The 41,002-nt window shown below is 64.2% G+C and carries 38 protein-coding genes, 1 tRNA gene and 1 rRNA gene (1 of these 40 running past the window's edge); 22 read left to right on the top strand and 18 right to left on the bottom strand.

Features of this window, described 5'->3' with window-relative positions:
- Together rrf and GBB11_RS09020 are read left to right on the top strand one after the other, a co-directional pair.
- Nucleotides 1-115, top strand: a 5S ribosomal RNA gene (gene rrf / locus GBB11_RS09025); the annotation flags it as partial.
- Nucleotides 116-347: 232 nt separating this feature from the next.
- Nucleotides 348-1,067 (top strand): hypothetical protein, encoded by a 720-nt coding sequence (locus tag GBB11_RS09020; RefSeq protein ID WP_151550303.1) that lies wholly within the window; start codon nt 348-350, stop codon nt 1,065-1,067.
- A 72-nt stretch (nt 1,068-1,139) separates the two neighbouring features.
- Here the strand turns inward: GBB11_RS09020 and GBB11_RS09015 are convergent, their stop codons facing one another.
- The 3 genes from GBB11_RS09015 to GBB11_RS09005 are packed head-to-tail and all read right to left on the bottom strand — an operon-like array spanning nt 1,140 to nt 5,511.
- Complete coding sequence (locus GBB11_RS09015; RefSeq protein ID WP_151550302.1) at nt 1,140-3,722, bottom strand: ABC transporter permease; 2,583 nt, start codon at nt 3,720-3,722, stop codon at nt 1,140-1,142.
- Nucleotides 3,723-4,526, bottom strand: coding sequence for an ABC transporter ATP-binding protein (locus GBB11_RS09010; protein ID WP_370513528.1), 804 nt, complete (start codon nt 4,524-4,526; stop codon nt 3,723-3,725).
- A complete protein-coding gene (locus tag GBB11_RS09005) occupies nt 4,504-5,511 on the bottom strand; it encodes a pseudouridine synthase (protein ID WP_151550301.1) in 1,008 nt (335 codons plus the stop codon). Before GBB11_RS09005 ends, GBB11_RS09010 begins: the two co-directional genes overlap by 23 nt.
- A gap of 138 nt (nt 5,512-5,649) precedes the next feature.
- Between GBB11_RS09005 and GBB11_RS09000 the strand changes: the two genes are divergently transcribed.
- Nucleotides 5,650-8,061, top strand: coding sequence for an MMPL family transporter (locus GBB11_RS09000; RefSeq protein ID WP_151550300.1), 2,412 nt, complete (start codon nt 5,650-5,652; stop codon nt 8,059-8,061).
- A gap of 20 nt (nt 8,062-8,081) precedes the next feature.
- A complete protein-coding gene (gene tgt, locus GBB11_RS08995) occupies nt 8,082-9,317 on the top strand; it encodes a tRNA guanosine(34) transglycosylase Tgt (RefSeq protein WP_151550299.1) in 1,236 nt (411 codons plus the stop codon).
- Here tgt and GBB11_RS08990 read toward each other — a convergent pair.
- Complete coding sequence (locus tag GBB11_RS08990; protein WP_151550298.1) at nt 9,314-9,892, bottom strand: RNA polymerase sigma factor; 579 nt, start codon at nt 9,890-9,892, stop codon at nt 9,314-9,316. The genes tgt and GBB11_RS08990 overlap by 4 nt on opposite strands.
- A 162-nt stretch (nt 9,893-10,054) precedes the next feature.
- Between GBB11_RS08990 and GBB11_RS08985 the strand changes: the two genes are divergently transcribed.
- The 3 genes from GBB11_RS08985 (at nt 10,055) to mmsB (ending at nt 14,187) form a co-directional block, all read left to right on the top strand.
- Entirely contained in the window at nt 10,055-11,602 is a 1,548-nt protein-coding gene (locus GBB11_RS08985; protein ID WP_151550297.1) for a catalase, read from the top strand.
- Between the two features lie 152 nt (nt 11,603-11,754).
- Nucleotides 11,755-13,287, top strand: coding sequence for a CoA-acylating methylmalonate-semialdehyde dehydrogenase (locus tag GBB11_RS08980; RefSeq protein WP_151550296.1), 1,533 nt, complete (start codon nt 11,755-11,757; stop codon nt 13,285-13,287).
- Nucleotides 13,288-13,305: 18 nt separating this feature from the next.
- The gene (gene mmsB / locus GBB11_RS08975; RefSeq protein ID WP_151550295.1) at nt 13,306-14,187 is read left to right on the top strand and encodes a 3-hydroxyisobutyrate dehydrogenase; all 882 of its coding nucleotides are present in this window, start codon (nt 13,306-13,308) and stop codon (nt 14,185-14,187) included.
- On the opposite strand, the gene GBB11_RS08970 is transcribed toward mmsB, so the two are convergent.
- Nucleotides 14,188-14,763: a TetR/AcrR family transcriptional regulator gene (locus tag GBB11_RS08970; protein ID WP_151550294.1), complete on the bottom strand. Its 576-nt coding sequence runs from the start codon at nt 14,761-14,763 to the stop codon at nt 14,188-14,190.
- Between the two features lie 53 nt (nt 14,764-14,816).
- Here GBB11_RS08970 and GBB11_RS08965 point away from each other — a divergent pair, with 53 nt between their 5' ends.
- Nucleotides 14,817-16,199, top strand: a complete 1,383-nt coding sequence (locus GBB11_RS08965; RefSeq protein ID WP_151550471.1) for a GntP family permease — start codon at nt 14,817-14,819, stop codon at nt 16,197-16,199.
- 94 nt (nt 16,200-16,293) lie between these two features.
- The gene (locus GBB11_RS08960) at nt 16,294-17,667 is read left to right on the top strand and encodes an HNH endonuclease signature motif containing protein (protein WP_151549699.1); all 1,374 of its coding nucleotides are present in this window, start codon (nt 16,294-16,296) and stop codon (nt 17,665-17,667) included.
- 110 nt (nt 17,668-17,777) lie between these two features.
- Here GBB11_RS08960 and GBB11_RS08955 read toward each other — a convergent pair whose 3' ends face one another.
- Genes GBB11_RS08955 through GBB11_RS08930 form a run of 6 tightly spaced genes read right to left on the bottom strand, consistent with a single transcriptional unit; the run spans nt 17,778 to nt 23,867 of the window.
- The gene (locus GBB11_RS08955) at nt 17,778-18,179 is read right to left on the bottom strand and encodes a Na+/H+ antiporter subunit G (protein WP_151549698.1); all 402 of its coding nucleotides are present in this window, start codon (nt 18,177-18,179) and stop codon (nt 17,778-17,780) included.
- Between the two features lie 2 nt (nt 18,180-18,181).
- Nucleotides 18,182-18,451 carry a cation:proton antiporter gene (locus tag GBB11_RS08950; protein ID WP_151549697.1) on the bottom strand — a complete coding sequence of 90 codons (270 nt, stop codon included), beginning with the start codon at nt 18,449-18,451 and terminating at the stop codon, nt 18,182-18,184.
- On the bottom strand, nt 18,448-18,984 hold the full coding sequence (locus GBB11_RS08945; RefSeq protein WP_151549696.1) for a monovalent cation/H+ antiporter subunit E: 537 nt from the start codon (nt 18,982-18,984) through the stop codon (nt 18,448-18,450). Before GBB11_RS08945 ends, GBB11_RS08950 begins: the two co-directional genes overlap by 4 nt.
- A 7-nt stretch (nt 18,985-18,991) precedes the next feature.
- Nucleotides 18,992-20,515 (bottom strand): monovalent cation/H+ antiporter subunit D family protein, encoded by a 1,524-nt coding sequence (locus tag GBB11_RS08940; RefSeq protein ID WP_151549695.1) that lies wholly within the window; start codon nt 20,513-20,515, stop codon nt 18,992-18,994.
- Complete coding sequence (locus tag GBB11_RS08935) at nt 20,515-20,949, bottom strand: sodium:proton antiporter (RefSeq protein WP_151549694.1); 435 nt, start codon at nt 20,947-20,949, stop codon at nt 20,515-20,517. The genes GBB11_RS08940 and GBB11_RS08935 overlap by 1 nt, the downstream gene beginning before the upstream one ends.
- Nucleotides 20,946-23,867: a DUF4040 family protein gene (locus tag GBB11_RS08930; RefSeq protein ID WP_151549693.1), complete on the bottom strand. Its 2,922-nt coding sequence runs from the start codon at nt 23,865-23,867 to the stop codon at nt 20,946-20,948. The genes GBB11_RS08935 and GBB11_RS08930 overlap by 4 nt, the downstream gene beginning before the upstream one ends.
- 112 nt (nt 23,868-23,979) lie before the next feature.
- On the opposite strand from GBB11_RS08930, the gene GBB11_RS08925 reads away from it, so the two are divergent.
- The 3 genes from GBB11_RS08925 (at nt 23,980) to GBB11_RS08915 (ending at nt 28,439) form a co-directional block, all read left to right on the top strand.
- Nucleotides 23,980-25,461 (top strand): YhgE/Pip domain-containing protein, encoded by a 1,482-nt coding sequence (locus GBB11_RS08925; RefSeq protein ID WP_151549692.1) that lies wholly within the window; start codon nt 23,980-23,982, stop codon nt 25,459-25,461.
- A gap of 5 nt (nt 25,462-25,466) precedes the next feature.
- Nucleotides 25,467-26,405, top strand: coding sequence for a potassium channel family protein (locus GBB11_RS08920; RefSeq protein WP_225979210.1), 939 nt, complete (start codon nt 25,467-25,469; stop codon nt 26,403-26,405).
- 414 nt (nt 26,406-26,819) lie between these two features.
- Entirely contained in the window at nt 26,820-28,439 is a 1,620-nt protein-coding gene (locus GBB11_RS08915) for an amidohydrolase (RefSeq protein WP_151549690.1), read from the top strand.
- A gap of 59 nt (nt 28,440-28,498) precedes the next feature.
- On the opposite strand, the gene GBB11_RS08910 is transcribed toward GBB11_RS08915, so the two are convergent.
- Nucleotides 28,499-28,575, bottom strand: a tRNA-Pro gene (locus GBB11_RS08910).
- Between the two features lie 52 nt (nt 28,576-28,627).
- Entirely contained in the window at nt 28,628-29,533 is a 906-nt protein-coding gene (locus GBB11_RS08905; protein WP_151549689.1) for a metallophosphoesterase, read from the bottom strand.
- Between the two features lie 29 nt (nt 29,534-29,562).
- Between GBB11_RS08905 and GBB11_RS08900 the strand changes: the two genes are divergently transcribed.
- Nucleotides 29,563-30,009 (top strand): GatB/YqeY domain-containing protein, encoded by a 447-nt coding sequence (locus GBB11_RS08900; protein ID WP_151549688.1) that lies wholly within the window; start codon nt 29,563-29,565, stop codon nt 30,007-30,009.
- On the opposite strand, the gene GBB11_RS08895 is transcribed toward GBB11_RS08900, so the two are convergent.
- Nucleotides 30,006-32,378: a transglycosylase domain-containing protein gene (locus tag GBB11_RS08895; RefSeq protein WP_151549687.1), complete on the bottom strand. Its 2,373-nt coding sequence runs from the start codon at nt 32,376-32,378 to the stop codon at nt 30,006-30,008. The two genes, GBB11_RS08900 and GBB11_RS08895, sit on opposite strands and share 4 nt — an antisense overlap.
- Before the next feature lie 183 nt (nt 32,379-32,561).
- Here GBB11_RS08895 and GBB11_RS08890 point away from each other — a divergent pair, with 183 nt between their 5' ends.
- The 4 genes from GBB11_RS08890 to GBB11_RS08875 all read left to right on the top strand — a co-directional run bounded on the left by GBB11_RS08890 (nt 32,562) and on the right by GBB11_RS08875 (nt 34,494).
- Entirely contained in the window at nt 32,562-32,861 is a 300-nt protein-coding gene (locus tag GBB11_RS08890) for a WhiB family transcriptional regulator (RefSeq protein WP_151529441.1), read from the top strand.
- 153 nt (nt 32,862-33,014) lie between these two features.
- Nucleotides 33,015-33,173, top strand: coding sequence for a DUF4177 domain-containing protein (locus GBB11_RS08885; RefSeq protein WP_018019595.1), 159 nt, complete (start codon nt 33,015-33,017; stop codon nt 33,171-33,173).
- Entirely contained in the window at nt 33,166-33,630 is a 465-nt protein-coding gene (locus GBB11_RS08880; RefSeq protein ID WP_151549686.1) for a RidA family protein, read from the top strand. Before GBB11_RS08885 ends, GBB11_RS08880 begins: the two co-directional genes overlap by 8 nt.
- Nucleotides 33,631-33,672: 42 nt before the next feature.
- Nucleotides 33,673-34,494 carry an MBL fold metallo-hydrolase gene (locus GBB11_RS08875; RefSeq protein WP_151549685.1) on the top strand — a complete coding sequence of 274 codons (822 nt, stop codon included), beginning with the start codon at nt 33,673-33,675 and terminating at the stop codon, nt 34,492-34,494.
- A gap of 127 nt (nt 34,495-34,621) precedes the next feature.
- Here the strand turns inward: GBB11_RS08875 and glxR are convergent, their stop codons facing one another.
- A complete protein-coding gene (gene glxR, locus GBB11_RS08870; RefSeq protein ID WP_151529403.1) occupies nt 34,622-35,305 on the bottom strand; it encodes a CRP-like cAMP-activated global transcriptional regulator GlxR in 684 nt (227 codons plus the stop codon).
- A 389-nt stretch (nt 35,306-35,694) separates the two neighbouring features.
- A complete protein-coding gene (locus tag GBB11_RS08865) occupies nt 35,695-35,886 on the bottom strand; it encodes a hypothetical protein (protein WP_151549684.1) in 192 nt (63 codons plus the stop codon).
- A 61-nt stretch (nt 35,887-35,947) separates the two neighbouring features.
- Here GBB11_RS08865 and nth point away from each other — a divergent pair, with 61 nt between their 5' ends.
- Genes nth through GBB11_RS08845 form a run of 4 tightly spaced genes read left to right on the top strand, consistent with a single transcriptional unit; the run spans nt 35,948 to nt 39,217 of the window.
- The gene (nth, locus tag GBB11_RS08860; protein ID WP_151549683.1) at nt 35,948-36,703 is read left to right on the top strand and encodes an endonuclease III; all 756 of its coding nucleotides are present in this window, start codon (nt 35,948-35,950) and stop codon (nt 36,701-36,703) included.
- Nucleotides 36,704-37,258, top strand: a complete 555-nt coding sequence (locus tag GBB11_RS08855; protein ID WP_151549682.1) for a TlpA disulfide reductase family protein — start codon at nt 36,704-36,706, stop codon at nt 37,256-37,258. It abuts the gene before it with no gap.
- Nucleotides 37,255-37,980, top strand: coding sequence for a CoA pyrophosphatase (locus tag GBB11_RS08850; protein WP_151549681.1), 726 nt, complete (start codon nt 37,255-37,257; stop codon nt 37,978-37,980). The genes GBB11_RS08855 and GBB11_RS08850 overlap by 4 nt, the downstream gene beginning before the upstream one ends.
- Nucleotides 37,981-38,026: 46 nt before the next feature.
- Nucleotides 38,027-39,217: a MarP family serine protease gene (locus GBB11_RS08845; RefSeq protein ID WP_151549680.1), complete on the top strand. Its 1,191-nt coding sequence runs from the start codon at nt 38,027-38,029 to the stop codon at nt 39,215-39,217.
- Between the two features lie 23 nt (nt 39,218-39,240).
- On the opposite strand, the gene GBB11_RS08840 is transcribed toward GBB11_RS08845, so the two are convergent.
- Nucleotides 39,241-40,203 carry an alpha/beta fold hydrolase gene (locus GBB11_RS08840; protein WP_192796359.1) on the bottom strand — a complete coding sequence of 321 codons (963 nt, stop codon included), beginning with the start codon at nt 40,201-40,203 and terminating at the stop codon, nt 39,241-39,243.
- Nucleotides 40,204-40,308: 105 nt separating this feature from the next.
- Entirely contained in the window at nt 40,309-40,800 is a 492-nt protein-coding gene (locus GBB11_RS08835; RefSeq protein ID WP_151529440.1) for a phage holin family protein, read from the bottom strand.
- Nucleotides 40,801-40,892: 92 nt separating this feature from the next.
- On the opposite strand from GBB11_RS08835, the gene GBB11_RS08830 reads away from it, so the two are divergent.
- On the top strand, nt 40,893-41,002 hold the 5' portion of the coding sequence (locus GBB11_RS08830) for a hypothetical protein (RefSeq protein ID WP_151549678.1). 544 nt of this gene lie beyond the right edge of the window; 110 of the gene's 654 nt are visible here — the first part of the coding sequence; it begins with the start codon at nt 40,893-40,895; its stop codon lies beyond the right edge, outside the window.

Below are 41,002 nucleotides of genomic sequence, written 5' to 3'. Positions count from 1 at the left end.
CGGTGGTTATAGCATCGGGGACACGCCCGGTCCCATTCCGAACCCGGAAGCTAAGCCCGACAGCGCTGATGGTACTGCACCCGGGAGGGTGTGGGAGAGTAAGTCACCGCCGACCTAAAACTTCACATAACCCCAAGGCGGGGGAGAAGGCGAACACACCATTCACCTCCTCCCCCGCCTTCAGGCATGCCTGCACATCCCTGACGCCAGCATGAATATTATGTCACGAAATAAACATTAGTTCACAGAAGTTTACTGTAGTAATATTCGTGAGCGTAAGAATATGTTTCTCGCTAGCTGGCGGGCTGTCGTGGCTCGGCGCTGGTTCCTAATACAAAGGTTGATTTATGGCACACAGCAAGACCCTCGCCGCAGTCCTCGCGGCCGTCGGAATCGCTTTCGCCGGGGTGCAGCCCGCCCAGGCCGAGGTGCAGATTCCCTCCATCGATTTGGCGCAGCCGGGTGGAGTGAACGTCGATACGCTGCTCGACTTGGCTAGTAGCCAGTCGGAGGAGATACAGCAGGCCATCGCGGCCGTCATGGATGAGGCTGAGGATACTGACCTCTCGGCGCTGTCCTCTACACTCCCGCAGGGAGTCACGGAGACCAAGGCCGTGCAGCGCGGGGACTCCACGGAGAAGAGCAAGTTCTACTATCCCGCTCCCGTGCTCGGCTGCGGTATCGGCGATCTGCCGGTGACCGGTGCACTGGCAACCGTGCAACCCGGCCCCAACTATGGTGCTGGGCCGCTGCTAGGCAAGGGCAATCTCCTGAACCCTCATATCCCCGCCGAGCACGCGTACTTCCACGTCTTCAGCGTGGATGAGCGTCTCGCGCCGACGGTGAAGGGCACGGATATGAAGGTGGCGTGGCTGAATCTGAAGACCATGAAGGGCGGAGTGAACGCCTTGGATGAGAGCTTCCTCGGTGCGAATGTGCACGCCCAGACCTCGGCGCTGGTGAACACCGGCTCCGGCCCCGTGATTGCCGCGATTGCTGGCACCACGGCCTACGGCGAGGATAGCTGCACGGTGCTGCCGACCGTGGGCTCGACCACCGTCTCTTAATTCGCCCAAAGAGAGACTAGAAGGGGCCGGATGTGATGAGTTCGCGTCCGGCCCCTGATCGATGTCGTGGCGCTAGTCCGTGATCGCCTCGAGCGGGCGCGTCCGCGCGGCCGTCGCCGCCGGCCAGAGGGCAGCGAGCACGCCGACCAGCATGGAGCCGGCGAGCATGATCCCGACGGTGCCCCAGGGGATGACGATCGCCGTAAGACCGGTGTCTTTAAGATTCTCGAGGAAGGCGCAGCCCACGGCGATGCCGACAACGGCACCGACGACGGCGCCATAGAGGGCGATTACCGCGGATTCGAGATAGAACATGATGCGCACCTGTCGGCGCTGCATGCCGACTGCCCGCAGCATGCCGATCTCTTGGCGGCGCTCGATCACCGAGAGCGCGAGGGTATTCACGATGCCCAGAATGGCCACGATCACCGCCAGCGCCAGCAGCCCGTAGAGAATGGAGAGCATGCCCCGCACCTCGCTGGCGGCTTGCCCCTTCACCTCATCGGGATCCTTGACCGAGGTCACCAGATCCCGATCGACCTCCTTGTCCAGCGCCGCCCGCACCTGGGCGGGGCTAAAGCCCGCCGCGGAGTGCACATAGATCTCTTGGGGCACCAGGCCGGTCTGATCGATGAGTTCCGCGGCGCTCGCCCGAGAGAGAACGCCGGCGTACAAGGTGGAGGAATCTACTAGGGCCGTCACCGGCACCTCCACGAAGCTTTCTTGGCCGCGGATACTCACCCGAGCCCTATCGCCCAGTCCCACTTGCGCGAGGTCCGCGGCAGTTTTGCTGATGATGAGGCCTGGGGCGTCAAGGTTGATTTCGCCGTCCACCGCGGTGAAATTCACGCTATCCAGCATGGAATTGTCGGCCACCGGGGTGGTGGGCGGCCCGAAGTCATTGCCCATGGACACGTCATTGACCATGAAGGGGCCGGCGGAGACCACCGATATGGAGTCCACCTCGGGCAGGGCGGCGACGCGCTCCGCGGTGTCCTGCGGCATGCTTATTCCGGCGCCGCGTTCGCCGGTGAGCACAAAGTCGGCGGTGATGGAATCGTCCACGATGTCCTCGGTGGAGCGCTGCATAGAGGCAGCCAGCATGCCGATAGATGAGACCATGATCAGCCCCAGGGTGAGGGAGAAGGCGGTGGCCGCAGTGCGGTGCGGGTTGCGCTGCGAGTTGGTGGCCGCCAACCGGCCCACCGTGCGGAAGGGGGCGCCGAGGATCCGGCCCAATCCACCCACCAGGGGAATGGAAAGCGCCGGCCCGGCCAGCCATAGTCCTAGCACCAGCGCTAGGGTTCCGGCACCCACCAAGGACAGCGGTATGCGCAGGGCCTCGGTGTCGATGAGAACCGAGACCACGCACAGCACAGCGCCACTCAGTAGCGCCGCGGCGCCGGCCAGGGTGCGCCACTTCAACGAGGCGCGGGTGGGCGGCTGCGGCCGCATGGCTTGGACGGGGTGAATGGACCCGGCTTTGCGCGCCGGCGCCCACGCCGAGAGCACAGTGACCACCAGGCCCACGATAACCGGAGCGATGATCGTGGTGGGGGTGAGCGATACGCCAGCATCGGGCAGGCCCGCGTCGGAGCGATTGAGCAGCCAGGTGATCAGCCGCACGAGCCCCACACCGGCGAGAACGCCAAGCAGCGAGCCCACGAGTCCGACCACCACGGATTCCGCCACCACGGAGCGGGTGATCTGCGTGGCGGAGGCGCCCAAGGCCCGCAGCAGCGCGTATTCACGGTTGCGCTGGGCCACCAGCATGGCGAAGGTATTGGAGATGATGAAGGTGCTCACCAGCAGCGCGATGCCGGCGAATGCCCACAGGAAGTAGGTGACGAAGGAGAGGGCGGACTCGATACGTTCATTGGCTTGGTCTACGAGGTGCTGCCCGGTGCTGACCATGAAGTTCGGCAGGGCGTCGGCAAGCTCGGATTGCACGCTCTCGGCGGCGTCCGGGTCCTGCAGTGTCAGCGCGGCGAGCTGGGCATGCTCCCCATCGGTGAAGTGGGCGCGATAGTCCTGCTCCCGGAGCGCAATGGAGAGCCAGCCCGCTTGGTCGGAGGGGGCCTCGTAGATGCCGGTGACCTCTGCGTCGAGGCGGGTATCGGGGACCAGCACGGTCACGTGATCGCCGATGGAGATGCCGCCGCGCTCGGCGGCATTGCTGTTAATGGCGATCTGCCCCGCCGCGCTGGGCCGTGCGCCCTCGACGATGCTGCCCTGGCTGGGGATGTCCTCGCCGTGGAGAGTCTCCGGTGGCACGAGGGCAATGGCCTGGGTGGGGACCGCTCCGCTCTGGATGCGGGCGCCGTCGGGGTCGGTGAGGATCACGCTGGAGTCGCGGCCTTGGATGGACACGGCGCGCACATCTGGGCGGGCGCGCAGCTTATCCACCTCCGCGAAGGGGATTCCCTGGGGAGAGCGCTCGGTGCCGGCGACCACCACATCAATATCGTCGAAGGCGGTGGTCAGCGCCGAGTTCAGGGAGGAGGACAGGGTCGAGGTGAACATGGAGGAGCCGGCCACGAAGGCGGTGCCGAGTACCACGGCGAGCACCGTCAGCAGCAGCCGGAGCTTATGCGCGGCCACCGAGCGCAGCGAGATCGTGCGCATGCGCGGCGGCGTCATGGTCGGTGTCGCCATCTACCGGCCCTCGATCCCGGCCATGATGGACATGATCTTCTCGGTGGTGGGCTCGGTGATGTCATCGCGGATGCTGCCATCGGCGAGGAAGATCACCCGGTCCGCATAGGCGGCCGCCGCCGAGTCGTGGGTGACGATCACCACGGTCTGGTTGAGCTCGTCCACCGCCGCCCGCAGAATCCGCAGCACCTCGGTGGAGGAGTTGGAATCGAGGTTGCCGGTGGGTTCATCGCCAAAGATGATATCCGGCCGCGACACCAAGGCGCGGGCGACGGCCACGCGCTGTTGCTGCCCGCCGGAGAGCTCGGAGGGCTGGTGGCGCAGTCGATCCTTCAGCCCGAGCCGCTCGGTGACCTCCGTGAACCATGCTTCATCGACGCGCTGCCCGGCGATCCCCACCGGCAGGGTGATGTTCTCCGCCGCGGAGAGCGTGGGCACCAGGTTGAAGGACTGGAAGACAAACCCTAGGCGGTCGCGTCGCAGATTCGTGAGGGCGGCGTCGTTAAGCTGCGAGAGCTCGGTCTCTCCGATATAGGTCTCGCCGCTGCTCGGGGCATCGAGCCCGGCCATGCAATGCATGAGCGTGGATTTTCCGGACCCAGACGGGCCCATGATCGCGGTGAAGCGGCCGCGCTCGAATTCCACGGTGACATGGTTCAGCGCCACCACCTGGGCGCTGCCCTCACCATAGGATTTGTATAGGTTCACGGCGCGGGCCGCGGGGATGGTGGGCATGGGGTCCTCGCTCTCTACCGGGGTCAATGGATCGTATTCACGGCGCTTATCGACGCTCACTCGCTGCATGTCCCGCCGTACTGGTGCTAAATCTACGCCGCTGGCCGGTGAAAGGATCGGTGAACGCCAGATGGGTGGAACACAGCTGCAGAGGCGTGGCGTAGTTCTCGGGCTCGTCGGCTGCGACCGTGGGATAGAAGGGATCGCCGAGGATCGGCGCCCCGGCCGCGGTCATGTGGAGGCGCAGCTGGTGGGTGCGGCCGGTGTGGGGGTGCAGCTCATAGCGGGCCAGGGGCGGCTGGGGGCCATAGTCGGCTTCGAGGCGCTGCTGCTCGGCGGCGCTGAGCGGGGTCACGGCCCGCACCTCGGTAATCGCGTTGATCGCCGCGCCGGGCAGTTCCACGGCCTGGATCTCACCTGGGGTTTTGTGGATATGGGAGCGCCACACCGTGCCAGGGGTGATCTCCGCGCGCAGCGGCGCGATGGCCGTGTAGCGCTTGTCCACGGCCCGCTCGGCGAAGAGCCGCTGGTAGGCGCCGCGCACCTCGGGGCGGGTGGTGAACATGAGGATTCCCGAGGTGAGCCGGTCGAGGCGGTGGGCCGGCACCACATCCATGTTGCCAGTGCGACGGCGCAGCCGCACCGTGGCGGTTTCAGTGATGTGGCGCCCGCGCGGCATGGTGGAAAGAAACGCCGGTTTGTGCACCACCAGCAGGTTCTCATCGTGGTGCAGGATAGGGCAGTCGAAGGGGATGGGCGGCTCTGGGGCGGGGATGCGATAGAACCACAGATCGGCGCCCACGCTCACCATGTCCTGCGGGGCGTAGGCGCGGCCGGTGGGGGAGACCACTTCGCCGCGGCGGAAGCGGGCGAGTATGGCCGCCTCATCGTCCTCGGGGTGGCGGTGGCGCTGGTTGAGCACCACATCGGTGAGGAACTCGAGGGCGCTCACCGCCCCGCGCGGAGTGTCCGGCAGGCGGACGCGGGACGGGGAGAGGCCATCCTTGACGGGCAGAGGGGGTTCGCGGCGGCGCCGCCCAGAGGAGGAAGTCATCGTAGTGTTCAGCGTATCTAAAAACCGTGCTGTTACGTACGTGTCCATGTTGTTTACTAGCATGAGTGAGACAGTGCCGCCGCGTTGTGCGCTGGCCGAGCGAACCCCACGCTGGAGAAGAAGCGGAAAGAAGATACTGTGGCGAAGTTTTTGTATCACCTCGGCAAACTGTGTTTTCGGTTGAAGTGGATCGTGGTTCTGCTGTGGGTGGGCATTCTAGCGGCCGTCGGCGTGAGCGCCGTGGCCTTCCAAGACGGCTTCGATGATGCCTTCTCCATCCCCGATATGCCCTCCAGTGAGGCGGGGCAGATGATGGAGCACAACTTCGAAGGCGGTGTCTCCCCTGGCTTCGCCACCGACGTGGATCTGGTGTTCCAGGCCCCGCCGGGCGAGAAGCTGGCGGATCCGAAGAATCACGAGGCCATCCAGAAGGTGATTGACTCCCTGCGCGCGGATCTGCCCGAAGCCGCCGAGGAGCGCACCTTCGGCAACCCCGTGGATGTCAATCCCAAGCTCATCGAGGGCGTGGTGGAGCAATCCGTGGAGAAGGGCCTGCCCCGCGAACTCGCGGAAACCAATGCCTATTTCCTTCGCGTGCTCAGCGATGATGGCACCATCGGCACCACCCGCTTCGCCTTCGATGCCCCCGCGCCGGGGGATGTGAACCAGGAGCAGCGCGATGCGGTGAATAAGGCCATCGAGCTCGGCCGCGAGGCGGGAATCACCGTGGAAGCGGGCGGCCCGGGCTTCGCCGAGCCCATTGAGGTGCAGTCTAAGTCCGAGATGATCGGTCTCGGGGTGGCGCTGATCGTGCTGCTGTTTACCTTCGGCTCCGTGGTGGCCGCCGGCATGCCGCTGATTACCGCGGTGATCGGCGTGGGCATTGGCGCGCTCGGCATTGTGCTGGGTACTGCCGTGGTGGATCTGAATAACATCACGCCCGTGCTGGCGCTCATGCTCGGCCTGGCCGTGGGCATCGACTATGCCCTCTTTATTCTTTCTCGCTATCGCGCCGAGTTGGACGAGAAGGGCGAGGAGCAATCCCTGGAGGAGTCCGCGGGCATGGCCCTGGGCACGGCCGGTTCGGCGGTGGTCTTTGCCGGCCTGACCGTGATTATCGCCCTGGCGGCGCTCACCCTGGCGAAGATTCCCTTCCTTTCCTGGATGGGTATTGCCGCCGCGGCGACGGTGTTTGTGTCGGTGCTGATCGCCCTTACCTTCATCCCCGCCCTGCTGGGCGTACTCAAGGGGCGCGTATTTGGGTTGAAGATCCCCGGGCTGCGCTCCACCAAGCGCACGGCGGGCCCCTCCTATCAGCGCAGCTCTGGGCTGGCCTATCGCTATATCACGAAGGTGCAGCGCTATCCGGCGCTGGTGCTGGCGGCCGTGACCATCGGCCTGAGCGCCTTGAGCATTCCCGTCACGCACCTCGATCTGGCGCTGCCCTCGGACTCGGTGGCGGAGCGCGATACCACCCAGCGCAAGTCGGCCGAGCTCTTGGCGGAAGGCTTCGGCGAGGGCAAAAACGCCCCCTTCCTCGTGGTCATGGATGTCAGCGATATGAACACCCAGGCCGCGGCGCTGAACTCCTATCGCGCCGCCGCCGGGATCCCGGAGGATGCCGGGGTGGAGCAACTGGCGCCGCTGACCTATCAGATGGCGGCGGAGAAATTTAACGCCAACGCCGATGTGGCCCACGCCCAGGTGGTGCGGGTGAATAAGGCCGGCACCTCCGCTCAGGTTCTGGTGACCCCGCGGCTGGGCCCCAATGATCCGCTCTCCACCGAGCTGCTGCACGCACTGCGCGCCCAGGCCGAGGACCTGCGCCGCAGCCTCGGCATCGAGATCGGCATTACCGGCCTGACCGCCGTGCAGCAGGATGTGACCACCAAGCTCGACCACGCCATGCCCATCTATCTCTCCGTGGTGGTGGGCCTGGCCATCGTCTTGTTGCTCATGGTCTTCCGCTCGCTCATGGTGCCGCTGGTCGCTGGTCTCGGCTTCCTGCTCAGCGTCGGCGCCGCATTCGGCACCACCATCCTCTTCTGGCAGCAGGGGCTGTGGGGCATCGTGGACACACCCGGGCCGATCATTTCCTTCATGCCGATCTTCCTCATCGGCGTCACCTTCGGCCTCGCGATGGACTATCAAGTCTTCCTCGTCACCCGCATGCGGGAACGCTATATCGAATTGCAGAAACACCCCGAGGAGAACACCACTCCCTTCAGCTTGGTGGATGCGTCCACCGTCCAGGGCTTCCTGCTGGGCTCGCGCGTGGTCACCGCTGCCGCGCTGATTATGATGGCGGTCTTTTTCGCCAATATCTCCCAGCCGCTGCCCTTCGTGAAGATTTTCGGTTTCGCCCTCGGTGTCGCCGTGCTTGTCGACGCTTTCCTCATCCGCATGGCCCTCGTGCCTGCCACCATGTTCCTTTTGGGCCGGGCCACCTGGTGGATGCCGCGCTGGCTCGATCGCATCCTGCCCTCGTTGGATGTGGAGGGAACTAGCCTAGAAAAAGAGATGGAATCGACGGCGAGTGGGCGTCGATAAGCAGGAAAAGAGCTATAGCCATGAACTACTTTGATGTCACCAGTCGCCTCGAGGGCCAGCACGGCCGCGCCGGGGTGATTCACACCCCGCACGGCGATATTGCCACGCCTGCGTTTATTCCCGTGGCCACGAAAGCCACCGTGAAAACCCTCACCCCAGAGCAGATTCGGCTCAGCGGGGCGCAGGCGATTCTCTCGAACGCCTATCACCTCTACCTGCAGCCCGGCCCCGATATTGTGGACGAGGCCGGCGGCGTGGCCGCCTTCGAGAACTGGCACGGGCCCACGTATACCGATTCCGGCGGATTCCAAGTGATGAGTCTCGGCGTGGGATTTAAAAAGGTGCTGGCCATGGATACCTCTGGGCTTGATGCGGGGGATATTCGCGCCCGGAAGAAGGACCGCATGGCGCTGGTGGATGAGGACGGCGTGGATTTCCGTTCCATTATCGATGGCTCGAAGCACCGCTTCACCCCCGAGGTGTCCATGCAGATCCAGCATCAGCTGGGCGCGGACATCATGTTCGCCTTCGATGAGCTCACCACCCTAGTGGATACCCGCGAGTATCAGGAGCAGTCGGTGGCGCGTACCCACCGCTGGGCGCAGCGCTGCCTGCTCGAGCACGAGCGGCTCTCCGAGGAGCGCCAGCACCGGCCGGAACAGTCACTATGGGGCGTGGTGCAGGGCGCCCAATATGAGGACCTGCGGCGCCAGGCCGCTCGGGGGCTGGTGCAGCTGTCGAATGAGCAGGAGGAACAGGGCCAGCGCGGTTTCGGCGGCTATGGCATTGGTGGGGCGCTGGAGAAGGAGAATCTGGGCACCATCGTTGGCTGGGTGTGCGATGAGCTGCCGGAGGATCGCCCCCGCCATCTCTTGGGCATTTCCGAGCCGGACGATATCTTCACCGCCGTGGAGTCCGGGGCCGATACCTTCGACTGCGTGGCGCCGACGCGGCTGGGGCGGCGCGGCGGGGTCTATACCCTCGATGGCCGGATGAATCTGGCCGCCGCCCGCTTCAAGCGCGACTTTAGCGGCATCGACGAGGAGCTCGGCGGCTATGTGAGCGAGAACTACTCCCGCGCCTATATCCACCATCTGCTCAAGGCCAAAGAGTTTTTGGCCGGCACCCTCTGCACCATGCACAACCTCTACTTCATGGTGGGGCTGGTGGATCGTATCCGGGCGTCGCTGCAGGGCGGCTACTACTACGAGTTCCGTGATGAGTTCATGGGGCGCTACTACGCAGCCAAGCGCTAGGAGCTGCGCGCGGGGGAATCCTGGGTGGCGGTGGCGGCGATGATGTCCTGTCGGGCGCGCGCCACCCGGGAGCGGATGGTGCCGACGCGGCAGCCTGCGATCTTGGCTGCCTCCTCGTATTTATAGCCCAGTACCTGGGTGAGGATGAGGGCCTCGCGTCGATCTGGGGGGAGTTTTTCAATCACCATCCGCGCATCGATCCACTCGGGCAAGGCGGCCGGGGTGGTGGAGCGAGGGACATCATCGATTTCGGTGATGGATTTGCGGGGGCGCGCCATATCGTGGCGCACGCTATCGACCCAGACGCGGCGGGCGAGGGAGAGCAGCCAGGTGCGGGCGCTGGACTTGGCGGCGAACTTCGGCAGCGCCTTCATCACGCGAAGATAGGTTTCCTGGGTGAGGTCATCAGCGTGATCGCGGCCGGCGAGATGGGCGAGTAGGCGCCAGACATCTGCTTGGGTGGCCTGAATGAACTCCGTGAGGGCGGCTTTATTGCCGCGCCCAGCGGCGAGTGCGAGCTCGGTGACGTGCTCGTCATCGCGCTCGGGGTTCCCTGCGCCGGCGGGTGGTCTCATACCTGATGATCCTAGCAAAACGGATCGCGAACTAAGGCTTGGCTTCGGTAATGCCTATGGGTTATCCGGTGATTAATTGGAAATTCTGATACTATGGGTATAGTTATTAAGTATCAGGCATCAATTAGACGATGCCTATAAAAATTCCTTTGAGGAGGAGCTATGGCTGAACAGCACAATTCTGACCTAGATTCCATCGTCAATGGTGGTGCCCGCACCCCCGGCGGCGAGCAGACCACCCGCCTGAATGGCGCCCCTGTGAGCAGTGAAAACCACTCCGTCACACAGGGCCAGCAAGGCAGCGTCGACCTGCGCGACGTGCACCTGCTGGAGAAGCTTGCCCACTTCAACCGCGAGCGCGTGCCCGAGCGTGTCGTGCACGCTAAGGGCTCCGGCGCCTTCGGCGAGCTGCACATCACCGAGGATGTGTCCCGCTATACCTGCGCCGATCTTTTCCAGCCGGGGCGCGTCACCCCGATGCTGGCGCGTTTTTCCACCGTGGCTGGCGAGCAGGGCTCCCCGGACGGCTGGCGCGATGTGCGCGGCTTCGCCCTGAAGTTCTACACCCAGGAGGGCAACTATGACCTCGTGGGCAATAACACCCCGGTGTTCTTCATTCGCGACGGGATAAAGTTCCCAGACTTCATTCACTCCCAGAAGCGCCTGCCCGATACCGGCTTGCGCGATGCCAATATGCAGTGGGACTTCTGGACCCGCACCCCGGAGTCCGCCCACCAGGTGGCGTATCTCATGGGCGATCGTGGTATCCCCACGAACTTCCGCCATATGGACGGCTTCGGCTCCCACACCTACCAGTGGGTGAATGAGGACGGCGAGCGCTTCTGGGTGAAGTACCACTTCAAGACCCAGCAGGGCTGGGAGTTCTGGACCGATGAGGAGGCGGAGGCCGCCGTGGGCGCCAATGCCGATACCTCCCGCGAGGACCTCTTCAACGCCATCGAGCGTGGCGACTATCCGCGCTGGGACGTGAAGGTGCAGATTATGCCCCTCGACGAGGCCGAGGATTATCGCTGGAACCCCTTCGACCTCACCAAGGTGTGGTCCCAGAAGGATTATCCACTCATTGATGTCGGCTATTTCGAGCTCAACCGCAACCCGAAGAACTTCTTCGCCCAGATCGAGCAGGCCTCCTTCGAGCCCAGCAATCTGGTGCGTGGCATCGGCTTCAGCCCGGACAAGATGCTCATCGCCCGTAGCTTCGCCTATGCCGATGCGGCCCGCTACCGCGTGGGCGCCAATGCCCACCACCTGCCGGTTAACCGCCCGTTGAACGAGGTCAATACCTACGCCAAGGATGGCGCGATGGCCTATGAGTTCAATGATCCTTCCGATCCCGTCTACTCCCCGAACGCCTACGCCAAGGGCGCCGGTACGGACGATGATAAGGAGACCTCCGGTTCCGGCGTGACCGTGGGTGTGGCTGGGGATCTCGGATTGTGGGATGAGACCCACGGCACCGACTTCACCCGCGGCGCCTATGTGCAGCACCCCGAGGATGATGACTTTGCCCAGGCCGGTCTTCTCTATCGCGAGGTGCTTGACGACGCCGCCCGCGAGCGCATGGCCGGCAATATTGCCCGCGCCATGGCCGGGGTGAGCGAGCAGGTAGAGCAGCAGGTCTACGAGTACTGGGCCAAGGTGGATCCCCACCTTTCTCAGCGCGTCAAGGAGCTCTTCACCCAGAGCTAAAACTGCGCGTGATGCCCGCCCCTGTGTACCGGGGGCGGGTTTTTCGCGTCTGGGGTAAATGGTGTTCACCATCGCATAAACGCTAGGAATGTGATGAAGGACTCACTACGGTGTGGTGTATAGCACTTTCGCACAGTAGTAAGGAGACTCCTATGAAGACCATCAACCACTACGTCGGTGGCCGCGAATGGGCGGGCAGCTCCACTGCCACCCAGGACGTGATGAATCCCTCCACCGGCACTGTCCAAGCCCAGGTGCGGCTGGCCAGCACCGCCGATGTGCAGGAAGTCATCACTAACGCCCGCGTCGCCCAGCCCGAGTGGGCCGCGCTGAACCCACAAAAGCGCATGCGGGTGCTCATGGAGTGGATTCGGCTGATCAACGAGCACATGGATGAGCTGGCCACCGCACTGTCGCTGGAGCATGGCAAAACCTTCGCCGACGCCCAAGGCGATGTCCAACGCGGCCTCGAGGTGGTGGAAGTATCCCTCGGTGCCCCGCACTTCCTCAAAGGCGAGTTCTCCGACTCGGTGGGCACTGGGGTGGATACCTACTCCATGCGCCAGCCGCTTGGCGTAGTCGCCGGGATCACCCCCTTCAACTTCCCCGCCATGATCCCGCTGTGGAAGGCCGGCCCAGCACTCGCGGCCGGCAATGCCTTCATCCTCAAGCCCTCCGAGCGCGACCCCTCCGTGCCCCTGAAGCTGGCCGAGCTGTTCACCGCGGCCGGCGGGCCGGACGGGGTATTCAACGTGGTGCACGGCGATAAGGAAGCGGTGGATGTCCTCCTCGACTCCAAGGTGATCCAAGCGGTCGGCTTTGTCGGCTCCACCCCGATTGCCCAGTACATCTACACCCGCTGCGCCGAGACCGGCAAACGCGCCCAGTGCTTCGGCGGCGCCAAGAACCACATGCTCATCCTGCCCGACGCCAACCTCGACGAGGTGGCCGACGCCCTGGTGGGCGCCGCCTATGGCTCGGCCGGCGAGCGCTGCATGGCGATCTCCGTGGCCGTGCCCGTGGGTGAGGAGACCGCCACCGCGCTGCGCGAGAAACTGGTGGAACGCATCGAAGGCCTCAAGGTGGGCCACTGCCTCGACCCGGACGCCGACTATGGCCCGCTGGTGGCCGCCTCCGCGGTGGAGCGAGTGCGCTCCTATATCGACGCCGGAGTGGAGGCCGGTGCCGAGCTTGTCGTCGATGGCCGCGAGCGCGGCGCCACCGACAGCAGCTTCCAGGGCGAGGACCTCAGCGGCGGCTACTACCTGGCGCCCACCCTCTTCGACCACGTCACCCCCGAGATGTCGATCTACACCGACGAGATCTTCGGCCCCGTGCTCACCATCGTCCACGCCGACAGCATCGACGAGGCCCTGCGCCTGCCCACCGAGCACGCCTATGGCAACGGCGTGTCCATCTTCACCCGCAACGGCGGCGCCGCCCGCGATATCGCCCAGCGCATCCAGGTGGGCATGGTGGGCATCAACGTGCCCATCCCCGTGCCCATCGCCTATCACACCTTCGGCGGCTGGAAGGCCTCCGGCTTCGGCGACCTCAACCAGCACGGCCCCGACGCCTTCCGCTTCTACACCAAGACCAAAACCGTCACCTCCCGCTGGACGCGTGACGACGCCGCCATCACCCCCCACTCCGGCTCCCACTTCGTGATGCCGGTCGTGGACTAAAGAGAGAAGGAGAGAGCAATGACCACCATCGCTTTCATCGGCCTCGGCAACATGGGCGGGCCCATGGCCAGCAACCTCCACGCCGCCGGCTACACCGTCACCGGCTTCGACGTGATGGAACCGGCCATCACCGCCGCCCGCTCAGCCGGGATCGACGTCCACGATTCCGCCGCTGCCGCCGCCCGCGACGCCAGCATCATCATCACCATGCTCCCCAACGGCACGCTTGTCGACGCCACCCTCCGCGAGATCATCGGCGAGCACCCCGGCAACGCGCTCTTTATTGATTCCTCCACCATCGGCGTCGACGAAGCCACCAGCAACGCCGCCACCGCGGCCGCGGCTGGGCACCGCTACATCGACGCCCCCGTCTCCGGAGGTGTGGTGGGCGCCCGCGCCGGGAAGCTGGCTTTCATGGTCGGCGGCGAGACCGAGGCCGTGGAGCAGGCCCGCCCCGTGCTCGAGGTCATGGGTGCATCCCTCACCCACTGCGGCGGCCCCGGCGCCGGCGCGGCCGCCAAACTGTGCAACAACATGATCCTGGGCATCCAGCAGATCGCCATCGCCGAGGGCATGGTGCTCGGCGAAAGACTCGGTCTCAGCCCCCGCGCCTTCTTCGACGTGGTCTCGCACTCCACCGGCAGCTGCTGGGCGCTCACTACCAATTGCCCCGTGCCCGATGTGGTCGATAGCGCCCCCGCCAATAGGGACTTCGCCGCCGGCTTCTCCACCAACCTCATCTGCAAAGACCTCGCGCTGGCCATCGACTCCGCCACCCAGACCAGCACCGACACCCAGCTGGGGCGGCACGCCCTCGAGCTATTCACCCAGCTGCAGGACGCCGGGGAAGGGGAGCGGGACTTCTCCGTGGTGATCAACCAGGTGCGTGCGGCGCAGTAGTTAGCGTGGCTGCGGGTGGCCGTCGATAAGCGACTGCAGCTGTGTGGCATAGAAGCCCACCAGCTGCTCGTGGGGGAAGGAGGCAAACTCCACATCCCCGCAGCGGCGCATCAACGATAAGCCCGTGAGCAGGGACATCGCCGCCTGGGCGCGCAACCGCGGCGCGGGATAAGGATGCGGGGCCTCCGCCGTGATGCGGTCAGTGAGCACCTGCAAAATATCGCGCTGAATACGCTCACCGATCGCCTGCAGCGACGCCAAGGAACCATCCGCGATCGTCAGCGCCCGCACAATCGAATAAGGAGCGGCCCACGGTGCCGTCAGCGTCTCCTCGATCGCGGTGGCACCCAGCCGGACAAAAGGACCCGCAAACAGCGCCCGCGCCGACTCCGAAAAATCGAGAGTAGCCGCGAACAGGTTCTCCTTGCTGTGAAAATGCTTCACGATCAGCGCCGGCGACACCTCCGCCACCCGGGCGATCTCCTTCAACGACACCGCCGCGAAAGAGCTCTCCGCAAACATCTCGCGGGCCACCACCAGAATGCGGGTGCGGGCATTCGCCGAATCAGTGCTCATGCCCCGCATTATAAGTACACCGGCCAGCGCCGGTGCCCAGAAAGGCAGAAAACATGGTACTCGGACTCAGCGGAATCTTCCTCTCCCTGGGCGTGCTTCTCGTGCTCGCGTACCGCGGGCACTCCGTGATCATCGTCGCCCCCATCGCGGCACTGCTCGCGACACTACTGTCCGGAGCCCCACTACTGGCCACCTACACCCAGATTTTCATGCCGGCGCTCGGCGGGTTCATTATCAGCTTCTTCCCGCTCTTCCTCAGTGGCGCGATCTTCGGCCGGCTCATGACCAGCTCTGGACTCGCCGCGGACCTCGCCCGTGGCATCTCGGCGCTCTTCGGCCCGCAGCGCGCCATCCTCTCCACCGTGCTCGCCACCGCCTTACTCACCTACGGCGGTGTGAGCGCCTGGGTGGTGGCCTTCACTATCGTGCCCATTGCCACGCCCCTGTTTCGGCAGGCCGGGATCCCCAAAAGGCTCATGCCAGCGGCGCTGGCGCTCGGCACCATCACCTTCGCCATCGCCGCCCTGCCCGGCAGCCCGCAGGTACACAACGTCATCCCCACCCGCTACTTCGGCACCACCGGCTACGCGGCGCCCGTCGTGGGGCTCATCGGCTCTATCGCCATGTTCGCGCTCGGTATGGCGTGGCTTAACCGCCGCGCCCGGGCGCTCATCCGCGCTGGGGAACCCTTCGGCGACGATGAACCCGAGGACACTACTGTTTCGAACACCGAGCACGTGGCGCTGCGCGGACTGCGCGGGCTGCTGCCCATTGCAGTAGTGATCGTGATGAATTTCCTCTTCATCTACGTCCTCAGCGACGCCATGGACTTCTCCTACCTGGACTCAGAGAAATACGGCTCCACCACCATCGACGCCGTCCGGGGACTGTGGAGCGTCGTGGTGGCGCTGGCCACGGGCATCCTGCTGATCATGGCAATGCGCTTCCGGCACCTATCCGAGCTAGTGGCAGACCTATCCGAAGGCGCCAAAAACGCGATCCTTCCCGCGCTTACTACTGCCTCCGAGGTGGGCTACGGCGCGGTGGTGGCCTCCCTTGCCGTATTCGCGGTGCTTCGCGACGCCATCTTCGAGCTCGCCAACAACGCCATCTTGGTCGGCATCACCTCGGTGGCCGCGATCTCCGGAGTCACCGGCTCCTCCTCCGGCGGACTATCCATTACCCTCGAAGCCTTCGGCCCCGACCTAGCGGCGCTGGCAGCGCAACAAAACATCGACCCCGAGCTGCTGCACCGGCTCATGGCCATGGCCTCGGTGTCCTTCGACTCCCTGCCACACAACGGCGCGGTGCTCACGATGCTGCTCGTATGCGGAATGACGCACCGGCAATCCTACAAAGACATAGCAGTAGTATCCGTGGCCATCCCCATCGTGGTACTCACCGGCATCCTCGGCTGGGTGATGCTGCTCGGCTAGAGGCTGTGGATGAAAAAACGGGTTATGCACAGGATGGCGTCGATAAGCGCGCAGCGTGATGACAACGCGGGGCGGCTGGGCCACGATGTGAGCCATGACCACCCTGCAGCGCGCTCGCGCCGATCTCGCCGCCGCCCTCGAGGCCGCCGAATCGGTGCTCACTACGGCCAGTGACGCCGAGATCGCCGAGCAGTGGGACGAGATTGTCGCCATGGATGCGCTCATGGGACTTAAAGCACACATCGACGTGCTGCTCGCGCACCGGCTCGCCAACGGGCTATCCAGCGTGGTCGCCGGAACAGGGAAATCCGTGCGGGTGCTCGAAGAAGACTTCGGCTGGTCCCGCAGCCGTGCCACTACTGTCTCCACCCAAGCGCACCGGCTCTACGGGCCTATGGTGGATGACACCACCGAGGAGAACGACGAGGTCCGCGCCCACCGGGCGGAGGCCGCCGAGCTACGCACTGCCAGCGAACAACTCCTGCGCCGGGCCCTCATCTCCGCCGAAACCCGCACCGTCATCGAAACGAAACTCGCCAAACTCAAAACCGACAACGCCCTGATCCGCGAAACCCTGCGCAATCAGCTCGTCACCTACGCCGCCACCCATAGCTACGCCGACGTGCGCGCCGCCGCCATCGAACGCGTCCGCGCCCTCAACGCTCGGCTCGGTGCTAACCCCGAACGCGGCCGCCGCAAGCGCTTCTTCCGCATTACCCGCACCGACGAAGACGGCACCTGCTCCATCAACGCCAAACTCCCCGCCGCCGCCATTGCCGACTTCAAAGCACAACTCGACGCCGAACTCCGGAAACCGCGGCCCCACGGCGACACCCGCACCTTCGACCAGCGCAGTGCCGACGCCGCCTGCGCCGTAATGAACCGGGGCGACACCAGCCGTAGCAGCGCCATGGTGTTCAGCTTCTCCGCCAAAGACTTCGACCGCGAGGACCTCATCGCCGCCGGCTACACCCTGCCCACCAACACCGGAATCAACCTCACCCTCGACCAGATCGAAGAACTCGGGGCCAACAAATACGGCTTCTACGTAATCCACGACCCCTCCACCGGGATGGCGCTGCGCGTCGGCCGCATGCGTCGCACCGCCACCTTCGCCCAACGACTCGCCCTCTTCGCCTCCGAAGGGGTGTGCTCCCACCCGGGCTGTTCCACACCGCTGTCGCGATCCGACATCCACCACATCACTGCGTGGGAACACGGCGGCACTACTGACATAGAAAACCTCACCGCGAGATGCCGCACCCACCACACCGACAACGACGATACCCACCGCGACCCGCGGCGACACCACGCCCGCCGCGACCCCCACACCGGAATCGTCGGCACCGCCCGCGGCACCCCGAACCCATCGGTGAACATCAACAACGGATACGCCGCCTCCCGCTCCGCCGGCAGACGCATCCGCCACCAACCATGGCCGCCCGGGTGTGAACCACCCGCGAGCTAACCCCTTAGTCGCCTCAGCCCCTCCGCGCCCAGAATGCGGTGGGGCTTCAGGTGCGAGCGAAACAACCCCCAAGGATCAGGATTCCTTGGGGGTTGGTGGTGAGAACGGGACTACTGTTCAGACACCTGCGGATCGGGCTCAGCGGCGGAGCCTTCAGCAGGCGCATCGTCCTCCTGCTGGGAGGAACGCTCCTTGGCCAGGCGCACGCGGTCATCCACCGAGACGCCGTAGATGGCGCGGGCGAGGTAGAAGCTGGAGACGCTTACTACTGCCAGCAGGAAAGCGATCGAAATGATGGCGCGAACGAGGTTATTGGGGTCAAACCCCTTGGTGGAGAAGTCGTTCACCAAGTTCGCGATAATCAGCAGTGGTAGTGCTACTCCCGTGAGCGGGCTCAAAAGATTCACGCGGGTCAGCGCATCCTTGGCCTCCCAAATGGAACGCACGGTAACCATGGCAATGAATGCGGCCAAGAGCACGAGGGCTCCGACGATAATGTCGCTGATGGTCATGACTACCTCCTGCCTTTCGAAAGGATGCGGGCGAGCGAAACAGTAGTGAGCGCACCCATGATCGAGGCTAGGATGGCTACCTCATAGGCGATGGATACGGGGTGCGTGAGAGTCCAGATGAGGTAGATGCCCAGCATGCAGTAGAACACCATGTCGGCCAGTAGTGCGCGTGTGCCCGGGTCCTGGGAGCGGATGGCGAGCGATAGCGCAATGGTCAGTGCGATGGTGAAGGCGGCTATGCCGAGGTAGCAGATGATCTCAAGAACGCTCATTTCTTGTCTCCTTTCTGCTGCTGTTGCCGTTTGGCGGCCTCGATACGGGCTTGTTTGACGCGGTCGACGCGCTTTTGCTCTTTGCTTTTGGCGCTGTTTTCGTCGAGTTCCGCGAGCGGGAAGTCAATATCGTTGCGGTAGCCATCGCCGACGTTGCCGGCATACATCCATGCGCTGTAGTGCAGGGGTGTGTCTTTGACGCGGGGCGCCAGTTTTTCTTCCATGTGCGCGAGGTCGGCGATCACTTCGGTGGGATCGGATCCGTACACGGCCTGCACGAGCAGGATGTAGCCAGATTCGGATTCGGCGCCGTCTATGACGTCGACGGGCCGGAAGCCCACGGATAGGGTGCCTGGGGTCATGGTGATGGAGGTGGAGAACAGCGTGCGCTCCCATTCACCGGTGACCCGCACGGGGTAGTTGACGATGATCGGGTCTTGGGTGTTGTTGATGCGTACCGTGTCGATTGCGACTTTGCTTGCCGACGCAATCACTTGGCCAATCAACCAGATGGTGTAGCTAATCCAGTGCATTGTTGTCCTATCCTGCCGCCCCGGCGACGACGCCGACGGCCTGATCGAAGTTGTCTAGGACTGCCTGCTGGTAGCTGCTCACGTCCAGTAGTCCCTCGCTGGCGGTGAGCACCACATCAAACATGGTGCCGGCGAAGATGAACATGGCGAAGGACAGCAGGATCATGACGGCGGCCGGCGCGATGATCGGTTTCGCGATCACGTAGTCGGCGGGGAACTCGGAGGTCTGCATCGGCTTACCCCAGAACACCTTCCGCCACACGCGCAGCATGCTCAGTAGTGCGCCCATGGAGGCCACGATGATGGTGGTGATCACGATCCACGAGGCAGTAGTGGCGGGGCGCGCCACCTCGGCCATGATGAAGAGCTTGCCCCACAGGCCTGATAGTGGCGGGAAGCCGACGATGGAGAAGGAGCCGGCGGCGAAGATGGCGGCTACGAGCGGATCGCGCCGCATCAACCCGGAGAGCCGAATGATCCGACCGGTGCCGTAGGTTTCCTCGATCGCTCCGGAGGTGAGGGTGAGGGCACCGATGGTGATCATGTGGTGCAGGGCGTAGAGCAGGCCGGCGGCGAGTGCGCGCTGCGGGTCCAGGGTGGTGAAAGCGAGCATGACCAGGATGAAAGGCATGCCGTTGACCATCTGGTAGGCGAGCACGCGCCGGATGGTGTGCTCGGCGAGGCCAGCAAAGCCGCCGACGAGCATGGAGGCCACCATCACCACGATGATGAGGGCGTTCCAGCGGTCGTCGAGGTCGAAGATCACGGTGTAGATGCGGAAGATCATGTACACCGCCACCTTGGTGTGCAGACCGGAGAACAGCGCCATGACTGCCGCCGAGGATCCTGGGTAGGTGCGCGGGAGCCAGGTGTGCACGGGGAACACGCCGGCCTTGATGGCGAGGGCGATCATTACGATGCCGAGCGCCACGGTCACGGGGCCGTTTCCTGCCCCGGCCCCGGCGAGGGCGGCGATGTTCACCGAGCCGGCGACACCGTAGAGGATGCCGACGCCGATGAGCAGTAGTGTCGAGGCGGTCAGGTTCACCAGCACGAACAGTCGGCCCGATGCCATGCGCGACCAGGTGCCGGTCATGGCGAGCAAGCCGTAGGAGGGCAGCAGCATGACCTCCATGAACACGAAGAAGTTGAACAGGTCGCCGGTCAGTAGTGCACCGTTGATACCTGTTTGCAGCATCAGCGTGAGCGCCGGATAGAACCGGGCGCGGGTTTCGCCAACAGTAGTGGCAAACCAGTTCGCCGCCAGTGCCACGATGGCAGTAGTGACGATCATGACCGCCGAGAAGGGGTCGGCCACGAAGGGGATGGCGACGCCGCCTACGTATTTGCCCACGTTGTGGGCGATGGGGCCGTGTTCGGCGGTGTAGCTAAAGAGCCACAGCCCGGCGATGATGGTCCCCGCGGGCACGATGAGGTGCAGGGCGTCGCGGGCGGTTTTGTTGGGTAGTAGTGTCGCGATGCCCGCGATCAGTAGTGGCATCGCAACAAACAGCGGAAGAACAATGTCCATTAGTCGTTTTCCTCCGCATCCTTCAGGTGCCGCTTATAGCGTTGCTTGAGCTTTTCGGCGCGGCGGGGTGATTGGTTGGTGCGGACTTTGCGGCCGGCGGTGTTCCACGCGGCGGGCGCTTCGGGGTCGGTGGGGTTGCGGGTGTCGTCGTCGAGGCCGAGTGCTGCGAGCGCCAGCATGAAGGTGACGGTGGCCATCGTGATCACGATGGCTGTCAGCACGAAGGCTTGGGGCAGCGGGTCGGCCATGTCGGCGATGTCGGTGCGGTCGCCAAAGACTTCGCCGCGGTAGGCGGGGACGCCGGCGACGAGGATGATGATGTTCGCGGCGTGGCTGATGAGCGACATGCCGAGCACGATGCGCATCATGCCGCGTTGCATCACGAGGTACACACCGCCGGCGACGAGGACCGCGATGGTCAGTGCCATGATCATTGCTGGTGCACCTTCTTTCCTTCTTGCTTTTCGACGTCCATCTGGTGGTGGAAGTCTGGGTCGGTCAGTTCCGCCTCGGGGTCTTCGTCGAAGCTGACATCGGGCAGGGGTGACTCGTCGTCGCGGACGAAGGCGAGATCGCCGGGGTAGGCACCGGGGCGTAGGCGGCCACCGAGGGCGTTGATGCCCATGGTGATCATGCCGAGCACCGCCAGGTAGATGCCCATGTCGAAGATGAGCGAGGTGGTCAGGTGGATGTCACCGATGTGGCCGTGGATGGCGTAGAGGAAGGAGCCTTCCGTCAGTCCCAAAAAGCCGGGGGTGAGCGCCAGGATGATGCCGAAACCGATGAGCAGGAAGGGCGTATTGGGCTTGACGATGCGCTCGTCGGCGGGTTTCGCCAGGTAGCCGAGGGCGATGGCGCCGCCGGCGACGAGGGCCGCCACGAATCCTCCGCCCGGGTCCTCGTGGCCGCGCAGGAAGATCAGCACGGACAGCACCATGAGGACGGGGACGACAACCTTGAACACGTGCCGCAGCGGGGTGGCGTTGAGATCCTCAAAGCCGAAGCGCGGCGGCTTGGTGCCCGGCAGGAAGCTGTGCTTCGGCACCGAGTACACCACCGAGTAGATGACCACGCCGGCCATGCCCAGCACGGACAGCTCGCCCAAGGTATCGAGTGCACGGAACTCCACCAGGATCACCGCGACGATGTTGGTGCCGCCGGAGATCTCGGGGGCGTTATCGATGTACCATTGCGCGATCTCGGAGCGGCCGCCATTGCGGGCCAGCAGACCGTAGACGGCGAGGAAGGTGACAATGCCGGTGACGATTGCCAGCACGGCCGACCAGTAGCGGCGCCGATCCGAGGTCCGGTGGAAGTAGCGCGGTTGCAGGCGCACCACCAGCATCATCATGACGGTGATGAGGATTTCCACGGTGAACTGGGTCAGTGCCACGTCGGGCGCGCCCAAAAGCAGCACCTGCAGGGTCACACCCACACCAGCGGTGCCCACAAGCACTACTGCGTGCAGCCGGGACTTGGCGCGGATGAGGCCGCTGACGGACATCACCACGATCAGTAGTGGCACCAAGTCCATAAGCGTATCGGTGCCCTCCACGCGCGGCGGCATGGCAACGCCATCGACTCCGCCGCTGAAGAAGCTCACCATGATGCCGAGGATGCACACCACCACCAGCGGTGGGGCCAGGTGCCGAGAGGGCGAGAAGGAATCCGCCATGCGGCCCACGGCCTTGCCCCAGCCGGCGGCGGAGCCCATGAGCACGGCGAGCGCCTGGTTGCCGGTGAAGGGAGCGAAGGTGTATTCGCCGATCGCCTTAAAGAGCGGCTTGCGGTAGATGATGGTGAGCAGGCCGGCGGCCAGCACACCCATGGAGATCATGAACGGAGTGTTCAGCCCGTGCCACAGCGCCAGGTGTAGCTCCGGCTCGGCGGAGACCGACCCCACGGCGGCGGCGATGGGCTTATCCAGCACGCCGAGAACAAACACGATCGGCAGCGACATCAGGCCCGGCAGGGCGGCGGGCAGCCAGAGCGATACCGGCGCTTCGTGGACGTCATCCACCGAGCGGTCGCCGTCGATAAACGCCCCGAACAAGAAGCGTGCGGAGTAGGAGAAGGTAAACCATGCGCCCACCGCGGCCGCGATCAGTAGTGAGCTCACGCCCGTGGAGGTCAGCGGCGCCTCGGTGAAGGCCTCCAGCATGCCCTCCTTGGAGACGAAGCCGAAGAGCGGCGGCACGGCGGCCATCGACATCAAGCCGATGGCGGCGGAGGCGAAGGTAAAGGGCATCTTCTTATACAGCGGCCCCAAGCGACGGATATCGCGGGAGCCGGCCTGGTGGTCGACCACGCCGATGAGCATGAACAGGCTGGACTTGAACAGGCCGTGCGCCAGGGTGTGCACGAGGGCGGCGGCCAGCGCGAAGGGGGTGCCCACACCGATTGTCGCCACGATCCAGCCCAGGTGGGAGACGGTGGAGTAGGCGGTGAGGCTCTTCAGGTCGGTCTTCTGGATGGCGAAGAATGCCGCCATCACAGCAGTAGTCATGCCCACCGAGATCAGCAGCACATTCCAGGTGTGGTTGTCTGCAAAGACCGCGGAGAAACGCATGAGCACATAGACGCCGGCCTTCACCACGGCGGCGGCGTGTAGGAACGCCGACACGGGGGTGGCGGCGGCCATGGCCTCGGGCAGCCAGAAGTGGAAGGGCAGCTGGGCGGATTTGGTGAAGGCAGAGACCGCGACCAAGACCGCCAAAACAGTAGTAAGGTTCGGATCCGCCGCCCAGAAGTCGGAGGCGAGAATCTCCCTGATGGAGGTCGTGCCTGTCTTGGCCACCATGATCGCCACCGCGGTCAGGAGGGTGAGTCCGCCGGTGAAGGTGAGGATCAGGGTGCGGATCGCGCCCATCTGGCCGCTGGATCCCTTGGCGCGTCCGATGAGCATGAAGCTGGCCATGCTCACGAGCTCCCATGCGATGAACAGCACCACGATGTCGTCGGTGAGTACCAGCAGCAGGATGGAGAAGGTGAACGCGGACATCAGCCAGTAGAAGCTGAGGTTGAAGTCATCGTTGTGCAGATAGGCGGCGGAATATATGAAGACCACGCCGCCGATCACAAGCGCCAACAAAGCAAAGAAGGTGCTGAGAGGATCCGCAATAAAATTCAGGTTTACATCTACGCCTGTGGCGGCGAAATCGCTGATCCACGTCATGGAGAAGGTGGGCGAGTCGCCGTCAATGATGTCCGGTAGCTTGGCGGCCAGCACACCCGCTGCTGCGAAGAACAGCAGCGCGAGCGGCCAGCCCGCAAGCCGGTCACCCAAGCGAACTGCTAGTGGAGCCAGCACCACGGTGGCTGCCACTAACAGCAATACGGTCGATAGGGTCATAGAAAGTTCCACACTAGGAGTCCGGGAAAAATTGCCGCATTCTACGTTACCAGCTGGGTAAACCGGTGGGCCTCTCGCCGAATCGTCCTTGAAAGCGATAGATTTAGTGCTCATGAAAAGCTCTTCCATGCTCACTCGCTTCCTGGCTGTGCTCGTGATTGTTGCTCCTGTGCTTCTCGCCACTATCGCGGCGACTGTGATGAGGATGGAACCCGCCGATGCGTGGTCCACCAAGGATGAGCCCTCCGGCGCGCCGGCGGCCGCCAGCCCGGCCGGCTACTCGGATGCGGATCTCCTCGCGGCGCGCCGCGCAGCCAGCAATGCCGGCACCCAATCGGGATTCTTAAACTCCGGTGTGAAGGAGCTGAGCGATGGCTCCCGCCAGCTCGCCGAGGGCACCACCCAGCTTCGCGACGGCATCTCCGCGGCCCACCGCGGCTCCGGTGAGCTCTCCGCGGGGATGGTGCAGCTGCAGGCCGGCGTGGGCCAGATGGGCCCGGGCGCCCAGGAGCTCGCCGATGGCATTGAGCAGGTCGCTGGGGCGCTGGTGGGGGTGGAGGCTTCCCGCGGGCAGCTGCTGGCGGCGCTGGATCAGATCGACAAGGAGCTTCGAGAGTCGGTGGATCCCCGCTCCGAGGAGCTTCGCGAACAGCTCAACGAGTACCGGCCGCAGCTGGAAAATATCACCCTCAGCGAGGAGCAAAAAGCCCAGTTCACCCGCATGCGGGAGGGCTCGCGGGAACTCGCCAATCAGCTCAATACCCCCGGCTATGCCTTCCACGATGGCATCTTCCAGGCCACCCAGGGCGCCAAGGATCTCAACCAGGGGCTCGCCGAGCTGGAGCGCGGTAGCGTCCGCGCCCAGGAGGGGGCCACGGCACTGGCCGATGGCGCCGAGCGGGTGGAGAAGATGGCCGAGGAAAACAAGAACTGCATTACCGGTATTCAGCGCGCCCTCCCCGCCCATACTGCGCAGACAGGCACCACTGAGACGGCTCAGGCCCCCACCAATGCCCTGCCCCCGCTCTATGCGCTGCTCATCGCGGCTCTCGCCATGGGGCTAGGAGCAGCAGTGGGCGTGGCGCGGCTGCGCCTGCTTCAGCAGCTCGCGGGCGCTGTCGGGATTGCGATCTGCGCGGCTGTGGCCTTGGCCATTGTGGGGGATCTCGGATTCCTCGCCCTCGCGCTCTCCGCTGGGCTGCTGCTGTTCGCCACGGTTGCTGGGTCGGCCATCGCTCAGCTGGTGCAGCTTCTCCTGCCGCAGCGCCTCGCCCCAGTTGTCGTCGGGGCAGTGTTCCTCATTCAGCTCCTCGTCGTCGGCCTAGTGTGGAAGAGCGCCACGACCGGCACGGTGGAGCTTGAGGTGCAGATCGCTACGGGGTTGATGCCGCTGCACTACGCCACCGCGGGATTGAGCGCCATCGGCAATAGCGCCCACGGCGTGATGGCGGGCAGCTCGGCGGCGGTGCTCGCGATCATGGCCGCCGGTGGTCTCTGGCTCGCCCGCCGCCCCAGCCCCAGCTCCGCCGAGTCGGCTGAGCTGCGAGAGGATGGCGTCGATAAGCCCGCGGAGACGGAGCGTGTGGCACAGTAGTGGCCGTGGCTGCTTCGACTGATAAAAATGCTGACAGTTGGGCCGATGAGGAGGTGGGGCCCGTTGATATCTCAGGTATGCCGCTGCGGCGGAAGACCTCGGTGGTGCTCAGGGAGATCTTTGCGCCCCATGTACCGCACCATGTGAGCGCCCAAGAGAAGTGGGAGCGTCACGCCGAGGGGCCGATGCTGGTGGCCTCACTACTGTTTTTGGTGCTGTACGCGTGGACGGCTCTGGGTGCCAATGATGCGCTGCTGACCAAGATCGCCAATGTGGGAATGTGGGGCGTCTGGCTGTGCTTTTTGGTGGACTATGCGGTGCGGCTGATGTTGGCGGAGAATTCCCGGCGCTGGTTCGTGCGCCATTTGTGGGAGCTGGCGCTGATTGTGCTGCCAATGTTCCGCCCGCTGCGCATTTTGCGGATTTTGCCGACTTTGGTGATTTTGCAGCGTTTTTCCGCGGCAAATGCCCGGGTGAGCGTGGCGTGGTACACCTCGGTGACGGCGGTCCTCGTGATTATCGTGGCCTCAATCACACTCTACGAGGCGGAGGCGCCACAGGACGGCAGCCAGATTGTCGATTTCGGCGACGCTGTGTGGTGGGCGTTGGTGACGGTGACCACGGTGGGCTATGGCGATATCGCGCCGGTAAGCACCCAGGGCCGTTTGGTGGCCTCGGTGCTGATGCTCACCGGTATCGCGATCGCCGGTGTGGTGACAGCGATGCTGTCCTCCTGGTTGGTGGAGCAGGTGCAAACCACCTCCTCGGAGACGGAGGAGTTCATGGATTCTGCCCGCCACCAGGAGCTGCTCACAGCTGTACAGGATCTCTCTCACCAGGTGTGTGAGCTGCGGGAGGAGACCGCCACACTCAAGAGCGAACTCGCAGAGCTGGCTTATCGACGCCACCTTGATGCCACCCCCGACCCACCGGAGGGCAGCTAGCTACTCGGCGTCCGTGGCCTCGAGCACCACCACGAGGATGAGCATGCCAAGCGACAAAGCACTGCGCTGGAGGTGGCGAATGCTGTGGGCGTGGCGGTGGTGTCATCGGTATTGGACACGAAGAAATAATGAAACACCAGCGCCGATGCGGTGCCGGACAGAAAAATCCGTACCATTCCACCATGGTGCCCACACAGGCGGTGCGGGCGATCGTGCCCACCTCACGGGAATCTATCTCCCCGGTCTCGTGGCCGTGGTCTGGGCTCACGGTGCCGGGGCCGAAGGAATCCTGCCGCGGGTCCCTGCCCGATGTGGTGGCGGGGTTGGTACAGGACGTATCCCCCAGAGGGAGACCACACATCCAGAACGAGGCTGGCCGCAATGCCTGCGCGACCCGAGGAGACAGCAGTTTTTATGAGCCACAGTCCGATTGTGTTGGTGGAGAACGCGAGGATTCTCACCCAGAATCCGCAGCAGCCCAGCGCCACGGCGGTGGCGATGCTCCAGGGGCGGTTCGTGGCGCTCGACGAGGATGCCCGCCGCCTGCCCGCGGATCGACGCATCGACGCCGGCGGCGCCACCCTTGTTCCCGGGTTTAACGATGCCCACGCCCACACCGTGTGGTTTGGCCAGACGCTGTCTGAGGTGGATCTCTCGGCTGCGTGTACCACCACCGAGGTCTATGACACGATCGCTGCCGCGGCAGCCGGTGTGGGGGAGCGGGACTGGGTGATTGCCGCGGGGTTTCGCCCCAGCGCCCTGCAGGATGGCGAGCTGTCTATCGCCGCGCTCGATCGCGCCGCGGCGGGGCGGCCACTACTGATCAAACACGTTTCGGGTCATGCGAACACCGTCAATACCCCGGCCCTGTGGGCGGCCGGGGTGGATCCCTCGCATCCGCCGCTGGTGGACGGCGGCGAGGTGGTCTGCGATAGCACTGGGGCAGCCACCGGCCTGCTCGACGAGAATGCGATGCGCCTGGTGCAGCAGGTGTTGCTGCCGGAATCGAGTACCGAGATCGCCGCCGCCATCGAGAAAGCAACCGCGCACTATCTCTCCGAGGGGCTGACATCGGTCACCGACTGTGGCGTGGCCGGCGGCTGGATTGGGCACAGCCCGCGGGAGATTGGGGCCTATCAGCAGGCCACCCGCCACACCCGGATGCAGATCATGCCCACCATCGACGCCCTGCACGAGATCGCCGGCCACTCGGCGGATGGCTATGGCTATGGTCTCGATGGCGGCATCCGTACCGGCCTGGGCGATGAGTGGCTGCAGATCGGGCCCACCAAAATGTTTATGGATGGCTCGATACTGAGCACTACTGCAGCGATGGCGGAGGACTACCTATGCTGCCCGCACCGCGGCTATTTTCAGGGTGATCCGGCAGAGATGCGTCGACAAGCGCTCGGCGCGGCGGCGGCCGGTTGGTCGCTGGCCCTGCATGCGCTCGGCGATGCTGCAGTGGATCTGTCCGTGGCCATTCTCTCCGAGATTATTGACACCTATGGCGCGCCGGAGATTCCGCACCGCATCGAGCACGGCGGGGTGGTGCGTGATGATCAGCTGGCCGCGATCAACGGCCGCCCCATCGTGATTGCGCCGCAGCCGCGCTTCGTGCACGCCTTCGGCGATGCCGTGATCCAGGTTCTCGGGGAGGAGCGCGCCGCCTTTTCCTACCCTGCTCGCAGGCTTCTCGACGCCGGCCTCATCCTGCCCGGAAGCTCGGACCGTCCCGTCACCGACGGGGCGCCATTGCAGGCCATCGAGTCCTTCGTGACGCGCACCACCCAGTCGGGGCAGCTCTACTATGGCAGCGAGCGCCTCAGCGCGGAGCAGGCCCTTTACGCCTATACCGCTGGATCGGCGGCGGCCACGGGCTGGGCGGGCCGCAAGGGCCAGATCATGCCCGGCCAGCTGGCCGATTGCGTGCTCTTGGATCGCAACCCGCTGCAGGTGGCGCCCGAGGAGATCGGCCGCGTGGAGGTGCTGGCCACGATCCTCGGTGGCGAGCTGGTTTACGGCGAGCTCTAAATAACGCCGTATGACATGGGAAAAGGCCAATCATCGGGTGGATGATTGACCTTTTCAATTGGTCGGGATAACAGGATTTGAACCTGCGACCTCTTCGTCCCGAACGAAGCGCGCTACCAAGCTGCGCCATATCCCGTCGCTACCTGAAACACTATAGGACAGCGCCGGAAGAAACTACAAAACAGCAGCTAGTGGCGTTCGGTGAAGCGCAGCAGGGTGGCGGTGGGCGGGCAGTTGAGCCGCACCGGCGCATACTTCGAGGTGCCGAGGCCACGGGAGACATACATGTGCATCCCATCGAAGCGGTGCAGCCCGTGGGCGCGCTCGCGGTCGATGCCGCAGTTGGTCACGATGGAGCGCCCGCCGGGCAGGCAGATCTGGCCGCCGTGGGTGTGCCCAGAGATGCTCAGCTGATAGCCGTCCGCGGCGAAGCGCTCCAGCACCCGCGGCTCGGGGGAGTGGGTCAGCGCGATCGCGAGATCCGCATCGGCATTGGGCGGGCCGGCGATCTGCTCATACTCGTCGAGGTCATGGTGGGGGTCATCCACCCCAGCCACGGCGAGGCGCACATCGCCCACTTTCACCTCCACCCGCTGGTGGGTGGCGTCGTGCCAGCCCCGTTCGATGAAGGCGGCCCGCATGCCCCGCCACGGCAGCTCCACGCGGGAGGGGGTGCGCTTCTTCCCCAGCAGGTAGTTGAAGGGGTTCACCGGCCGCGGGGCGAAGTAATCATTGGTGCCAAAGACGAACATGCCGGGCACATCCAGCAGTGGGTTGAGGGCCTGCAGCACATAGGGCACCGCCTGCGGGTCGCCCAGGTTATCGCCGGTATTGATCACCAGGTCTGGGTGGAGGCGGGCGAGCTCGGAGACGAACTGCTGTTTGCTGCCTTGGGAGGGCAGCATGTGCAGGTCGGCGATGTGCAGGATGTCGAAGGAATCCTTCTCGCGCAGTACCCCTGGCTCGAGCAGAGGCAGCTCGAGGGTGTCGAGGCGAAAGTCGCTGGTGTTGGTGATGCCTTTGAGCGCAACGCCCGCGCCAAGGGCGGCGACGGCGGCGCTCGCGGAACCAAGTCGGCGGAATAATGCAGTCACACCTCACACCCTAGCGATATCGTTGAGGCATGAGCGAATTAGAACAACAGATCCGCGCCGATCTCAAAGAGTCCATGAAAGCTCGCGACAAGCAGCGCTCCAATGCCATCCGGCAGCTGCTCTCTGCCGTGCAGTATGAGAAGACCTCCTCCGGCACTGAGCTTGTCGACGCCGACATCCTCGCCGTCATCGCCCGCGAGATTAAGAAGCGCCGCGAATCCGTCACCACCTATCGCGACGCCGGGCGCGAGGAGCTTGCCGCGGTGGAAGAGGCCGAGATCGCCGTCTTCCAAAGCTATCAGCCGGCGCAGCTCAGCGACGCCGAGCTGGAGCAGCTGGTGGATTCCTGCATCGCGGAGACGGGTGCGAGCTCGATGCGTGAGATGGGGGCGGTGATGAAGACCGCCACCGTCCAGGCCGCCGGCCGCGCCGATGGCGCCCGCATCTCCGCTGTGGTGAAGGGGAAGCTCAGCTAGAGATTCCGCAGAATATCGTTAATCGCGTTCGAAATCTCGTCGGGATTCGGCAGCGGCGGTGGGGGTTCTGGGTTCGACCGCGAGGATGGCGGCGGCGGTGGCGGCGGGGGCGCGGAGCCATCGGAGATTTTCAGCGTCACCGTCGATCCCTGATGGATGATGGGCTCATGCTCGATGCCCTTCACCTCGCCGCGCGGGGTGCCATTGCCGGCCACAAACCGGACCTGGGCGCGAAGCCCGGCTTCCTCTAGTGCGCGGACGGCATCCTTTTCCTGCATGCCCACCACCTTCGGGATGCGATCTTTGGCGGTGCCTTCTCGGAAACGCCCGTGGGCGGGGGAGAGGGAACCTTGCGCTGCTGTGGGAATCTGCTGCGCTGCAGCAATCCAGGTGCGGGCCGGCTCCTTACCGCCATAGAGATCGCCGCGGCCGCACTGGCGCACCGGGGAGGTGCACAGCGGGGCGGCCGAGGTGCCGTCATTGTAGATGTAGGTGGCGGCAGCGAAACCGGAGTTGAAGCCGAGGAAGGAGCTCGACAGGTTGGACTCGGTGGTGCCGGTCTTGCCCGCAGCCGAGCCGTTCCAGCCCATCGACTTCGCCGACTCGGAGGCGGTACCGGAGCGGAAATCATCGCTCATCGCGTCGCTCAGCGCCTGCGCCACACCACTGGAGAGCGCCCGCTCGCATTCGGGGCGATCAATCTGCACTTCCTTGCCCTCGCGGTCGGTGATCTCCATAACGGGGTTGGGTTCGCACCACACGCCATCGGCGGAAATGGTGGCGGCAACATTCGATAGCTCCAGTGGGTTCACTGCCGTCGGGCCGAGCGTATAGGAGCCGAGATTGGCCTTTTTCATGTACTCGGCGATGGAGCTTTCCCCATCGAAGCTGCCCGGCGCCGTATAGGAGCGCAGGCCCATCTTCACCGAAAGATCCACCACGGAGCTCACCCCGACCTTCTCAATAAGCTCCACAAAGGTGGTGTTCGGCGACTTCGCCAGCGCCCCCTTCAAAGACAGCTTCGGCGGGTACTGGCCGGCGTTTTCCACGCAGTAGGCGCCGGGAGGGCAGCCCTCAGCGCCGCCCTCGCCGAGCCCATAGGCCTCATAGCGCTTCGGCACCGCTAGCTCGGTGTCGATGCCCATGCCCTGCTCGATTGCGGCCGCGGCGGTAAAGACCTTAAATACCGAGCCGGCGCCATTGCCCACCAAGGTGGAGGTTTGCGGCAGAATCGTCTGCGCGGCCGCGCCATCGAGGCCGTAGGTGCGCGAGGACACCATGGCCTGGATCTCGCGGGAGTATTTTCCCGGCTTGATCACGTTCATCACCTGGGCCACGCCCGGGGTGGAGGGATCGGTGAAGCTCGTTACCGCGTTTTTCGCGGCGGACTGCACCTCCGGGTCAAGGGAGGTGCGGATGGTATAGGCATTGGTGCGCAGGTCCTCCTCGCTGACGCCCTTCTCCTCCAGATAGCGGATCACGTAGTCGCAGAAGAAACCGCGATCGCCGGTGGTGATACAGCCATTAGGCAGCCCCTGTGGCTGCTCGAGCACCCCGAGGGGCTCCATGGCGTAGGCCTCGGCGTCCGCGTGGGAGATGTAGTTCATCTCCGCCATCGCATCGAGAACCACATTCCGGCGCGAGGTGACGCCCGCAATATTGGTATAAGGATCCAGCGCGGATGAGGACTGCACAATGCCCGCCAAGGTGGCTGCTTGGGGCACAGTCAGCTCGGCGGCGCTGATGCCAAAGTAGGTGCGGGCCGCGGCCTCTACTCCGTAGGCGCCATTGCCGAAGGGGACGAGGTTGAGATAGCGGCCGAGGATCTCGTCTTTATCCAGCCGTTTCTCCAGCTCGGCGGCGGCGCGGATCTCGCGGAACTTGCGGGTATAGGAGGTTTCGATGGCCTCGGCCTGCTCCTCATCATTTTCCGCCTCCACCAAGAGCGCATAGTTCTTGATGTATTGCTGATCCAAGGTGGAGGCGCCCTCTAGCACGCTGCCGGCGAGCAGGTTCTTCACCATGGCGCGCCCGGCGCCCTGCCAGTCCACCCCGTCGTGCGCATAGAAGCGGCGATCCTCGATGGAGACGATGGCGCGCTTCATGGCCTCAGAGATTCGATCCGGGGGCACGTCGAAGCGGCGCTGTTTATAGAGCCACGCAATGGGGGCGCCGTTCCGATCTTGAATCTCCGTGACGCCTGGGGTGGTGCCGTCGGTGAGATTCTCGATGTCAGCGGCCATCGACTCATGGGCGCGCGCGACTGCTGCGCCGGAGAGCCCTGCCAGTGGCGTCAGTGCCACGGCACTTAGCACACCAGCGGCAACGGTGGCGATGAGAACTTTTCCCAAAGATGCAATGCTGGTCACTTCCCTTACAGTACGCAACCGCTTGGCGCTTGTGAATCCACAAGTACCCCCTTTTTATGCCGTATTCGACACTTCCGCGACACTGTGAATACACTTACAAGTATCAAATTGCTGATCAATGAGAGGCGTGTTTTGCAGATGACTACTTCACTCATTTTGAATCGAGAAGCGGCCCGCAGCGGAATGCACTCCTCTTCCACCGAACCCGTCGAACGCGAGGATTGGGTGACTCGCGCGCGCTGCCGCAACAGCGATCCGGATGCCTTGTTCGTGCGCGGTGCAGCCCAGCGTCGGGCGGCCCAGATCTGCGAAGAATGCCCCGTGAGCACCCATTGTTTGGCCGATGCTCTCGATAATCGGATCGAGTTCGGGGTCTGGGGTGGGCTGACGGAGCGTCAGCGCCGTGCGCTGCTGCGCAAGAACCCGCACATCGAGAATTGGTCTAACTATCTCGCCCGCGGCGGCGAACTGGTGGGCATTTAGCCACATCGAACAGTAACTACACTTTTTAGCGCAAAAACGACGGGCCCGTAAGTTATCTCACTTGCGGGTCTGTATTTGTGTGATGTGCGTCTTCGTCACCCTGGGGGTGGGGCGGCGCCCCGTCAGGGCGCAGAGATCACTAAGGTGGGGCGCATGACTCAATGGGAATACGCCACCGTGCCGCTTATTAGCCACGCCACTAAGCAGATCCTCGATACTTGGGGAGAGGACGGCTGGGAGCTCGTGACTGTGATCCCCGGCCCGAACCCGGAAAATCTCGTGGCCTACATGAAGCGGGTGAAAAATGACTAGCTCTATCAGCACTCGCTTGCAGGAGCTCGGCATCACCCTACCTGCCGTAGCCGCGCCCGTGGCCGCCTATATCCCTGCCGCCGAGGTGGGCAACCAGGTGTGGACCTCGGGCCAGCTGCCCTTCGTCGAGGGCAATCTCCACGCCACCGGCAAGGTGGGGGCGGAGGTCTCTGCCGAGCAGGCGAAGGAATGCGCCCGCTTGGCCGTACTCAATGCGCTGGCCGCCGTGGATGCTGTAGTGGGCATCGATAATGTGGCGCGGGTCCTGAAGATTACCGGCTTCGTCGCCAGCGCCGAGGGCTTCAGCGGCCAGCCCGGAGTGGTCAATGGGGCCTCGGAGCTCATTGGTGAGATCTTCGGTGAGGCCGGTCAGCATGTGCGGTCGGCTGTCGGGGTGGCGGAGTTGCCGCTCGGCGCGCCGGTCGAGGTTGAGCTCGTCGTCGAAAAGCGTGCCTAATTTGATAGTCGTATACGAGGCAACAGGGTTAAGCTAGTGGGTATGGAGCATCCCGCTTATAGTCAGCTACGCCCAGTATCTCCGTCCGTGGGAGTCGTGCTGTGCCCTAACCCCGGCTACAGCTCGCTCGAGGGCACTAATTCGTGGGTTATTCGTGCTAAGGGTGATCCGCGCAGCATCGTGGTCGATCCCGGCCCGGAGGATGAGGGGCACCTGAATGTGCTCAATAAGAACGCCTCCGAAGTGGCGGAGGTGCTATTGACGCACCGCCACGCGGATCACGCCGATTCCGCCCAGCGTATTCGTCAGCTCACCGGCGCCCCGGTGCGGGCTTTTGATAAGCGCTACTGCTTGGGTGGGCCCGCGCTGGAGGATGGTGAGATCATCAAGGTCGAGGGTGTGACGCCGCAGATCGAGGTGGTGCACACCCCAGGGCATACCAGTGACTCCGTGTGTTTGTTTGTGTGGTCGGGTAAGCCCGGCAAGTCCACCTTGGAGGGCATTATCACCGGCGATACCATCGCCGGCCGCCACACCACGATGATTTCCGAGACGGACGGGGATCTCAAGGACTATCTGAAGACGCTGAAGATGCTGAAGAAGCGGGGCAAGAATGTGCGCATGCTGCCCGGCCATGGCCCCGATGCGGAGGATATCTCCGTCTTTGCCAAGAAGTACCTCGAGCGCCGCAAGATGCGCCTGCAACAGGTGGAGGATGCGCTCGAGAAGCTCGGCGATAAAGCCACCGTGCGCGGTCTGATCGATGAGATCTACACCGATGTGGATCCGGTATTGCGTCACGCCGCCGAGCAGTCCACCCGCGTGACCCTGCGCTATCTTGGCGTGGACGTGCCGTCGAAATAAGCCCGGGTACATGAGGGCGGAACGGCGTGCGGCGGTGCCGCCCTCTCCTCAGCTACGGCTGTCCTAGCACGAAACAACACCGCTGCCTTCTCTCATGCGGGGAAGGCAGCGGTGTTGGTGTTGTGTCTTAGCGGGCGCGGCGGGCCAGCTGATCCGTGGCGACGATGAGCACGGACTTGCCCTCAAGGCGGATCCAGCCGCGGTGAGCGAAGGTAGCCAGGGCCTTGTTCACGGTCTCTCGGGAGGCGCCGACCAGCTGTGCGATCTCTTCCTGGGTGAGGTCATGGTTCACGCGCAGGGCGCCGCCCTCTTGGGTGCCGAAGCGGTTGGCCAGCTGCAGCAGCGTCTTGGCCACACGGCCGGGCACGTCGGTGAAGATGAGATCGGCCAAGGAGTTGTTGGTGCGGCGCAGGCGGCGGGCCAGCACGCGCAGTAGCTGCTCGGAGATCTCGGGGTGGGCCGAGATCCACTTGCGCAGCATCTCCGAGTTCATGGTGGCCGCGGCCACCTCGGTGACGCAGACGGCGGCGCTGGTGCGCGGGCCGGGGTCGAAGATGGAGAGTTCACCGAACATATCGGAGGGGCCCATCACGGTGAGCAGGTTCTCCCGCCCATCGGCGGAGTGGCGGGCCAGCTTCACCTTGCCAGAGGTAATGATGTAGAGCCGGTCACCGGGCTCGCCCTCCTCGAAGATGGTGGTGCCACGCGGAAAACGCACCGTTTCCAATTCCTGGATGAGGGTGGCTACCGCCACTGGGTCGACGCCTTGAAAGATGCCTGCCCGCGACAAGATTTCCTGTACGGATTCCACTGTCTAACTCCTTGTATCTTCGCTGAGTACGGCGCGAAGGATGCAGCAAAGTGGGCCCACATGTCGAGGAGCGTCTGTATGCCAACATATCCAGACATCTATCGGTCAAGATCGGCAGTGTGGGATAGGCACCCGCGCCGTGTTTGTCTTCACTCATCCTACTATGGAGTGTGTCACTATTTGACATCTTGCCCAGCTATCTCGGATAAGCCGCTGGTCAGGGGATTTTTAATCGGATCGCGGGATGGCGGGCTGCTGTGTAGTTGTGCAAATTTGGGGGTGAATGTGAGCCACCCATTCTTTGCGTGTGACCTAGCGCGCTAGGCCATTTATATGTGATCACCTCAGCGATGGCTAAGAAACACACACAAGCAAAAAGGTCGGAGGTCTTATGCTGCTGCTTGGTCGGCGGTGCGCTCGGTGGCAGTGTCGCGCTCTGCGTGAGCCAGTGGTGCGGCCTGGTCGCGCTCGCGCCGCTGCTTCCGGGCGCGGGAGGTTGTAGAGGAGCTCTCGCAGCGCTCCATGCCCATGGCGAAAACCGTCAGTACTACTGGGGTTGCAAGTGCAAAAAGTGAACTCATGGGACTCCATTCTACTAGTGGGACAGGCGGGGGTGATCGTGTGTGGCTTAGTCTTATATCTATGGGACGAACTTTTGGCACCACACCGCTCGCCCGCACGCGACGCGCGCGCAAGGTCAGCAGGATGCTCGCAGCCGGCTACCCGGATGCGCACTGCGCCCTCGATTTCTCCAACGCTTTTGAGTTGCTTATCGCGACGGTACTCAGTGCCCAGTGCACGGACAAACGAGTCAATGAGGTTACCCCTCATCTCTTCGCCCGTTTCCCCACCGCCGCGGCGATGGCCGAAGCCAGCCCTGATCAGCTCGAGGAGCTGATTCGGCCCACTGGATTTTATCGCAACAAAGCCAAGGCCGCTGCCGGCATTGCCCTGGCCCTGTCCGAGCAATACGACGGGGAGGTGCCGGGCACTTTAAAGGAGCTCACTGCGCTTCCGGGGGTGGGCCGCAAGACCGCCAATGTGGTCCTGGGCAATGCCTTCGATGTTCCCGGCCTCACCGTGGACACGCACTTCGGCCGCTGTGTGCGCCGACTCGAGCTCACCGAGCAGAGCGATCCCGTGAAGGTGGAATCGGTGCTGGCGGAGCAGCTACCTCGCGCCGACTGGACGATGTTCTCGCACCGGATCATCTACCATGGCCGCCAGATCTGCCACTCGCGCACCGCCGCGTGCGGGGTGTGCTTTCTGCAGCAGCAGTGTCCCAGCTATGGCCGCGTCGGCCCCACCGAGGTGCCCGAGGCGCTGCGCCTGCTGCGCGCCCCCGATGAACAGGCGCGGCGGCATCTGCTGCAGCTCGCGGGGATCGAGGAGGCCTAGATGCGCACCCATATTCGTCTATATCTGGCATTCGTGGTGGTGTCGATCGTGCTCATCGCGATCATCGTCACCCGCCTTCTCAGCGGCGAGAACCCGCCTGCACCGGAGGCGATCGACTCCCCACAGCCCACGGCGACCTCCCCAGTTACGGCCAGCCGCCCCGTCTGTCCCGAGGCAGATCTCGGCGTGGAGCTGCCCTGTTTGGGCGCAGCGACCGAGGGCGAGGCCTCGCCCTATGTGCTGGTGAACGTCTGGGCGTGGTGGTGTGGCCCCTGTCGGGATGAGCTGCCGGTGATCGAGGAGTTCGCCGCCCGCCACCCAGAGATGACGGTGGTGGGGGTGCACGCGGATCGGGATGCCGGCCGTGGCGCGGCGCTGCTCGAGGATCTCGGGGTGGATATTCCCAGCTTCCAGGATGATCGCGGAGCGGCCGCGGCGGCGTGGTCGCTGCCCGGGGTGGTGCCGGTGACGGTGGTGCTGCGCGATGGCGAGGTGGAGCGCATCCTGCCGCAGCCCTTCGATTCTGTGGAGGCCCTCGAGGAGGCGGTGCGATGACTCCGGACGCCCGTGGGGTGAATACTCGGCTGCGCCCCGAGGCGGCCCCGCTATGGTTGGCGCCCTTGGTGCGGGCCGTGGATGAGGGGCATGTGCATCGGGCGCTCTCGGATCGGGCGCGCCATAGCGGTCCCCGCCGCGATCGACAGGCGGCGGTGCTCATGCTTATCGACGGCGACCCGCAGCAGCACCAGCTTCCGTCCAGCGCCACCGTGCTGCTCACGCACCGCTCACCGCGGATGCGCCATCATTCTGGCCAGATTGCTTTCCCCGGCGGCCGGGTAGATCCCACCGATATCAACGCGGTGGACTGCGCCCTGCGCGAGGCCCATGAGGAGACGGGCCTTGACCGGATGGCGGTGACACCGGTAGCCCAGATGGAGGAGGTGCACGTGCGCCGCAGCGGCTACCCAGTGCATCCCGTGATCGCGTATCAGCATGCCCCCGCCGAGGTGGCGCCGGTGAGCCCTGAGGAGGCGGATGATGTCTTCCGTGTCTCCATAGCGGAGCTGGTGGAGCCAGACAATCGCCTCATGGTGGAGCATGGTTCCTGGCGGGGTCCGGCGTTTCGTTGTCGTGGCTACATTGTGTGGGGCTTTACAGGCGGTATCCTGAGTGCAGCTTTGGCCCACGCCGGCTGGGCGCAGCCGTGGGCGCAGGATCGGGTGTACGATCTGGGCGCCACCTTGGCCGCGTCGCGTAACAACGAACGCCACTCCTAGCCCCTAGAATCACTATGTCCCTGCCGCAGAGAAGAGAGGCGCCCTTATGGATCCCAGCGTGATAGTGGATGGCGTCGTGGTGTTTCTCCTGCTCTTCGCGCTTATCGACGGCTGGCGCCACGGCATGGTGGGGTCGGTTTTTTCCTTTATCGGCATCGCCGCCGGGTTAGTCATCGGTTTTGCCTTGGCCCCGCTGGCTATGCAGCAAACCGAGAGCAACCAGCTGCGCATCGTGATCGCCGTGACGGTGCTGGTGATGGCCTCCTGCATTGGCTATTTCATCGGGGGCACCGCCGGGGCCTCGCTGCGCGAGAAAGTCACCCAGCCGCAGCTGCGCCGGGTCGATTCCCTCGCCGGTGCCTTCTTTCAGGTGATGGTGGTGCTCATCGTGGCCTGGCTGCTGGCGACGCCGCTGGCAGAGGGCAACTCGCGGCTGGCGAAGGGAGTGCGCAATTCCACCGTGCTGCAACAGGTGGATACTCATTCCCCGCGGGCCCTAGCCGCACTCACGGATAAACTGCGGGTACTGCTCAATGATTCGGGCATGCCCATGATCACCTCGCCCTTCCAGAACCCCAAGCCGGAGCAGGTGCAGGCTCCCCGCATCGAAGTCAGTGATGTGGCGATGGTGGAACGGGTGCGCCCCTCGGTGGTGCACATCATCGGCGAGGCCCCGCAATGCCAGCGCCGGCTCATGGGTTCCGGCTTCGTGGTGGCCCCAGATCGCATCATGACGAACGCGCATGTGGTGGCCGGCACGAACGAGGTGGATCTTGATACCGTGCTGGGCTTTCACACCGCACGGGTGGTGTATTACAACCCCGTGATTGATATCGCGATCCTCGCCACCGATGGCCTCGGGATCGATCCTCTGCCCTGGGCGGAGGGCCCCGCAGAGAGTGGCGCGGACGCCGTGGTGATGGGCTTTCCCGAGTCCGGCCCCTTCGAGGCCGCCCCCGCCCGCATCATCGATTCGCTCTTGATCAATAGCCCCACGATCTACGCCGATCAGCGCATCGACCGCGAGGTGTACACCGTGCGCGGCAGCATTCGCGAGGGCAACTCCGGTGGCCCGCTGCTCAGCGAGGACGGGCACGTGCTGGGTGTGGTCTTCGGCGCCGCCGCCGACGACACCGATACCGGCTATGCCCTCACCCGTGCCGAAGTAGAGAAGCACGTGGCCGATGCCACGGGCCTAGACACTCCCGTGAATACGGGGGCCTGCGTTGTGGGCTAGCCGAATAAGCGTCGATAAGCGCCCTAGAGAGACCGCGCGAAGGAGACGAGCACGGAGCTGAAACTAGCGGGTGCTTCGAGATGCGGGATATTTTTCGTCTGCGGAATGTGCACCACGCTGGTCTCGGCCTTCACGCGCTTAGCGGCGCGCAAGGCCAGCCGAGACCACGGGGTAGAGGAATCCTGCAGCAGCAGCACCGGCTGCTCCACCGGGGCGGTCATCCACCGCAGCGGCACGGGGGCGAGCTCGATGCGCGCCACCTTAGAACGCGCGGGAGAGGTGTTGGCGATGCTATAGGCCACCGTGCGCAGCTGTATTTCCTTCTTGCCGGCGGTGGTGGTATGAAAGCGCTCCGCGGTGTTAGCCACCAGATTCACCCGAGCCGTGGACTGCGGGGTGGTGAGCAGCGCATGCAGGCGCGGCGGCAGCAGCGCGCTGAGATGGCGCAGAATCGGAGTGCCGAACATCCACGGATAGCTAAAGGTGCAGCGCCGTAGATCGGTGGGGTGCGCGGCGGCAATCGAGACCAGCGCGCGCACGGCCTCGGGGTGGTGAATGGCCAAGGCCCAGCCCACCGCACCGCCCGAGGCATGGCCCACGACCAGCGCATCTTTATGCCCAGTTGCGTGGATTACGCCATAGACATCCCCAGCGAGGGTACGCAGATCATAGTCGCTGGGCGGCTTATCCGACATGCCGAAGCCGCGCATATCGATGGCCACGCAGTGATAGCCGGCAGCAGCGACGGTGGGCAAAACGTGGCGATAGTCGAACCAGCCGCCGAGCGCGCTGTGCACGAACACGATGAGCGGATCGTGGGGGTCGCCAGCGGTCGCGGCGTGGAGGCGGATGCCGCGGGTGTGGATCCATTCGTGCGCAAAGGGGCCCTCGAGGGCCACAGCGCTGGGGATGGCGGGGGAATGCTCGGCGTGATTCCGTCGCCAGCGTGGCGGGAGCAATCGCTGACTCAGCGGGCGACGGGACACAGCAGACTCCTTAGACAACGGTGCGGGTGGAAAGATATGGAAAACCCCCTTTATCCCTGCAGAGTACTTGAGGGAAAAGGGGATCAGAGCGGGCACGATGACGGCTTAGGTGTACATACCGTCCTGCTCGCGCTTCTCGAGATTCTTGGTGGCCTTGCCCGGGACAAGGGTCTTGAGATCATTGACCGACTGCACCGTCTTCTCGGGCTTGCCGATGGTCTTCACCTTGCGCCAGCCGAAGAGGGCGAAAGCGGCAGCGAGAACCACCATGATGAGGAAGACGATGAGGAACGCCGCCCAGCGCGACAGCCACGTGGACAGCAGCTCAGCGAGGAAAAAGAAAAAGAAGAAGGAGGAGTAGAGGGCGATCGTGCCGGCTACGCCGAAGAGACCGCCACCAATGGCGCCCTTCTTCGCTTCCTGAGCAACCTCGGCCTTGGCCAGCTCAACCTCAGCGCGGAAAAGATTGGACATCTGCGCAGTAGCGTCGCTCACGAGATTGCCGATAGAGCCCTCACCGGGGCCACGGGTATCGGCGTCGCTGAGGGGAATCGAGTTAACCTTCGGCGAAAAAGCGGGTGCCCCTTCGCTGTACATTCCCTTAGAACTGCTCACCGTCTTGATCCTCCGTTAGTGGTATTTTCTTAAACTCTAGTTGTGCACCATCGTGCCACGAATCCGGCGCGGTTGTGAACTCGACACGGAAAGTCATCAGCTCGGCCGCCATGGAAATATTCCGCAATCCAGCTATCCACCAGCATATCAATGCCGCACAGGCGAGTATTGCGACTGCTCATCG

Source organism: Corynebacterium sp. 74A (assembly GCF_008930665.1).
Classification (GTDB): Bacteria; Actinomycetota; Actinomycetes; order Mycobacteriales; family Mycobacteriaceae; genus Corynebacterium; species Corynebacterium megadyptis.
Note: the sequence above shows the minus strand (reverse complement) of the source record. Positions and strands in the feature narration are given on the sequence as shown.

Bases quoted from the DNA above. Each gene is read 5' to 3' on its own strand.
- GBB11_RS09010 (WP_370513528.1), bottom strand. From the start codon at position 4,526: ATGCAGCGAGTGAGCGTCGATAAGCGCCGTGAATACGATCCATTGACC.
- GBB11_RS08945 (WP_151549696.1), bottom strand. From the start codon at position 18,984: ATGCACTGGATTAGCTACACCATCTGGTTGATTGGCCAAGTGATTGCG.
- GBB11_RS09020 (WP_151550303.1), top strand. From the start codon at position 348: ATGGCACACAGCAAGACCCTCGCCGCAGTCCTCGCGGCCGTCGGAATC.
- GBB11_RS08965 (WP_151550471.1), top strand. From the start codon at position 14,817: ATGGTACTCGGACTCAGCGGAATCTTCCTCTCCCTGGGCGTGCTTCTC.
- GBB11_RS08940 (WP_151549695.1), bottom strand. From the start codon at position 20,515: ATGGACATTGTTCTTCCGCTGTTTGTTGCGATGCCACTACTGATCGCG.
- GBB11_RS08900 (WP_151549688.1), top strand. From the start codon at position 29,563: ATGAGCGAATTAGAACAACAGATCCGCGCCGATCTCAAAGAGTCCATG.
- GBB11_RS08835 (WP_151529440.1), bottom strand. From the start codon at position 40,800: ATGTACAGCGAAGGGGCACCCGCTTTTTCGCCGAAGGTTAACTCGATT.
- GBB11_RS08850 (WP_151549681.1), top strand. From the start codon at position 37,255: ATGACTCCGGACGCCCGTGGGGTGAATACTCGGCTGCGCCCCGAGGCG.
- GBB11_RS08845 (WP_151549680.1), top strand. From the start codon at position 38,027: ATGGATCCCAGCGTGATAGTGGATGGCGTCGTGGTGTTTCTCCTGCTC.
- GBB11_RS08955 (WP_151549698.1), bottom strand. From the start codon at position 18,179: ATGACCATCAGCGACATTATCGTCGGAGCCCTCGTGCTCTTGGCCGCA.
- GBB11_RS08890 (WP_151529441.1), top strand. From the start codon at position 32,562: ATGCACTCCTCTTCCACCGAACCCGTCGAACGCGAGGATTGGGTGACT.
- GBB11_RS08875 (WP_151549685.1), top strand. From the start codon at position 33,673: ATGGAGCATCCCGCTTATAGTCAGCTACGCCCAGTATCTCCGTCCGTG.
- GBB11_RS08960 (WP_151549699.1), top strand. From the start codon at position 16,294: ATGACCACCCTGCAGCGCGCTCGCGCCGATCTCGCCGCCGCCCTCGAG.
- GBB11_RS08935 (WP_151549694.1), bottom strand. From the start codon at position 20,949: ATGATCATGGCACTGACCATCGCGGTCCTCGTCGCCGGCGGTGTGTAC.
- GBB11_RS08885 (WP_018019595.1), top strand. From the start codon at position 33,015: ATGACTCAATGGGAATACGCCACCGTGCCGCTTATTAGCCACGCCACT.
- GBB11_RS08970 (WP_151550294.1), bottom strand. From the start codon at position 14,763: ATGAGCACTGATTCGGCGAATGCCCGCACCCGCATTCTGGTGGTGGCC.
- GBB11_RS08930 (WP_151549693.1), bottom strand. From the start codon at position 23,867: ATGACCCTATCGACCGTATTGCTGTTAGTGGCAGCCACCGTGGTGCTG.
- GBB11_RS08980 (WP_151550296.1), top strand. From the start codon at position 11,755: ATGAAGACCATCAACCACTACGTCGGTGGCCGCGAATGGGCGGGCAGC.
- GBB11_RS08855 (WP_151549682.1), top strand. From the start codon at position 36,704: ATGCGCACCCATATTCGTCTATATCTGGCATTCGTGGTGGTGTCGATC.
- GBB11_RS09015 (WP_151550302.1), bottom strand. From the start codon at position 3,722: ATGGCGACACCGACCATGACGCCGCCGCGCATGCGCACGATCTCGCTG.
- GBB11_RS08950 (WP_151549697.1), bottom strand. From the start codon at position 18,451: ATGAGCGTTCTTGAGATCATCTGCTACCTCGGCATAGCCGCCTTCACC.
- GBB11_RS08865 (WP_151549684.1), bottom strand. From the start codon at position 35,886: ATGAGTTCACTTTTTGCACTTGCAACCCCAGTAGTACTGACGGTTTTC.
- nth (WP_151549683.1), top strand. From the start codon at position 35,948: ATGGGACGAACTTTTGGCACCACACCGCTCGCCCGCACGCGACGCGCG.
- GBB11_RS08880 (WP_151549686.1), top strand. From the start codon at position 33,166: ATGACTAGCTCTATCAGCACTCGCTTGCAGGAGCTCGGCATCACCCTA.
- GBB11_RS09005 (WP_151550301.1), bottom strand. From the start codon at position 5,511: ATGACTTCCTCCTCTGGGCGGCGCCGCCGCGAACCCCCTCTGCCCGTC.
- tgt (WP_151550299.1), top strand. From the start codon at position 8,082: ATGAACTACTTTGATGTCACCAGTCGCCTCGAGGGCCAGCACGGCCGC.
- mmsB (WP_151550295.1), top strand. From the start codon at position 13,306: ATGACCACCATCGCTTTCATCGGCCTCGGCAACATGGGCGGGCCCATG.
- GBB11_RS08985 (WP_151550297.1), top strand. From the start codon at position 10,055: ATGGCTGAACAGCACAATTCTGACCTAGATTCCATCGTCAATGGTGGT.
- GBB11_RS08990 (WP_151550298.1), bottom strand. From the start codon at position 9,892: ATGAGACCACCCGCCGGCGCAGGGAACCCCGAGCGCGATGACGAGCAC.
- GBB11_RS08925 (WP_151549692.1), top strand. From the start codon at position 23,980: ATGAAAAGCTCTTCCATGCTCACTCGCTTCCTGGCTGTGCTCGTGATT.
- GBB11_RS08915 (WP_151549690.1), top strand. From the start codon at position 26,820: ATGAGCCACAGTCCGATTGTGTTGGTGGAGAACGCGAGGATTCTCACC.